The organism is Ensifer sp. ZNC0028 (assembly GCF_000799055.1).
GTDB lineage: Bacteria > Pseudomonadota > Alphaproteobacteria > Rhizobiales > Rhizobiaceae > Ensifer.
Window position 1 is genome coordinate 1 of sequence record NZ_JTLA01000105.1, and the last position, 45,490, is coordinate 45,490.

Genomic DNA, 45,490 nt, shown 5'->3' on the forward strand with positions numbered 1-45,490 from the left:
ACAGCCGCGGGTCGAGCCGCAAGTCCGGTCGCAGCCCCCGGCGCAGGCCCAACCTCAACCCCAGACCCAGACACCGCCGCAGAACCAGCCACAGGCCCCGGCAACGGGTCGTCGGGAGCCCGGCTTTGCCGCTGACGCGCCGCGTCAGGCGGCGAGCGACGGCGGTCTCGGTGGTCTCGGCGGTCTGCGCGCCGATCGTGACGGTCCAGTGGTGTCGACGCGCGCAGCGGCCGAGAGCACGGCGGATGCTGGCGAAGCGGCGGGCCTTGCGCCGACGGTCCGCGGAGATACGCGCAAGCGCCGGCGCAAGCGCAGCCGCTTTTTGTCTTTCACCATGGTGGTCCTCACGCTTGCAGCCGCAGTCGGGGCCGCCGCCTGGTGGGTGCAGACAAATGATCTCCTGAAATCCGCCGCCGAGCGCGACACCAATGTCGCCAATCCTCCGGCATCGGTTGCCTCCGAAAACTTCGATGGCGCCGCCGGATTGCAGACGCTGGGTGCCCAGCAGGGATTCACCGGTGATTGGGTGGAGGTCTTCAAGCCGACGGAAACCGGCGCGATCGCGCCCGGGGCGCAGGCAAAGGTCGAGCCTGTGGACGACGAAGGCGGGCGGCGTGTCTTGTTGACCTCGCAAGTCGCCGACGCGGCTGGGGACATCACCATCGAGATCCCGGCCGCCGTTCTCGCCGAACTCTCCGGCAAGACGTCGACCCTGGCGCTGACCGTGCAGGCGGAGCCCGGCAAGACCACGGAGTTTGCCGTCGAGTGCAATTTCTCCTCGCTCGGCGAATGCGGCCGTTACCGCTTCACCGTGCATGACGAGCGGATCGACATGCTGTTCAAGGTCACCTTCGACCGCAGTCTGGCGCCGAGTTCGCCCGGCCAGATCGTGATCAACAGCGATATCACCGGCGAGGGCAACAGCCTCAACCTCTACGCCATCCGCGTCCTGCCGGGGCAATAAGACCGGTCGCCAAGGCTTTTCGAGACAGGGCGGCAGGAAAACCTGCCGGCCGCTCAGCTTTGCCGGCTCTGAGGGGGCCAGCGTCTATTTCAGGAAGCCGTGGCCGGATCCCACGATCTTGTCGTCGATCTCGCCGATCGCACCCTTGTCCTTGCCGTCGTAATCGAGCGAATGCAGGATGTGGCGGATCAGGTTGAGCCGGGCCCGCCGCTTGTCGTTACCGCGCACCACCGTCCAGGGCGCATGATCCGTGTGGGTCGCCTTCAGCATCTCGTCGCGCTTGGCGGTGTAATCGTCCCATTTGTTGAGCGCCGCGATGTCCATCGGCGACAGCTTCCAGATCTTCAACGGGTCGTGGCGGCGATCGTGGAAGCGCTTGAGCTGCATCTCGCGGCCGATATTGATCCAGAATTTGAAGAACTGGATGCCCTCGTGCACGATCATCTTTTCGAAGCGGGGAACCTGCTTCAGGAACTGTTTGTGCTCTTCGGGCGTGCAGAAGCCCATGACCGGTTCGACGCCGGCGCGGTTGTACCAGGAGCGGTCGAACAGCACGAATTCGCCAGCCGTCGGCATCGTCGCGACATAACGCTGGAAATACCATTGGCCGTGCTCGGTTTCGGTCGGCTTGGTCAGCGCGACGACGCGCGCCCAGCGGGGGTTGAGGTTGTCCATGGTCGCATGGATCGCACCGCCCTTGCCGGCGGCGTCCCGGCCCTCGAACAGCGCCATCATGCGCTTGCCGGTCTTCTGCTGCCAGAGCTGGACCTTGACCAGCTCCACCTGAAGCGCTTCCAGCGTCTCGGTGTACTCGTCCTCGTCGAGCTTCTTCTTGTAGGGATAGTCGTCGGAGGAAAAGGACGCGTCGTCGATCCACTTCGGCAACTCGGGATTGTCGATGTCGAAAACGCGGCTCTTGCCGTCGATTTCGAGTTCCACTGCGCGGTTCTCGGCCTTGTCCGTTGTTTCCGTCGACGCCATCGGTTCGCCCTTTCGGCTTGGCGCACGGGCCCGAAAACCGGCCTCGATCATCGGAAGGATCATGCGCGTTTTCAAACTTTCGGGCCCGCGCCTGCCGTCTGATGAAGAAGGCGCTCGCGACCCGATTTCGTTGGAGGAGGCCATAATTGCGTTGCGGATTCAAGCCGGTCGTGAAAATCATGTCATGAAGGATCGCTATTCCTCGACCATTTTGGTCCGGGAGGAAAAGAAAGTGATTCACGAGGATGTCGAGGTGGACGGTTCGAAAGCGTTCTGGCGGAACCTGGTTCCGCGATTGAAAGCAGAGCGCTGGCTGCTGGGACTGACCGTGCTGCTGGCGATCCTTGCGACCGTCGCGGGCATTCATTTCCTCATTGTCCTGCCCTTCTGGATCGTTCTCGTCGCCGCCTTGCTCAACCGTAGCGCGCCGGCCTCGGTGATCCTGAGTCCGGCCAAGGCGGTGGTTGCTGCCGGCCCGGCGAGCGATCCCCTCGTGCCGGCATTGAACGCACTCGACATGCCGGTTCTGGTGATTGCCGCCGACGAGACGGTGGTCTTCCAGAACATCGCCGCCGAGAAGGCCTTCGGGACCATCCCGCCAAACACCTATCTCGCCGCTCGGGTGCGCTCGCCCGGCATCCTCGACATGGTCCGCGAGACGATGGCGACCGGCAAGGCGAACCAGATCGAGCATAACGAACAGTTGCCGTCCGACGCCGTCTATGTCGTGCGCGTCGCTCCGGCTGAGATTCCGGGCGACGGGCCGGTCAAGCGGATCTTCCTGCTGACCTATCGCGATATCTCCCAGGCGCGCCGCATCGACCGCATGCGCTCTGACTTCGTCGCCAATGCCAGCCACGAGCTGCGCACGCCGCTGGCATCCTTGCGCGGCTTCATCGAAACCCTCCAGGGGCCGGCTCGCAACGATCTGAAGGCGCAGGAAAAGTTCTTCGGCATCATGCACGAGCAGGCGACGCGCATGAGCCGGCTCGTCGACGATCTGCTGTCGCTGTCGCGGCTGGAGCTGCGCTCGCACATCGCGCCCGATGATCCGGTCGACCTGGCGCCGCTGCTCGGGCATGTCCGCGACAGCCTGCTGCCGCTGGCGAAGGATCTGGATGTCACGGTCTCGCTCGTCGTGCCGGACAAGCCCGTGGTCGTCCGCGGCGAACGCGACGAGCTCATCGAGGTCTTCGAGAACCTGATCGAGAATGCCTGCAAGTACGGCCAGGAAGGCAAGAAGGTGGACGTCACCTTGCGCGGCGGCGAGGGCGGCGAGGCTGAAGTCGTCGTCAAGGACTATGGCCCGGGCATTCCGGCCGAACATGTGCCGCGCATCACCGAGCGGTTTTACCGGGTCAATGTCGAAGCCAGCCGCTCGAAGAAGGGCACCGGCCTTGGCCTTGCCATTGCCAAGCACATTCTTACGCGCCACCGCGCCCGCCTCCTCATCCATTCCGAGGTCGGTAAAGGTACGACTTTTACGGTCCGCTTCTGACATATTGGCGCGGGAAAACCCGGGACCGTTTATTTTTCATTAGCATTTTCAATGACATGAGCTGTCATAAATGTTTCGTCAAACTGACATAAAAGGTGTGGCCATCGGCAGCTAGTTAGGGGCAGCCGATAAGACGGCGAAGAGCGCTGCAACGCTTGGCGCACACCAACACAAGCCCATTCCGGGAGAACTTTTATGAAAGCTCTTAAACTCACTGTCGCGGCGCTGGTAGCTTCGGCCGCATTTGCCGGCGCAGCCGCCGCTCGCGATCAGGTTCAGGTCGCTGGCTCCTCGACCGTTCTTCCCTACGCCAAGATCGTCGCCGAGACGTTCGGCGAGACCTTCCCCGACTTCAAGACCCCGGTCGTCGAATCCGGCGGCTCCTCCGCTGGCCTGAAGGAATTCTGCAAGGGCGTCGGCCCGGACACCATCGACATCGCCAACTCCTCGCGCAAGATCAAGGACAGCGAAGTCGAGGCCTGCAAGGCCGCTGGCGTCACCGAAATCCAGGAAGTGAAGATCGGTTATGACGGCATCGTCTTTGCGACCGACGCCGGCAATGCCGACCTCGCCCTGAAGCCGGAAGACCTCTACAAGGCGCTTGCTGCTGAAGTCGTCGTCGACGGCAAGGTCGTCGCCAACCCCTACAAGAAGTGGTCCGAAGTCAACGCCGCTCTGCCGGCCGTCGAAATCGCCGCTTACATCCCGGGTGAAAAGCACGGCACCCGCGAAGTCTTCGAAGAAAAGATCCTCGCTGCAGGCTGCAAGGACGCTGGCGCCGTTGACGTGATCAAGGCTGCCGTTGCCGATGAAAAGCAGCAGCACAGCAAGTGCGTCGCAGTCCGCAAGGACGGCCTGGCTGTCGACATCGACGGCGACTACACCGAAACGCTCGCTCGCATTGCTGCCAACAAGAACGGCATCGGCGTGTTCGGCCTGTCCTTCTACGAAAACAACGCCGACAAGCTGAAGGTCGCGACCGTCAACGGCATCGTACCGTCGACCGAAACGATCGCTTCCGGCGAGTATCCGGTTTCCCGCCCGCTGTACTTCTACGTCAAGAAGGCACATCTCGGCGTTATCCCGGGCCTCAAGGAATATGTTGAGTTCTTCCTCGACGATCAGATGATCGGCCCGGAAAGCCCGCTCGCCGAATACGGCCTGGTTGCCGCTCCGGACGCTGAGCGCGAAGAAATCCGCAAGGCTTTCTCTGCCGGCAACATGCTCTGATAACGACAAGCCCCGGCGCGATGTCTTCGCGCCGGGGCATGCCTTCATTCGATTTGCCGGCACCCATGACGGGCGATGCCGGGGAGACGTGCGGATGAGTACTTCGCTCCTTCTTTTGCTCATTATTGTTATTGGTTTCATTGCTTATTTTGCAGGCCGCGCCCGTTCGCTGGCGCAGTCCGGCGGCAAGCTCTCCAACCTTCATTCTCTGCCGGGCTATCACGGTAGCTACGTCGCCATCTGGGCGATGCTTCCGGCCGCACTCGTTCTCGGCACTTGGCTGTTCGCCGCTCCCGTTTACATCGACGGAAGCACGCGCGCGGCCCTGCCGGATACCGTCCAGAGCCAGGGCCCTGCCGCCGTGCAGCTCGCGCTCGGTCAGGTCAAGTCCGTTGCCGGTGGTCTTCTGCGTCTGAGCGGCGAAGAACTCGCAGCGCTCGAGAGTGGCTCTGCCAATCTGCGCGCGACGCTCGCCTCCAAGGGCGTTGCCCTTGCCGGTGAAGGCGACCCCTACATGGTCACCGTCGCCAAGCACTTCAATGCGATGACCGCGACCAACCGCTGGCTGATGACAGCCGCCGTTCTGCTGATCGCGATCGCCGGCGGCGTCTACGCCATCCGCAATGTCGCGACCCGCTTCCGCGCCCGCAACCAGGTCGAGCGCGTCATTCTCGGCTCGCTGATCGTCGCATCCTCCATCGCCATCCTGACGACGGTCGGCATCGTCGCCTCGATGCTTTCGGAAGCCGGCCGCTTCTTCACCATGGTCTCGCCGTTCGAGTTCTTCTTCGGCACGGTCTGGGATCCGCGCTTTGCGGCTGCCGGCAGCGGCGGCGCTTCGGGCCAGTTCGGCCTGATCCCGCTCCTCGCCGGTACGCTCTATATCGCCTTCGTCGCCATGCTCTTCGCCGTGCCGATCGGCCTCTTTGCGGCGATCTACATGGCGGAATATGCAAGCCCGCGCCTGCGCTCCACCGCAAAGCCGCTGCTCGAAGTGCTCGCCGGCATTCCGACCATCGTCTACGGTTTCTTTGCGCTGGTGACGGTTGGTCCGTTCCTGCGCGATATCTCGGCGCAGATGAACGGTCTCATGACCGGCAACTACCAGAACTTCATCCAGGCACAGAGCGTGCTGACGGCCGGCATCGTCATGGGCATCATGCTGATCCCGTTCGTGTCGTCGCTGTCGGACGACATCATCACCCAGGTGCCGCGGGCCCTGCGTGACGGCTCGCTCGGCCTTGGCGCCACCCGCTCGGAAACGGTCAAGAAGGTGATCCTTCCCGCCGCTCTTCCCGGCATCGTCGGCGCGCTGCTGCTGACCGCCTCGCGCGCCGTCGGCGAGACCATGATCGTGGTGCTGGCAGCCGGTGTCGCGGCCCGCATGCAGATCAATCCTTTCGAGCCGATGACGACGGTGACGGTGAAGATCGTCAACCAGCTGACCGGTGACCTTGAGTTCACCTCGCCGCAGACGCTGGTGGCCTTCGCGCTGGGCATCACGCTCTTCGTTATCACGCTCGGCCTCAACATTTACGCGCTCTACATCGTGCGCAAATACCGGGAACAGTACGAATGACCGACATCGCTTCCCCGACCGTCCGGATCTCCGCCCGTCCCGCATCCGCCAAGCGCGATATCGGCATCAAGCGTCGCTATGCTGCCGAACGCCGTTTCCGCTTCTACGGCATGGCCGCGATCAGCACCGGTCTCTTCTTCCTGGCTTTGCTGCTGTGGACCGTCTTTTCCAACGGCTACACCGCATTCCAGCAGACGACGATCACGCTGCCGATCGAGTTCACCGAAAAGGTCGTCGACCCCAAGGGCGAACGCGCGACCGACGGCAAGGTGCTGATGACCGCCAACTATCCGCTGCTGGTGCGCGATGCGCTCGTCAAGCAGCTCGGCATCGACGCCACCAAGCGGCCGCAGGTCAAGCAGGCGACCGACATGGTTTCCGCCAGCTCCCGCACGCTGCTGCGCGACATGGTCGTCGCCGACCCGTCGATCATCGGCAAGACGGTTCCCGTCACGCTGCTGGCCGAAGCCAACATCGACTCCGCCTTCAAGGGCCAGATCGATCTCTCGGTCGATGAGGGCAAGCGCAAGGTCAAGGACCAGCAGGTCACCTGGATGAACGAACTGGCAAGCGCCGGCATCCTGAAGAAGAGCTTCAACACCGGCATCTTCACCTTCGGTGCCTCCAGCCGCCCTGAAGCGGCAGGCGTCGGCGTCGCTGCCCTCGGCTCGCTCTACATGATGCTGATCGTGCTGGTGCTGTCGCTTCCGATCGGCGTCGCCGCCTCGATCTACCTTGAGGAGTTTGCGCCGAAGAACCGGCTGACCGACCTGATCGAGGTCAACATCAACAACCTGGCGGCCGTTCCGTCGATCGTCTACGGTCTCTTGGGCCTTGCCGTCTTCATCAACTTCGCCGGCATGCCGCGTTCGGCAGCCGTCGTCGGCGGCTTCGTGCTGACGCTGATGACGCTTCCGACGATCATCATCGCCACCCGTGCGGCATTGAAGGCCGTCCCGCCGTCGATCCGCTCGGCGGCCCTCGGGCTCGGCGCGTCGAAGATGCAGACCATCTTCCACCACGTGCTGCCGCTGGCGATGCCCGGCATCCTGACCGGCACCATCATCGGTCTTGCCCATGCGCTCGGCGAAACCGCGCCGCTGCTCCTGATCGGCATGGTTGCCTTCGTCGTCGATTTTCCCGGTTCGCCGATGGAACCGTCGACGGCGCTGCCGGTGCAGATCTACATGTGGGCCAACGAGGCGGAACGCGCCTTCGTCGAGCGCACCTCTGGCGCAATCATCATTCTTCTCATCTTCCTGGTCGTCATGAACCTTGGAGCCATTCTGTTGCGACGTCGCTTTGAGCGCCGCTGGTAGTGAGGTAATTACTATGAACATCATGTCAGAAGCAGCAGTCGAGAAGGCCCTGGATCAGAAAATGAACACCGTGCCCTACAAGATGATCGGCAAGGATGTGTCGGTCTATTACGGCGAGAAGCGCGCGCTTTTCGACGTCAACCTCAACATCCGCGAGAACACCGTCACGGCGCTGATCGGTCCTTCGGGTTGCGGCAAGTCGACCTTCCTGCGCACGCTGAACCGCATGAACGACACGATCGAGAACTGCCGCGTCACCGGCAAGATCACGCTCGACGAGGACGACATCTACGACCCGACGATCGACGTCGTCGAACTGCGCGCCCGCGTCGGCATGGTCTTCCAGAAGCCGAACCCGTTCCCGAAGTCGATCTACGACAACGTCGCCTACGGTCCGCGCATCCACGGACTTGCCCGCACCAAGGCCGACTTTGACGAGGTGGTCGAGACCAGCCTGCAGAAGGCCGGTCTGTGGAACGAGGTAAAGGATCGTCTGCAGGAGCCGGGCACTGGCCTTTCCGGTGGTCAGCAGCAGCGCCTCTGCATCGCCCGTGCCGTCGCCGTCAGCCCGGAAGTGATCCTGATGGACGAGCCCTGTTCGGCGCTCGACCCGATTGCGACCGCCAAGGTCGAGGAACTCATCCACGAACTGCGCACGAACTTCACGATTGTCATCGTGACCCATTCGATGCAGCAGGCCGCCCGCGTTTCGCAGCGCACCGCAATGTTCCACCTCGGCAATCTCGTCGAGGAGAACGACACCGACAAGATGTTCACCAATCCGGATGACCAGCGCACCCAGGATTACATCATGGGCCGCTTCGGCTGAGGCCGCATAAGGCTGCAACAGTAACTGCAAAGCGCCCGTAAGGATCGACGATCATGTCCATGCATATCATGTCCGCCTATGACGAAGAACTGAAGTACCTGACGCGCCGCATCTCGGAGATGGGCGGTCTCGCCGAGCAGATGGTCGCTGAATCCGTTCGCGCGCTGGTCAATTCCGACCTCGCTCTCGCGCAGAAGGTGATCTCGGACGACACCGTTCTCGACGACGCCGAGCGCCAGATCGGCGAGAAGGCGATCGTCACCATCGCCAAGCGCCAGCCGGTCGCCGCCGACCTGCGCGAGATCATGGGGTCGATCCGCATCGCCTCCGATCTGGAGCGCGTCGGCGATCTCGGCAAGAACACCGCCAAGCGCGTGATCGCGGTCGCCGGATCCGGCATTCCGCGCAAGCTCGCCCGCGGCCTGGAGCACCTGGCAGAGCTGGCTCTCGTCCAGCTCAAGGAAGTGCTCGACGTGTACGCCTCGCGCTCGCCGGAGAAGGCCAACAGCATCCGCGAGCGCGACGAGGAGATCGATGCGATCTACACCTCGCTGTTCCGCGAACTGCTGACCTACATGATGGAAGATCCGCGCAACATCACGCCCTGCACGCATCTTCTGTTCTGCGCCAAGAACATCGAGCGCATCGGCGACCACGCGACCAACATCGCCGAGACGATCTATTACATGGCGACGGGTGCCCAGCCGGAAGGCGAGCGCCCGAAGGATGACACCACGTCGACGCTGGGCTCGGTCAACGACTGAGCGCCGAGCGCGCCGTAAGCATGCATGCCCTTTGAAATCTGATCCGGTCGCGGCTTCGGTCGCGGCCCCGAATTCCTGTATCTGAAGCACGCGGTTTTCGCCCCGCCTTTGAAATTGGCGGACGTGCTCCAGATTTAGAGTGTCTGAGCGCCGGCCGGGCCGATGAGCCCAAGGGTCGCCCGCGGTAAGGAGACGTTACCTGATGTTGCCAAAAATCGCCGTAGTCGAAGACGAAGAGGCGCTGAGCGTTCTGCTGCGTTACAATCTGGAAGCCGAGGGCTTCGACGTCGACACGATCCTGAGGGGCGACGAGGCGGAGATCCGGCTTCAGGAGCGGCTGCCCGACCTGCTCATCCTCGACTGGATGCTGCCCGGTGTTTCCGGCATCGAGCTTTGCCGCCGGCTGCGCCAGCGCCCGGAGACGGAGCGCCTGCCGATCATCATGCTGACGGCGCGCGGCGAGGAAAGCGAGCGCGTCCGGGGGTTGGCGACCGGCGCCGACGACTATGTGGTCAAGCCATTCTCCACGCCGGAGCTGATGGCGCGCGTCAAGGCGATGCTGCGCCGGGCAAAGCCCGAGGTCCTGTCGACGCTGCTTCGCTGCGGCGACATCGAACTCGACCGCGAGACCCATCGCGTTCACCGCCGCAGCCGCGAAGTGCGCCTCGGCCCGACCGAGTTTCGTCTTCTGGAGTTCTTGATGTCCTCGCCGGGCCGCGTCTTCTCGCGCTCGCAGCTTCTGGATGGCGTCTGGGGCCATGACATCTATGTCGACGAACGCACCGTCGACGTGCATGTCGGTCGCCTGCGCAAGGCTCTGAATTTCTCGAACATGCCCGACGTCATCCGCACCGTTCGCGGCGCTGGCTATTCGCTCGAAAGCTGACAGATCCGGAAATCTCCAACAAAAAAGGGGCCGATCGGCCCCTTTTTTATTGATGCTGTCCGGCTTCTTAGCGGGCCCTGCGGCGCTCGCCCGACGGCTGGTAGGCCAGCCGCGCATGGAAGGTGCAGTAAGGCGACGATTCCGGGGAATCGTTGCCGCAGAAGTGAAACTCTTCCTTCAGCGGGTCGCCGATCGGCCACTTGCAGGTGCGCTCGGTGAGCTGGGTCAGCTCGAGGCGGCGCGACATCGGCACGACAACGTCGGTCCGGGTGCTGAAATCCTGCTCGGCAACGAGATCGACTTCGATTTCTTCCTTGAGAACGACAGCGCCGGCCGTGCGTGCAACCGGGCGGGCCGAAACGCGCGAAGCGTAGTTCGGCGCACGCGGTGCCGAGGTCGGGCGCTTCGGACGGGCCGCCGTCGTGGTGCTACCGCCGGCCTTGGCGCGACCTGGCAGGCTCAGGCGGTGAACCTTGCCGATGACAGCGTTACGGCTGACGCCGCCGAGCTGTGCCGCGATCTGGCTCGCGCTCAGGCCCTCGGACCAAAGCTTCTTCAGTTTCTCCACCCGCTCGTCAGTCCAGTTCATTTCTGCACTCTCCGTTCTCAGCGTTGGGGATGGCAGAATCCCTCACCGCACCCCGGCTGAACCCCGGGGTTGCAAACGCGATAACTCTTTTGGTGACTAGGTCCGCCGCATGCGTCTAGTAATTGAATGTTAACGTACTGACCGCTGGACTCTGTGGCAAGAGTCCCGGGAATCAGGCCGAATCGATTTCGTAGTTTTCCCCAACTTGCTCGGCCGGCGTTGCAATTTTGGCAAGCCCTCCCGGACGATTTTTCTGCTGCCAGGAATCGACCCTTCATGTTGCGCTGCAAGGCTTGGTTTTGTTGACATTGCAGCGCGAAATGGGAATAGTGCCTGCGCCGCCGAAAGGCGGCATTTTTGATTTTTATCGGCCCGCGTGAGGCGCGGGATCGATGTCGATCTGGAGTGAAGGAGAGCCTCGCATGACTGCAACAACGCCGCTTTACGATACCTACATGCGCGCGCCGTTGCGTTTCGAGCGAGGAGAGGGCGCCTGGCTGATCGCTGAAGACGGGACGCGTTATCTCGATTTCGGCGCCGGTGTTGCCGTGAATTCGCTTGGCCACGCGCATCCCCACCTCGTCGAAGCGCTGAAGGCGCAGGCCGACAAGGTTTGGCACCTGTCCAACCTCTATGAGATTGCGGGCCAGGAAAGCCTCGGTCGCCGGCTGACCGCAGTCACCTTTGCCGACAAGGTGTTCTTCACCAATTCCGGCGCAGAGGCGCTGGAATGCGCCATCAAGACGGCACGGCGTTACCACTTCTCCAAGGGTCACCCGGAGAAATTCCACGTCATCACCTTCGAGGGGGCTTTCCACGGCCGCACGATCGCGACGATCGCCGCCGGCGGTCAGCAGAAATACATCGAAGGTTTCGGTCCGAAAGCGCCGGGCTTCTACCAGGTCCCGTTCGGCGACATCGCTGCCGTCAAGAATGCGATCACCGAGGAAACCGCAGCGATCCTGATCGAGCCGATCCAGGGCGAGGGCGGTATCCGCCCGGCGACCAAGGAGTTCATGCAGGAACTGCGCGCGCTTTGCGACGAGTTCGGCCTGCTCCTGATCCTGGACGAGGTTCAGACCGGCGTCGGCCGTACCGGCAAGCTGTTTGCCTATGAATGGGCCGACATCCGCCCGGATATCATGGCGGTCGCCAAGGGCATCGGCGGGGGCTTCCCGTTCGGCGCGTGCCTGGCGACCGAGGAAGCCGCATCTGGCATGGTGGCGGGCACGCACGGCTCCACCTATGGCGGCAATCCGCTGGCCATGGCCGTCGGCAATGCCGTGCTCGACGTCGTTCTGGCCGACGGGTTCCTCACGCATGTGCGCGATGTCGCGCTGGTCTTCCGCCAGGGTCTTGCGTCGCTCAAGGACCGTTTCCCTGATGTCATCGAGGAGATCCGAGGCGACGGTCTGATGCTGGGCATCAAGGTGAAGGGCCCTTCGGCCGATCTGCTGAAGGAAATTCGCGCGGAGAAGCTTCTGGCTGTGCCGGCCGGCGAAAACGTACTGCGTTTGCTGCCGCCGCTGACGATCACGGCCGAGGAGGCCCGCGAGGGCCTGGCACGTATCGAACGCGCCGCCGAGGCGGTTCGCAAGGCAAGCGGCAACGCCGCGGCCTGAAGGTAGCGACCCAAGGCCGACTATGGCGCTAGAATGACCTTCGTGCGAGCACGTATATGGCGTGCCGCACCGGGGATCGATTTTTCAGACAGGAACCGAGTACGATGGCAGGCACCAGACATTTTCTCGATCTTTCGGCCATGACGGCCGCCGACCTCCGGACGATCATCGACGATGCGCGCGTCCGAAAGGCGGCGACCAAGGCCGGAACCGCCGAGAAGCCGCTCGCCGGCAAGATGCTGGCGATGATCTTCGAAAAGCCCTCCACCCGCACCCGCGTTTCCTTCGATGTCGGCATGCGCCAGCTCGGCGGCGAAACCCTGTTTCTGTCGGGCACCGAAATGCAGCTCGGCCGCGCCGAGACGATTGGCGACACGGCCAAGGTCCTGTCGCGTTACGTCGACGCCATCATGATCCGCACCACCGACCACCGCCGTCTTCTGGAGCTGGCCGAACATGCGACGGTCCCCGTCATCAACGGCCTGACCGACGATACCCACCCGTGCCAGATCATGGCCGATATTCTCACCTTCGAGGAGCATCGCGGCCCGGTGAAGGGCAAGACGATTGCCTGGACCGGCGACGGCAACAACGTTCTGCATTCGCTGATCGAAGGTTCCGCCCGTTTCGGCTATCGCATGAACATGGCCGTGCCGCTCGGCTCCGAGCCGCAGGACAAGTTCCTGAATTGGGCGCGCAACAATGGCGGCGAGGTCCTCTTGTGTCATGATGCCGAGCAGGCCGTCGCCGACGCCAATTGCGTCGTGACCGACACGTGGATTTCGATGAACCAGGAACATCGCGCCCGCGGCCACAACGTCTTCCAGCCCTACCAGGTCAACGAGGCGCTGATGAAGCGTGCGGCCTCCGATGCGCTGTTCATGCACTGCCTGCCGGCGCACCGCGGCGAAGAGGTGACCGACGATGTGATCGACGGCCCGCAGTCCGTGGTCTTCGACGAGGCGGAAAACCGGCTGCACGCACAGAAGTCGGTCATTGCCTGGTGCATGGGGCTCGTCTGAGCCGGCTGCCCGGTCGCGCGCGACGGCGGCGAAGAGGCTTCAGTGCGCTCCGCCGAGCGTGCGCCGTATAGGGGCGTGTGCACCGCACTTGACATTGTCCACGTGCGACACGATTTAGGCGGCATACGGGCGCTCCTGAAAGTAGTGAGCGCGCAACCGTCGAGGTGGTGCGTTGCTATGGCGGCGGCACATACCTGGTGGACAATCCGTTTATCGCGGGATCAACTGAGACAGCGAGCACGTTGCGCGGGGATAGCAATATCTCTGGTGCAGCTTGGTGGCTGAAGGCAAGGAGCAAGACATGACCGACATGACGCCAGGGCTTGGTGAGTTCGACTTTGCCGGTGACGATCACGTCGTGCCTTTCCAGGTGGAAGGCCTCGACGTGCGCGGCCGCGCCGTGCAGCTCGGCCCGATGCTGGACGCAATCCTCGAGCGCCACAACTATCCGCTTCCGGTTGCGCGCCTGGTTGCTGAAACCGTCGTGCTCACTGTGTTGCTCGGGACCTCGCTGAAGTTTGAAGGCAAGCTGATCGTCCAGACCCAGGGCGATGGCCCCGTCGATCTGGTGGTCGCCGATTTCTCGACGCCGGATCGCGTGCGCGCCTATGCCCGCTACGATCAGGAAGCACTTGCGGCTGCCGAAAAGGACGGCCGGACCCTTTCGCACGAGTTGCTCGGAAAGGGCGTGCTCGCCTTCACCATCGACCAGGGCGCCCATACCCAGCGTTACCAGGGTATCGTTGCGCTCGACGGAGCGACGCTGGAAGAAATCGCCGGCGTCTATTTCCGTCAGTCGGAGCAGATCCCGACCAAGGTGCGCCTGGGCGTGGCCGAGCTTCTCGATCGCGACGAAAACGGCAAGCCGCGGCATCGCTGGCGCGCCGGCGGCATGGTCGCGCAGTTCCTGCCCGAAGCACCGGAGCGCATGCGCCAGCCCGACCTCTCGGGCGGCGACGGCGATGACGGCGAAAGCGCGTTCGAGGACGACGATCTCTGGGCTGAAGCCAAGGTGATGGTCGAAACGATCGACATGGACGAGTTGACCGATCCGATGGTCGGAACCGAGCGGCTGCTCTATCGCCTGTTCCACGAGCGCGGCGTCCGCGTCTATGAACCGCAGGCGGTCTATGACCGTTGCAGCTGCTCGCGCGAAAAGCTTCAGTCGGTGTTGTCGAACCTGAGCACGGACGACCTCGAAAGCACCATCGACGATGGCGAAGTCAAGGTTACCTGCGAGTTCTGCTCGACGACCTATCGCTTCGAAGCTAGCGAGGTGCGCCCGCAGTAGCGGGCGCCTCCGGTCGACTGGCCGCGAGTTAGAGCGACGTCAGTGAAGGACAGGCTGTTCCGGATTGGCTTCAGTTCAGGGTGCGCACGAGCCCGGGTGAATCGAGCGAGAAGGCGGGGATGGCCACGTTGAACGTCTCTCCGCCTTCCGATTCCATGCTGTAGTGACCGAACATCACGCCCGAGGGCGTATCCAGCGGGCATCCGGACGAATACTCATAGGTATCGCCGGGATTGAGCAGCGGCTGCTCGCCGATGACGCCCGGACCGCTGACCTCGTCGACTTGCCCATTCTCATCGGTAATGTGCCAGTAGCGCGTCATCAACCGCACGGTCGCGTCCGAGTGGTTTGAGATGACGATGCGATAGCCCCAGACATAACGGCCGTCATCGGGATCCGACTGTTCTTCGAGATAGTACGGCTCCACCGTAACTTCTATGTCGCGGGTCAAAGCGCGATACATGGGCATCACCTTGCTTCAGGTCTTTCAGGGTATTCTACAGCAAGATGGTTTCGTCAAGAATAACGGCAAGATTGTGCGATCCCACGATGGGACGGATGGTCGTGCTGACGGGATCGCGCGGGTGAAACCGGCTTGGCGCCCTGGCGCTGGGCCGCCGGAAACCATCTTGTGACGGCCGGCAAGGGGCGTCGGCCGCCGTTGGTCACGGCGGCCGCGTCTTCGTAAATCAGGCCTTCACCGCCTTCAGCGCGCGGGCGAAATCTTCCACCACGTCGTCGCTGTCCTCGATACCAGCCGAGAAGCGCACGGTGCCGGCTGACATGCCGAGCTCCGTACGGGCCTCGTCGGTCAGGTTCTTGTGCGTGGTCGTGGCCGGATGGGTGATCAGGCTCTTGCTGTCGCCGAGGTTGTTGGAGATGCGCACGATCTCCAGCGCATTCTGCAGCGCGAAGGCAGCGTCCTTGCCGCCCTTCAGCTCGAAGGCGACGAGCGTCGAGCCGCCGGTCATCTGCTTGGCGATGATGTCGGCCTGCGGGTGGTCCTTGCGGCCGGGATAGATGACCTTGGCGACCTGCGGTTGTTCCGCCAGGAAGTCTGCGACGCGGCGGGCTGTTTCCGTCTGCTGACGCACGCGCAGTGGCAGCGTCTCGATGCCCTTCAGCAGCGTCCAGGCGTTGAACGGCGACATCGCCGGGCCGGTGTGGCGGAAGTAGTCGTGCAGGTGCTCGTTGATCCATTCCTTGTCGGAAAGCACCACGCCGCCGAGGCAACGGCCCTGGCCGTCGATATGCTTGGTGGCGGAATAGACGACGATATGGGCGCCCAGTTCCAGCGGCTTCTGGAAGAGCGGCGTCGCAAAGACGTTGTCGACGACGACCTTGGCGCCGATCTGGTTGGCGAGCTTGGCGACGCCGGCAATGTCGATGACTTCAAGCGTCGGGTTGGTCGGGCTTTCGAGGAAGAAGACCTTGGTGTTCTTCTGGATCGCCTTTTCCCAGTTGGCGAGATCGCGCCCGTCAACCAGCGTGCACTCGATGCCGTATTTCGGCGCCAGCGTCTCGACCACCCAACGGCAGGAGCCGAAGAGCGCGCGGGCGGCGACGATATGATCGCCGGCCTTCAGCTGGCAGAGGATGGCGGCGGTGACCGCGGCCATGCCCGATGCGGTGGCGCGCGCGTCTTCAGCGCCTTCCAGCATGCACATGCGCTTTTCGAACATGTCGTTGGTCGGGCTGCCGTAGCGGGCGTAGATGAAACCTTCGGTCTCGCCCTTGAAGCGCGCCTCGGCGGCTTCAGAGGTCTCGTAGACGAAGCCCTGGGTGAGGAAGATCGCTTCGGAGGTCTCGCCGTGCTGGGAGCGGGTCGTGCCGCCATGGACCAGTTGCGTTGCGGGGCGCCAGTTTTTGCTCATGTGACGATCACTTTCAAAAACAAAAAAACCGGCCGCGTGAAGGGCCGGTTTGACACCCGGCCTTTTTAGCTACTTGTTTAACGTGGCTGCAAGCCGACCGGCCAAATCACCACGGGATAAAGCTTCAATACTGCCAGGGTACGCTTGCGTCAATTCCCGGAGTTTGGTTTTGTCTCGCAACTGAAAAGAGGACTGCAATGGGCCGCGACACTGGGATTTTGGCCGATCGCGCGATCGCCGCGCTGTTCGAATCGGGACGCTTGAAGAGCGAGAAGCCGCTGGATGACGATCAGATCCAGCCGGCAAGCCTCGACCTGCGCCTCGGCGCCAAGGCTTTTCGCGTCCGCGCGAGCTTCATGCCGGGTCCATCTCATCTCGTTGCCGACAAGCTCGACCGGCTGAAGCTGCACGTGGTCGACCTGACCGAGGGTGCGGTGCTGGAGACCGGCTGCGTCTACATCGTTCCGCTGATGGAAAGCCTGGCGCTGCCCAAGGGCATGTCGGCCTCGGCCAACCCGAAGAGCTCGACCGGCCGCCTCGACATCTTCACCCGCGTCATCACCGACCGCGCCCAGGAATTCGACAAGATCCCGGCCGGCTACAGCGGTCCGCTCTATCTCGAAATCAGCCCGCGCACCTTCCCGATCGTCGTGCGCCGCGGCTCGCGCCTGTCGCAGATCCGCTTCCGCATGGGCCAATCGATCCTGTCGGAACAGGAATTGCAGGCGCTGCATGATAGCGACGTGCTGGTGGCGAGCGACAAGCCGAATGTCAGCGGCGGCGGTATCGCGCTGTCGATCGATCTGAAGGGTACCGGGCCCGAAGGCCTGATCGGCTATCGCGGCAAGCACCACACGGCGGTTATCGACGTCGACAAGAAGGCGCAGCACGCGATCTTCGATTTCTGGGAGCCGCTTTATAGCCGCGGCCGCGACGAACTGATCCTCGATCCGGATGAGTTCTATATTCTCGTCTCGCGCGAGGCCGTGCATGTGCCGCCGCTTTATGCGGCCGAGATGACGCCGTTCGATCCGCTGGTCGGCGAGTTCCGCGTGCATTACGCCGGTTTCTTCGATCCGGGCTTCGGCCATGCCTCAGCCGGCGGCACGGGCAGCCGTGCGGTGCTGGAAGTGCGCAGCCACGAGGTGCCGTTCATCCTCGAACACGGCCAGATCGTCGGCCGCCTGATTTACGAACACATGCTGGAACGCCCGGATGGTCTCTACGGTCTCGGTGTCGGATCCAACTACCAGGCGCAGGGCCTGAAGCTCTCGAAGCATTTTCGCGCCGAGTAGGGGATTTCGAAGCGACCCTGGCGCGATCCGGCGCGAGGGTGCTTGACAGATCGCCCCGGTTCGGGAAATTTCGCAGGCGCCGCGGGTGTAGTTCAGCGGTAGAACGCCAGCTTCCCAAGCTGGATGTCGTCGGTTCGATCCCGATCACCCGCTCCACGCCTTCTAACCGATCATTGCCTCGATGGCGTAAGGCCTATGGCCAGTTGCGCCGTGGACGGCTAACCTAGGACGGGATGAATCATCCGCGGTTCTAAGGGCCGCATCTGACACACGAGACGTGCCGGCCCGCTGCCCATGAAGCTTTTCTCCCTGTTCGCCCTTTGCGCGTCCTTGATCGCAACGCCGCTTGCGGCCCAGCCCAAGGATCTGCCGCTCCTTTTCGATGCGCGCGAACGCATCGCCAAGCCGGACCTCACGGGCCTCGCGCGCTTGCGTTTCTTGACGACGGTGGACTTTCCGCCGTTCAACTTCATCGACCAGTCGGGCAAGCTTTCGGGATTTCATGTGGATCTCGTGCGCGAGATCTGCCGCGAGCTCGACATCGAAGCCAAATGCCAGATCCAGGCCGTGACCTATGCGGAGCTGCTGCCGGCGCTGGAAGAGGGGCAGGGCGAGGCGGTGGCCGCCGGCGTCGCCGTCGGTCCGGAACTGCGCCAGCGCTTCGGCTTTTCGCGCGCCTTCATGCGGCTCCCGGCGCGGTTCGCGGTCAACACCAAGGCGGCGGGCGCAGTGACCGCGCCGACGGATCTGAAGGGCAAGCCGGTCGGTGTCGTTGCCGGAACCACGCATGAGGCGATGTTCAAGGCGTTCTTCCCGAAGATCGAGGCCAAGGTCTTTCCCGACCGCGAGGCCATGCTGACGGCGCTGCAGAAGGGCGATGTACCGGCGGTGTTTTCCGACGGCATGCAGCTTTCCTTCTGGATCTCTGGCAGCGCTGCCGGCGGTTGCTGCGCGCTCGTCGATGGCGCCTACTTCTCGCAGCGCTTCCTCGGCGAAGGCCTGACGATCATGAACCGCAAGTCGGAGCCGGCGCTGACCCAGGCGATCGATCACGCGCTGCTGGCGTTGTCGCGCAGCGGGCGGTTGGAGGAAATCTACCTGCGCTATTTCCCCAACGGTATCTACTGAGCTTCAGGGCTTCCCGGCGCGATCGTCGGCCGGCCTATCGGCGAAAGCGGGCAAGCGCACCGCGCTCGATGGCGGCGCAGGTCAGTTTGTCGAGGCCAAGCCGGTCGCGCAGCAGCTGCAGCAGGCGGATTTCTTCGTTGCGGATGCGCTGGTCGGCGGCCGCGATCTCGACGGCGAGCGCGTAGGCCGTCTCGTGGAACTTCTCCGGCAACGCTTCGCGCACGATTTCGAGCATGATGTCGAGCCCCTCGGGCGCCGCCAGCTGTGCCGAACATTCATGGCCGATATGGACGAGGCTATCCTCGTCGAAGCCTTCGAACACGGGCAGGAACTGGACCAGCCTGCCGATGCGGGCAAACTCGTCGTCGCTCATCTCGCGGTCGACCGCCGACATCATCACCATGACGTAGACGAGAGCTTCGTGGTGGCTGAGGCTTGGCAGCATGGGGCTTTCCGGCGGTAGGGCAATTCCAGGGAGAGGGTGGTTCCTGATCCGGAGTTGCGTCGTTTCAAAGAGTCGGGCCGTCTGTTGCTTTCGGCAGACGGTCGAGAGCTGGGAATTGTCGCGGCTGTTTACAAGTCTGGCTGCGAGGCGTCCACTCCGAGGCCGAGGGTCGGATCGTCGAAGGTCATCGGCGTGTGGCTGAGGTCCCGCGGATCGTCACCGTAAAAACCGAGCTTTGCCTGGCGTGCCGCGTCGGCGCGTTTTTCGAGGGAGGAGCCCGCGACCGGTGTCGCCCAGCCATTGTCGACGAGCCAGGTGGCGAGATCCTGCCCGCCAAGCGTGCAGGAGGCGGTGGCCGAAGGAACGGAACCTCCTTCGGGCAGATGGCAGCTGACCGCACGTGCACGCAGGAAGTTTCGGAAGGCGGTTCGTGCGACGATGCCGCAGGGCCAGCTCTTGCCGCCGCTCTCGCAGGTCCGCTCCGCCTGCTCCGGCTCGATGCCGTCGATCTGCAGGGTCAGCTTGTCGAACTGGATCACGCCGGCTGCAACCGCGACCGGACGATAGAGCACGGTCGGCCCGGCGGCCTTCGCTTCCTTCTTCGGTTCCGACAGCGGCGCGCGCGGTTCCACCCGTTCGAGCGGCGCGCTTGTGACGGTGTCGGGCAGGCCGAACTGCTGCGGCTCGATGGCGCGCGCCGCGTTCTCGGTCGTGGGGGTGCCCTGGGGTTGTTCGCCCGTCGTCGCTGCGCCGCCGGAGGGCGCGCCGGGGTCGAGCGGGACCTCATCGTCGGCCTGATCCGGCGTCGCCTCGAAATCGGTCATGTCGGGCGTTTCGAGAACGAGTTCCGGCGTGGCGGCGGTCTCACGGTCGCGGATGGCGACGGCGCCCGCATAGAGGATGCCGGTGAAAAGGGCGATTGCGGCGATGCCGCCGGCAAGGGTGTACAAATGCTGCCGCATCGGGAAGGACGTCCTATTGGCTGGCCCAGATGATCCGGGCGATCCATTCGATCTGGCTGGTCTCGAAGCTGCGGTTCGGATGCTCGGGATTGAGCGACAGGAGTTCGATCACCCGCGGCGTCTGGCGCGTGAGCACCTTTGCCATGACCTCTCCCTCCTGTGTCTTCACTACGACGCGATCGCCACGCCGGATCGGCGCGCCGGGGTCGACGATCAGGATGTCGCCGTCGCGGTAGAGCGGTAGCATGCTGTCTCCCTGTACCCCGAGTGCATAGGTGCCGCTGCGCTTTTCCGCATCCGTGGGAAAATCGATGACGTCCCAGCCCTGACCGGCGGGAAAGCCGCCGTCGTCGAAGTAGCCGCCGGCACCCGCCTGGGCAAAGCCGATCAGCGGGATCGCGGCAGCGGCCACAGGTTCTGAAGGCGCTGTGGCCCCGTCCGGCTGCAGCAGGCTTGTGAACTGGTCCATGGTGGCGCCGGTCGCCTCCAGCACCTTGGCGATCGATTCCGTCGAGGGCCAACGCTCCCGCCCGTCGGCGGAGCGACGCTTGGACTTGTTGAAGGAGGTCGGGTCGAGGCCGGCACGGCGCGCGAGACCGGAAGGCGAGAGCTGGTGGCGCTCGGCCAGGGTGTCGATAGCGTGCCAGATCGTGCCGTGAGACAACATGACGAGAGATCCAGGCCGGGCAGGCGGCCACTTGCTGCTTTGGTTCCCGGCCACACTACCGAAACGCTGCAGGGCGGTAAAGAATCGGGAGGAAAATAGTCCTCGTCCCGTCATTTGCTTTGCGGGGCGTCGCCCCTATAGTTCCGGTGATGGGCAGGACAGGCTTTCGGTGGAGGGCGTTTTGTTGATGCGCATGAAAGCGGAACGCCTGCTGATCGTCGCCATGCTTGCCGCGGTCGCCGGACTTGCGCTCGAAGATCACCTGCTTGAAATGGGGCGCCTTGCAACGCTTCTCGGTGCCGGCGGCCTGGTGGTCGCGATCGTGCTTGCGTCACTGCGGGTATCACATCACGCCGAGGTGCTGGCGTCGAAGGTCGGCGATCCCTATGGCACGATGATCCTGACGCTCTCGGCGGTGCTCGTCGAAGTCGTCGTGCTGGCGATCATGATGACGAGCGAGACGTCTCCGACGCTGGTGCGCGACACGATCTATGCGGCCGTCATGCTCGACATCAACGGCATCCTGGGGCTCGCGGCCCTGCTCGGCGGCCTGAAGCACGGCGAGCAGCCCTATAACGACGATTCCGCCCGCACCTACAGCGTGATGATCCTGACGGCGATGGGGATTTCGATGATCGTGCCGGAATTCGTGCCGGCGGCCAAATGGCATCTCTACTCGGCCTTCACCATCGGTGCGATGATCACGCTCTACGCCCTGTTCCTGCGCATGCAAGTGGGCGTGCACAGTTACTTCTTCAGCTACAGCTATCCGAAGGCGAAGGGCGAGGGGAGCGCGAGACAAGGCGATCCGGACCAGCCGGTGCTGCCGTCGATCGTGATCCTCATACTCGGCATCGTGCTGATCGGCTTTCTGGCGGAAGTAATGTCGTCGCTGCTGACCTCAGGCTTGAAGGGGAGTGGTGCACCGCTCGCCGTCACGGCGATCGTCGTCGCGGCGATTTCCGCCTCGCCGGAGATCATGACCGCCATGCGCGCCGCCCTTGCCAACCGCATGCAGGCAGTGGTCAACATCGCGCTCGGCGCCTCGCTTTCGACCGTCATCCTGACGGTGCCGGTGATGGAGGCGATCGCGCTCTATACTGGCCAGCCCTTCCTGATGGCGATGTCGCCGGTTCAGACGGTGATGGTGACGATCACGCTGATCGTTGCGGCGATCAACCTCAATGACGGGCAGACCAACGCGATTGAGGGCATGACGCATTTCGTGCTGTTTGCCACCTTCGTCATGCTCTCGGCGATCGGCCTTTGAGCCGATGATGGGCGAGCGTCAGGCCGTCGCCTCTTCGCGCGCTTTCCTGGCCACCACTTCTTCATAGGCGGCCTGCAGCGTGGCGCGCACCCTGGGAGGACCGTCGAGTGGCGTCCCCAGATGGTCGTGCCGCAACTCGTCCATGAAGCGGTCCCAGAGCGCCGGGCCGCCGTTCTCCATGAGTTCGGCACGAATGCTGAGCTCTTCGCTGACCGGCAGGTAGCGTCGCCCCCAGGCGCCGAGCTGAGCCATGATCGGCACCAGCGCAATCGTCATTTCCGTCAGGCTGTAGATCGCCTTCTGCTTGTGCGTGGGGTCGTCGCGCTTCGTCAGCATCCCCTGTTCGACCAGCATCTTCAGCCGGTCCGCCAGGATGTTCGAGGAGATGCCCTCCTGCGATCGCAGCAGCTCCCGGAAGTGCCGTTTGCCGCCGAAGATCATGTCGCGAATGATCAGCAGGCTCCATTTGTCGCCGAACACTTCGAGCGAAAGATTGATCGGGCAACCCGAGCGCATGTCGTCCTTCATTGGCACCTCTTTAAAACCGCTTGCATTATCGCATCACTGACACTAACGTTCAACTGATTCCAATTTAATAGCAGTTCATAATCGAAACCAGTTAATCATAAACCATCAGTTTCCGACCCAGAGGAGGCAAGACATGACTGATAGATCCGTGGAACATTCGAGCTTCACCATTGAGCGCAACTTCAAGGCAACACCGGTTGAGGTGTTCAGGGCGTTCTCGGAACCGGCCGCAAAGGAGCGCTGGTTCGTCAATGTCGAGGCCGGGGCGCAGATCACCCATGACTTCCGCGTCGGCGGGCGCGAGAGCGGCCGGTTCAGCCAGGACGACGGGACGACCTATTACGACGACACCATCTATCTCGACATCGTCGAGAACCGTCGCATCATCTTTGCCTATACGATGACACAGAACGACCGGAGAATTTCCGCCTCCGTCGCCACGGTCGATATCCGGCCCGCCGGCAGTGGCACGCAGCTCGCCTTTACCGAACAGGTCGCCTTCCTCGACGGGCTCGACAAGCTCGAGTACCGGCGCGGAGGCTGGGAAGAATTGATGGGCGCCTTGGCGAAGGAACTCGGCGAGGCGGTTGCCGCCTGAGACACGACCGGCTGGCCGCTTCTCGCGATCGATCCCGGAGGACACGTGCTGGTCCTCCGGGATTTTTCTAGTGCATGGCGGCAATCGCGCTACCGGCGATGCCGACAGAGAACAGCGTGAGGCAGACGGCAGCGATCCGGCGCGGCAGGTGCGAGGTCGACAGACCCTTGGACATCTGCACCAGCAGGGCGCCGGCCCCGATCCAGGCCGACCCGGCAGCGACGACCAGCAGCGAAAAGCCGGCGATCCAGGGCCAGACGGCTGCCAATCCCGTCTGCGGCAACAGCACCAGGGCGACGATCAGGGCTTTCGGATTGAGCAGCGTCGTGACGAAGACTTGTCGGATGGAGATGACAACGCCTTCGCTGCGTTCGGCATCGGTCGTCCAGAGCGCATAGGCGAGATAGAGCACCCAGCAGGCGGCAATGAACCTCAGCGCCAGGCCGAGGTTCGGATGGGCGGCGAGGAACGGGGCGAGCAGCGCGACGGCGGGAATGATCACCGCAAGATAGCCGCCGAGTTCGCCGGTCAAAAGCGGCAGCGACCGGCGGAAGCCTGCCGATGCGCCGGAAAGCCAGAGCAGCGTGTTCGTCGGACCGGGTGTCGCGAGCAGGACGAGGGCGGCAAGGGCGAAGGCGAGCGGCTGCATGTCATTGAGACCTAGGTTTCATGGTCGTTATCGCCGCCTTCTAGCAGCGGTGCAAGCGCCGGTTCTTGATCTCCATCAAGCCTGGTGCCCGATCGTGGCGCAGGCCACCCCAAGAAATCGCCACAGCGCCGCCCAGCCATGCCCCTTCCGCGCCCGCCGCCGCCGCGCTATCAGACGGGCTCCGCCGCTTCCCTTCCCGCCGGCGTGATCGAGGCTCCCATGAACAAGACCGTCCTGTCAGGCATCGTCATGACGACGTTTTCCTATTTCCTGTTTTCGCTGCAGGATGCGTCGGTCAAATGGCTGGTCGTCGGCTACTCGGTCTGGCAGATCCTGTTTACCCGCAGCATCACCATCCTGGTGCTTTGCCTCGTCATCGGCCGCGGCCAGCTGGTGCGCAATGCCATCGTGTCGCCGGTGCTCAAGCCGCTCTTCGTGCGCAATCTTTTGCTGCTTGCCGCCTGGCTTTGCTATTTCAACGCGGCGCGTGATCTCAGCCTCGCCGAAATGACGACGCTCTATTATGCCGCGCCGATCGTCGTGACGCTGTTGGCGGTGCCGATCCTGAAGGAGGACGTGCCGCCGATCCGCTGGTTCGCCGTCTTCATCGGCTTCGTCGGCGTGCTCGTCGCCTGCGATGTGCTTGGCACCGGCATGAAGCTGTCGCTGCCTGTATTCCTGGCCTTGCTTGCCGCCGTCTTCTGGGCGATCGGCACGGTGATGCTGCGCAAGACCGCACTCCACGAAACGACCTTGGTGCAGATGACGATCTCTAACGTCTTCTTCATCGGCATGACCGGAGTTGCGGTCGGTTTCTTCTGGACGCCGCCGGCGCTCTTCGACGTTGCGCTGATGGCCGGTACCGGCGTCATCGCCGGCATTGCCCAGTACGCCTTTTTCGAGGGCATGCGTCGCGCACCGATCTCGGTGATCGCACCGTTCGAATATACCTCGCTCGTCTGGGCCTTCGGTCTCGGCTTCCTGATCTGGGGCGACGTACCGGCCACCAATGTTTTCGCCGGCGCCGGACTGATCTTTGCGGCCGGCCTGCTGATCATCGTCGGCGAACGCCTGGCGCACCGGCGCCAGGGCGCAACCGCCTGAGGCCGAATGGAAGCGGAACGCTTCACGCCTTGATGACGAGGGCTTCCGGTATACGACCGGTCAACCGGAAGAACAGGTGGGACGTCACGAGCACGGTGGGGTCGGCAAGATGCCGGTCGAGGGCGGCGAGATCGTCATCCAGCTGGACTTGGCTGATGAAGCCTTCGGCAACGAGCCTGTCACGGACATTGTTGATGAAATCCCGAAGGATCGATCGGCGGTCGTGGCCGGGCGGGTAGACGTGCTCGACCGCATCGACGGAAATCGCCTCGACGCCGGCACTTCGGAACAGCCGATGCAGCCGACGGCCGATGTTGAGGTCGATGCCTCTGGCCGTGGAATAGGCGGTGTAGGCGGCCAGCAGCCGGTCCCAGGCGGCAAGCGGCGGATCGCAGATATGCGCCAGGAAATCGGCCTCGAAGCTCGCGATCCAGCCGCCGGGCCTCACCAGCGACACCATTTCGAGCACGATGAGTTCCGGCCGTGGCACGTTGACCAGTACCAGCCGCATATGGGCGCCGTCGAAGGAGCGGCGCGGTAGGCCGGTGGCATAGGCGTCGCCCTCACGCACCTCCACCTGCGGCAGCGCGTGGCCGGCAACGAAACGGCGGGCAAGCTCGACGAAATGCGGGTCGCGTTCGATGCCGAGCACCGAGCCGGTCGGCCCGACGCGCTTGCCGATGAGATGCAGCACGCCGCCGGGACCGCAACCGAGATCGACGACGCGCTCGCCCGGCTTGATGCCGACCCTTTCGAGTTGCTGGTCGGAATCGGGTGCGAGATTGGCGATTTGTCGTTTCAGGCGTGCTTCTTCGGGCCCTGCGCGCCCAAGCAGATAGAGATCAGGCTCGCTCATGGCGTGTCCCCCTCTGAAGTCGCGGAGGATGCGCCCCCGCACGGAGGGCGTCAATCAGAAGATGCTGATAAGCTTAACGCGCCCGCGATGTCATGAAGCGCCGTTCCGCGGTTTCCTCATAGATCACAAGGCCTTCGCGGCGATAGAAGGCCACTGCCGGATTGGTCGTCAGCACGCTGAGCCGCACGGGCAGGCCGATCGCTCCCGCCTCGCCAAGCACCTGCCTCAGGGCGAAAGCCCCGTAGCCACGCTTCTGATATGCGGGCGCGACATAGAGCTTGTTCACCCAGAGATGGTCCGCGCGCGGCGTCACCGAAACACAGCCGGCATCTTCGCCGTCTGCAACGATGAGGCGATGTTCATCGAGGATCAGCGCATCCGCCGGACGCGGGCGCCAACTGCCCCAGAGTGCGACGGCATAGTCGCGCATGCAGGCTTCTTCGAGCCAGTGCAGATAAGGTTCGTCGCCGGGGGCGGCGGCGCGGAATGTCGTTTTCGTCATGGGTTCGTCGTGGGTAGCGGTTCCATCCGCGTGGGCCTAGCACCAGAACTGTAACAGGGTGATGGCGGCCGGGTGAGCGTTGAGCCGGCAAGGGCCTCGAATGTGCCGTGTTCAAACGAAAACAGGCCCCGAGGGGCCTGCTTCCAATGCGATGAGCGAAGCTTACGCCGCCTGCTTCTTCTCGCCGTAGGGATCGAAGCGGCCGTAGAACGTCTCGCCGCGTTCGGCCATTTCCTTCAAGAGCGCCGTCGGCTTGAAGTGGTCGCCATAGTCCTTGGCGAGCTTTTCACACATCTTGACGAAGGCCTTTACGCCCATGCCGTCGATGTAGGAGAGCGTGCCACCGGTATAGGGCGCAAAGCCGAAGCCGAGGATCGAGCCGACGTCGGCTTCGCGCGGATCGGTGACGATGCCTTCTTCCATGGTGCGCGCGGCTTCGAGCGCGATCGTGGCGAGAAGCCGCTGCTTCAGCACCTCGACATCGATCTTGTCGGCGTTCTTCTGCGGATAGAGCGTCTTCAGCTCCGGCCACAGATATTTCTTGGCGGGCTTGGCCGGGTACTCGTAGAAGCCCTTGCCGTTCTTGCGACCGCGGCGGTCGAGATCGTCGACCATCCTGTTGATCAGCGCCAGGTGCTTGGGATCGACGGCCTTTTCGCCGAGGTCGGCGACGGTGGCCTTGAGGATCTTCTGGCTGAGGTCGATCGCCACTTCGTCGTTGAGCGACAGCGGGCCGACCGGCATGCCGGCCATCTTGGCGGCATTCTCGATCATTGCCGGCGGCACGCCTTCGATCAGCATGTCATAGGCTTCGTGGATGTAGCGGAAGACGCAGCGGTTGACGTAGAAGCCGCGGGTGTCGTTGACGACGATCGGAGTCTTCTTGATTGCGGCCACATAGTCGAGTGCCACGGCAAGTGCCCTGTCGCCGCTTTCCTTGCCGAGGATCACTTCCGTCAGCATCATCTTTTCGACTGGCGAGAAGAAATGGACGCCGATGAACTGGCCCGGGCGCTTGGAGTTCTTGGCGAGACCGGTGATCGGCAGCGTCGAGGTGTTGGACGCAAAGATCGCGTCCTCGGCAATCACCGCTTCCACCTTCTCGATCACGTCCTTCTTGACCTGGCGATCCTCGAACACCGCTTCGACGACGAGGCCGGCGGTCTTGAGATCGTTGTAGTCGGCCGACGGCGTGATGCGGGCAAGCAGAGCTTCGCCTTCTTCCTTGGTCAGGCGGCCCTTGCCGACCGAATCCTTCACCAGGCCTTCCGAATGCGCCTTGCCCTTTTCGGCCGCTTCCATGTCGCGGTCGATCAGCGTCACGGCGATGCCTGCAGCAGCCGTCACATAGGCGATCGAGGCGCCCATGAAGCCGGCGCCGACGACGCCCACATGCTTGAACTCCGACTTCGGCACGCCAGCCGGGCGGCGGGCGCCCTTGCCGAGCTCCTGCATCGAGACGAACAGCGAGCGGATCATCGAGAAGGCTTCGGTCGTCTGAAGGATCTCGGTGAAGTAGCGCTGCTCGATCTTGAGCGCCGTGTCGAACGGAACCTGCAGGCCCTCATAGACACACTTCAGGATCGCGACGGCGCCCGGATAGTTGCCGTAGGTCTCGCGGCGCAGAATGCCGGAAGCGGCCGGCCAGAGCTGGGCCGAGGCCGGCGTCCAGATGCCGCCGCCGGGAACCTTGTAGCCCTTTTCGTCCCAGGGCTGGACCGGCTTCAGGCCGTTCTTGATCATCGCCTTGGCGGCATCGACCAGCTTGTCGGCGTCGACGACTTCATGCACGAGGCCCATCGCCTTGGCGCGGGCTGCCGTCAGCGACGAACCGGTCGTCATCATCTGCAACGCGTCCTGCGCGTTGGTAAGCCGCGGCACGCGCTGGGTGCCCCCGGCGCCCGGGAAGATGCCGACCTTGACTTCCGGCAGAGCGATCTTCACCGACTTGGAATTGGAGGCAACGCGGCCGTGGCAGGCGAGCGAAAGCTCGAAGGCGCCGCCCATGCAGGTGCCGTTGATCGCCGAGACCCACGGCTTGCCGGAGGTTTCGAGCTTGCGGAAGAGCCCGGTCATCCGGCCGACCAGATCGAAGAGCTTCTGGGCGGCGTTATCCGGATCCTTTTTCTTCTCTTCCTGCTGGAAGGTGAACATCGACTTGATCATCGAGAGATCAGCGCCGCCGGAGAAGCTCGACTTGCCCGACGTGAAGACGACGCCCTTGACCGCCGCATCGGCGGTGGTCTGGTCGACGATGGCGTTCAGCTCTTCCATCACCTCCTGGGTGAAGACGTTCATCGACTTCTCGGGCATGTCCCAGGTGATGAGCGCAATGCCGTCGGCGTCGGTCTCGATCTTGAAATTGGTGTAATTCGTCATGGTTCTCCCCCTCAGTAGAGAATGGGTTCGATCTGCAGCGAGACGTTCGATCCGCCGCTGTAACGTTGCTTGCTGGTGTTGGTGGCGATCAGCCGCCCGTCGCGCTCAACACGGATGCTGAAGCCGGCGTCGACAGCCTTGTCGAGTTCGGGCTTCGGCACCTGCAGCACGAAGGGCACGCGGGTGGCCTTGCCGTCGCTGACGACAGACGTCTCGGCGATCAGCTTGGCGGCGACGTCCATCACGCCCTGCTCTTCGAGCCGGATCGTGACGGTGCCGGCCGGAACCGGGCCGCTGGCGACATTGGCGATCGCACCGGTGAGCGTGAAGCTGTCGCCGCCTTCCTCTTCGTCGGAGACGCAAGCCGAGACTGCAAGCAGCCCCAGGCCCAACACTCCGAGAAGGGTGCGGCGCATCACGTCCATCGTCAGACCCTTTCGATGATCGTGGCCGTGCCCATGCCGGCGCCGATGCAAAGGGTGACGAGCGCGGTGTTGAGATCGCGGCGCTCCAGTTCGTCGAGCACGGTGCCGAGGATCATCGCGCCGGTCGCGCCGAGCGGATGGCCCATAGCGATCGCGCCGCCGTTGACGTTGATCTTGTCGTGCGGGATGTCGAAGGCCTGCATGTAGCGCAGGACGACGGCCGCAAAGGCTTCGTTGAGCTCGAAGAGATCGATGTCCGACAGCTTCATGTCGGCGCGCTTCAGCAGCTTCTCGGTGACGTCGACCGGGCCGGTCAGCATCAGTGCCGGATCGGAGCCGATATTGGCGAAGGCGCGGATGCGGGCGCGCGGCTTCAGGCCCATGCTTTCGCCGCCGGCCTTGGAGCCGAGCAGCACGGCTGCTGCACCGTCGACGATCCCGGACGAATTGCCGGCATGGTGCACGTAGTTGATCTTTTCGATTTCAGGGTGTGCCTGGATGCCGACCGCTTCGAAGCCGCCCATTTCACCTGGCATCTGGAAGGACGGGTTGAGCGAGGCGAGTGCCTGCATGTCGGTGCCCGGACGCATGTGCTCGTCACGGTCGAGGATGGTGAGACCGTTCTGGTCCTTGAAGGGGACGACGGACTTCTTGAAGTAGCCCTTTTCCCAGGCATGCGCTGCGCGCTTCTGGCTTTCGACGGCATAGGCGTCGACGTCGTCGCGGGTGAAGCCGTACTTGGTAGCGATCAGGTCGGCCGAAACGCCCTGCGGCATGAAGAAGGCCGGCAGGTTGACCGAAGGATCCATGAACCAGGCGCCGCCGGACATGCCGAGACCGACGCGCGACATCGATTCAACGCCGCCGGCAATGACGATGTCGTCGGCGCCTTGGGCGATCTTCGCTGCGCCGAAGTTGACGGCGTCGAGGCCGGAAGCGCAGAAGCGCGAGATCTGCATGCCCGGTGCACGGGTCGAATAGCCGGCTTCGAAGGCGGCAGCCTTCGGGATCACCGCGCCTGCGTCCATCACCGGATCGACGCAACCCATGATGATGTCGTCGACGGTCGACGTGTCGAGGTCGTTGCGGTCACGCACCGCTCCCAGCATCTTGGCGGCGAGCCGAACGGACGGCACTTCGTGCAGCGATCCGTCCTTCTTGCCACGGCCGCGGGGCGTGCGCACGTGGTCGTAAACGAAGACTTTCGTCATGTCTCATCTCCCTTTCGGCAGTACCGTCAGGTGCTGCCCGTCAAACATGTTAGATCGCTTCCGCGACGAGATTAGAAAGCGGCTGCGTCGAGCGCCATCAGCGTGTCGGCGCCGGTTTCGATGCGGGCCTTGCGCAGGCCCGTTTCCGGCAGGATCCTTTCCATGAAGAAGGTCGCGGTGATCAGCTTGTTCTTCAGATAGTCTGCACGCGCCGTTTCGCCAGAGGCAAGCTTTTCCTCGGCCGTCTTGGCGATCTTCGCCCACATGTAGCCAAGCACGACGAGGCCGAAGAGGTGCATGTAGTCGGTCGAGCCGGCGCCGGCATTGTCGGGCTTGGCCATGGCGTTCTGCATGAACCACATGGTGGCGGCCTGCAGGTCGTTGAGGCCCTTCTTCAGCGCCTTGGTATAGGCGGCGAGCTTTTCGTTGCCGCGGTTTTCCTCGCAGAAATCGCCGATCTCCTTGAACAGCGCCATGACGGCGCGGCCGCCGTTGAGGCCCAGCTTGCGGCCGACGAGGTCGAGCGCCTGGATGCCGTTGGCACCTTCGTAGATCATCGCGATGCGGGCATCGCGGACATACTGGCTCATGCCGTGTTCTTCGATGTAGCCGTGGCCGCCGAACATCTGCTGCGCCATGACGGCGTGGTCGAAGCCCTTGTCGGTCATGACGCCCTTGAGGATCGGGGTCATCAGGCCGAGAATGTCGTCCGCCGCCTGGCGGTCGGCTTCGTTGTCGGAACGGTGCGCGATGTCGGATTTCAGCGCCGTCCAGAGCGTGAAGGCGCGGCCGGCCTCGTTGAAGGCCTTGATCGTCATCAGCGTGCGGCGGACGTCCGGATGCACGATGATCGGGTCGGCCTTCTTGTCCGGCGCCTTCGGACCGGAAAGTGAGCGGCCCTGGATGCGGTCGCGGGCATAGTTGGCGGCGTTCTGGTAGGCGACTTCGGCAACCGAGAGGCCCTGCAGGCCGACGCCGAGGCGCGCCTCGTTCATCATCACGAACATGGCGTTGAGGCCCTTGTTCTCCGTGCCGATGAGATAGCCCTCGGCCTCGTCATAGTTCATGACGCAGGTGGAGTTGCCGTGGATGCCCATCTTGTGTTCGATCGCGCCGCAGGAGACGCCATTGCGTTCGCCCGGCTCACCATCGGCGTTGAGCTTGAACTTCGGCACGATGAACAGCGAGATGCCCTTCACGCCCTCAGGTGCGCCCTCGATGCGGGCGAGCACCAGGTGGACGATGTTGTCGGACATGTCGTGTTCGCCGGCGGAGATGAAGATCTTCTGGCCGGAGATCTTGTAGGCGCCATTGCCGGTCGGCACCGCCTTGGTGCGCAGGAGGCCGAGGTCCGTGCCGCAATGCGGCTCGGTCAGGTTCATCGTGCCGGTCCAGGTGCCGGCGACCATCTTCGGCAGGTAGGCCTGCTTCTGCTCGTCCGTGCCATGCACGAGGATCGCTGCGATCGCGCCCTGGGTGAGGCCCGGATACATGGTCAGCGCCATGTTGGCCGACGACATGTATTCGCCGACGGCGGTGTGCAGCGTATAGGGCAGGCCCTGGCCACCGAATTCTTCAGGCACGGCAAGGCCGAGCCAGCCGCCTTCGCGGTAGAGGTCGAAGGCTTCCTTGAAGCCCTTCGGCACGCTGACCGAACCGTCGTCGCGACGCTTGCAACCTTCCTGGTCGCCGGAAAGGTTGACCGGAAACAGAGCTTCTTCGGCAAGCTTGGCGGCTTCGCCGACGATCGCCTCGATCATGTCGGGCGTCGCATCGGCAAATCCGGGCAGGTTGTTGTAGCGCTCGATGCCGAGCACGTCGTTCAGGATGAAGAGGGTATCGTCGACCGGAGCCTTGTAGATGGGCATTCTTTCCTCGCCTTTGGTGCTTCGGGCCGCCGTCTGTCGTCGTCGACGCCCGGTTGCAGGATGCCGGATGCGCCGCCATCCTCATTGTTTCCAGAGCATCCTCTCCTCCCGTTTTTCCACGGGAAAGCGGATGCCGCCGGGGCGGTCTCGCATCGTTGGCCGGATGCTACAAAATTTTGACGTTTGCGTAAACGTCAAAAATTGCGTGTCGCGCAGTTTGGTGGCGTGTGGGGGAGGTCGGCGGCACCGCAGCGCCTCAACTTCGTACGATCCTGCCAAATCGTTAAAAAATCATCCGCAGGTTAACCGCTTGTTTACCACGTTTCGTGAAAGGTGCGTGTTGAGATGGTCAAAGCTGCAACCTGTCCTGGCGTCGCATCGTTGTAGTTTTGCCCGCGTCGGAAGCGCCACAGGGGTGAAGAAAGCAGTTTTCTTCCGTGACGACTTTCGAGATGGCCGACGACAGGGGCGAAGAACAACATGAGTGGATTGCGATCAAATCCTCAGCGCGCAGGCAGCCAGTCCTATAGCGAGCGGCCGTCGCTCGACGCCTTGAACCGCACCATCGAAGGATTGGAGGCGCGGATCGAAGGCCTGATGAGCGGTACGGCTCGCGACCCGGCGCCAAGGCCACCCGAGCGCCAGCCCGCCCGCGAACCCGTCCGGGAAACGGCATCGCCCCGCGATGCCGTCGCCGAAATCATGCAACGCCAGCGCAGCCTCAGCGCCTCGCGCGAGCGCCCAGCGCTTAGCGACCGGCTGCCGCAGCGCGGGCCGGAACGGTATGCCCCCGAGCGCCCCGCTTCCGAACGCCCCATTTCCGAACGGCCGGTCCAGGACCGCTACGTCGAAGAGCCGCGCCCCCAGCTTCACAGCCAGCCGCAGCGCGCCTCCGCGGCCGTCAACGATATCGCCGAAGCCCTCGTCGGTTTGCGCCAGGACCTGAAGCGCGACATCACCGACGGCCTGACGCGCGAGATGAATTCGCTGCGCTCCGAAATTCGCGGCATCAAGGCCCAGGCGCAGGATCACAGCTTCGCCGAAGACGTGCGTGGCGACATGCAGCGCCTTGCCGACAGCATCCAGCATCTCGGCCGTCAGGCCTCGCCCGCCCAGGCTGACGCCTTGCGCGGCGATTTCGACGACCTGCGTGCGATGATCGACGGACTTGCGCGCGAAGACAGCATGCGCCGCATGGAAAACCGCTGGAATGGTGTCGAGGATCGGCTGATCGCGTTCGACCAGAGCCGCGACGACGAACTGGTCGCGCTCGCCTATCGGTTGGACGAAATCAAGTCGCAGATCGGCTCGCTGAAAAGCAGCTCCGCCGTCGATGTGCTCGAAGACAAGCTTATCGCCGTTGCCCAGGCGATCGAAATGCTCGGCCGGCAGATCCAGCCCGACGATCGCCGCCTCGTCTCGCAGTTTGCCGATCTCGACAGCCGGCTCGACGAAATCAGCCGCGCCATTGCCGCCAACAGCCGCACGACCCAGGGGCTTGATACCGGCTTCGTCAATCGCCTCGAAAGCCGGCTCGGCGATCTCTCCCACCAGATCGACAGCCTGTCGCGCCCGAACGATTCGGGCCTCAGCGCCCGTCTGGAAGCCCTGACCGTCCGTGTCGAGGATCTCGCAAGCGAAAAGGCCGCCGCCCGCCTGGAAGAGCGGCTGGACCAGCTGTCGCTGATGATGGAGCGCAGCAACAGGACGGCGCAGTCGGACCTTAACGATTACCTGTCGGATATCTCCCGCAAGATCGAGGCCCTCGACCAGGGCAGCGTCAACGACGCTCTGGCCGAGCGGCTGGACTATCTCGCCCGCCGCATAGACGAGCTCGACGCCCATGGCGCCCAGCCTGTATCCGATCCGCGTTTCGACCGGCTGGAAGATCGCCTGGCCGGTATCGCCCAGCGGCTGGAGGAAACACAGGCAGCGCCGTTCGACGACCGCGCGGCACTTCAGAACCTTGAAGCCCAGATCGCCAACCTGTCGACGCTGGTCAGCCAGCCGCGGACGGACGTCGCCCAGAGCGTAATGCCCGTCGATTTCGAAAACCGTATGACCGCGCTCGAGGACTATTTCTCGACCAGCGACGAATACATCGTCGAAGCCGCCCGTCAGGCGGCCGAAGCGGTGATGGAAGCCTATTCCAAGAACGGCCCTTCGCAGGCCTCCTCCGGTGGCGACCTGGCCGCGATCTCGGCACTCGCCGAAGATCTGCGGACACTTGAGGACTTGAGCCGCTCCAGCGAGGAGCGGACTGCGCGCACGTTCGAGGCGCTGCACGAAACCCTCGTCCACATCGCCGACAAGCTGGAACGCATCGAAAACCGCGAGCCGGCACTGGCGGCCCAGCCTGCCATGGCGGTGGTACGCGAAGCCGCTCCGATGCCGCGTGCCGCGCAGCCGGAGTTCAACGACCCCTTCGGTGGCGGCGACCTCGATGATCGCTACGACGACCTGCAGCGCAATGTCCGCGCCCTCCAGGCGGAGGACCAGGCCGTCGCAGCCGAGGCCGCCGAACCGGTAACGGCCCTTGCCGACGATGCGCAGATCTCGACCGTCGAGCTCGAGGAAGAGCGCGAGCCGGTAGCCGCTGGCCGCACAGGCCTGCTCGCCGGCCTCACCCGTCGCTTTTCCGGCAAGCGCTCGGAACAGGCACCGGAGCAGGCGCGCAAGCTCGTCGAGCCGACGCCGTCGATCGATCCCTCCGAAATGCTGGCGCCGGAAGAAGCCAACCAGCTGCTTGAGCCGGGCTCCGGCGTTCCGGACGTGAAGAAGATCCTGGAGCGCGTACGCGCCGGGCAGATGAACAAGGCAGGCATTCAGCCGGCCGATGGCGACAAGTCTGACTTCATCGCCGCGGCTCGCCGCGCCGCCCAGCTCGCCGTCGAGGAAGCCGACACCCTCAACAAGACCAGCGACAAGGCCGCGACGTCCGGCATCGGCGGCGCTTTTGCCCGTCATCGCCGGCCGATCCTCATGGCCGTCGGCGCCGTGCTTTTGGCGATCATGTCCTACCCGCTGGTCAGCTCGATGCTGAACAAGGACGAGATGCCGGTCGAACCGGTGGCGGTCATCGAGCAGACGGTCAACCCGCAGGCATCCGAATTCAAGGTCGCCGACGACCAACTGGTGCAGGGCACGACCGTTGCGGCACAGGCAGCACCGGTCGCTGCGTCCGAAAGCGCTGTTGCGCCACCGCTCGATTCCGTTGAAGCGCCGGCAAAGACCCCCGAGGCCTCGATCGCGGTGACGGCAACGACCGTGCCGACGACCAGCTTTGCAACGCCGGCGGAAGGCAAGGCGCCGATGCTTGCGCCTGTCGCCGAGACGAAGACGCCGGTCGCCGAGTTCCAGCCGGCAGCGGCTGCAGCGACGCCGGTGGCGAGCGTTTCGGTCGCAAGCGCGCCGGCCGATGGCGCCGCGATGACCCCGTCGACGACTGCCGCCGCAGCCGTGGCGACCGACGTGGTATTGCCGGAAGGTTTCGGCCCGGTCGCCCTGGTGACGGCCGCCAAGGGTGGCGACCCGCTCGCCTTCTACGAAATCGCCGTGCGCTTCACCGAGGGCCGGGGCGTTCAGGAAAACATGGCGGAAGCCGCGAAATGGTATCAGCGCGCCGCCGATGCCGGCGTCGTGCCGGCTCAGTACCGTCTTGCAACCCTTTACGAAAAGGGCACCGGCGTGACGCGCGACACGGCCAAGGCGAAGGCGCTCTATATCGCTTCCGCCGGCCAGGGCAACGCCAGCGCCATGCACAATCTCGCGGTCATGCTGGCAAGTGGCCGCGATGGCGCGCCTGACTTTAACGAGGCAACGAAGTGGTTTGCGAAGGCTGCCGAACTCGGCATCCGCGACAGCCAGTTCAACCTTGCGGTTCTCTATGCCCGCGGCAACGGCGTGCCGCAGGATCTGACGGAATCCTACAAGTGGTTCTCGGCGGCTGCCCGCGAAGGCGATCTCGATGCGGGCGCCAAGCGCGACGAGGTTGCCAAGGCGATGAAGCCGGAGCAGCTCGAAAGCGCCAAGGCCAAGGCCGAAGCCTGGAAGGCTGAGCCGGTCGACGCCAAGGCAAACAGCGTCGACGTTCCGGATGCATGGGTCGGCCCGGCCAACAAGACGGCCAGCGTCGACATGAGCAAGGCGGTCCGCAACATCCAGGCGATCCTCAACAACAACGGCTTCGACGCCGGCAAGCCGGATGGCCAGATGGGCAAGAAGACCGTCGCTGCCATCAAGGCTTTCCAGAAGTCGGTCGGCCAGGAGCCGACGGGCGAAATCACCGAGCAGCTGGTCAAGGAATTGCTGAAGCGCAATTCCTGACCCTCAGGCCCAGCGCCGTAATAAAGCCGCAGAGCCGGGCGACACGGGTTGCGGGTGGCGAAGCCATCCGCCATGTGGCTGAAAAGGTTGAAATCTCGGGCTGCTGCATAATTCCTTAATCGGAATCGGGCTAAGGAAGAACCGATGCAGCAATCAAGGTCCGATTCGTGGCCTTGGCACGTCCTGGCGGAAGCGCAACGCTGCAGGAGTGCATGACGGAGGCCGCCTCGCCCTCGGGGGAGGTGCCGGCCCTTCGAATAATCCCTCAATCGTGGTGATTTGCTTGCCACACTAACTGGTTTGCCCGCATCGCGGGCCGTTGGCATATCGAGGATCCGGCGTGACGATCTATCTGCCCATCGCAGAGTTGTCGGTGAACATACTCATCATTCTCGGTATGGGCGCTGCCGTCGGCTTTCTGTCCGGCATGTTCGGCGTCGGTGGCGGGTTCCTGATCACGCCGCTCCTGATCTTTTACAATATTCCTCCCGTCGTCGCGGTGGCGACCGGTGCCAACCAGGTGGTGGCCTCGTCGATTTCCGGCGCGATCACGCATTTCCGAAGAGGCACCATCGACATCAAGCTCGGCACGGTGCTTCTGTGCGGCGGTCTTGCCGGCGCGACCGTCGGCGTCTGGCTGTTCTCGCTGCTGCGCCGCCTCGGCCAGCTCGACCTGGTGATCTCGCTGCTTTACGTCGTGCTGCTCGGCACCGTCGGCGGGCTGATGCTCTGGGAGAGCGTCGTCGCCATGCGCAAGGCGGCCAAGAACCAGCAGACGACCTTGCGCCGTCCCGGCCAGCACAACTGGGTGCATGGCCTGCCCCTGAAGATGCGCTTCAAGAAGTCGAAGATCTATCTGAGCGTCATTCCGGTGATCGCCCTCGGTTTCTGCATCGGCATCCTGACCTCGGTCATGGGTGTCGGCGGCGGCTTCATCATGGTGCCGGCGATGATCTATCTGCTGCGCATCCCGACCAATGTCGTCGTCGGCACGTCGCTGTTCCAGATCATCTTCGTTTCCGCCTACACGGTCATCGTCCAGGCTTCGACCAACTACACCGTCGACATCGTGCTCGCCTTCGTGCTGATGATCGCCGGCGTCATCGGCGCCCAATACGGCGTGCGCGTCGGCCAGAAGCTGCGCGGCGAACAGCTGCGCGCATTGCTGGCCCTGCTTGTTCTTGCTGTCGGCATCCGTCTGGCGATCGAACTCATCATCCCGCCGAAAGACGTCTATTCGGTCGTATCCGCGGGGTTCGGTTTCTGATGCACCGTTTCGCCCACATAGCTCTGACGCTCCTGGCTTTCGCCTTCTCCGCTCCGGCCCTGGCTGCGCTGCAGGACGAGAATGCCGATTTCACCGAGAAGCTGGAGATCGGCATCTCCACCGACGAGATCGCCATCACCTCCGATTTCCGCGGCGCCGACCTCACGATCTTCGGCGCGGTCGACGGCTTCGACCAGGGCCTGCTGGCCCAGGGCCGCTACAACATCGTCGTCAGCCTCGAGGGGCCCAAGGACAATGCGACGGTGCGCAAGAAGGAGCGTGTCTTCGGCATCTGGGTCAACACCAGTTCCATGACCTTCGAGTTGGTGCCGGAATCCTATTCGCTGTCGTCGACGCGCGATATCGAGACGATCGCGCCGCCCGGCGAGATGGGCAATATGGGCATCGGCGTCGATCACATGCGGCTGGTGCCGCTCGGCTTCGTCGGTGACGGCAGCAATCTCGGCGAGTTCCGCAACGCCTTCCGCCGTATCCGCGAGACCAGCGGCGTCTACGAGCGCGATCCGGGCGGCGTGCAGTTCATCAGCTCCAGCCTGTTCAAGGCGTCGGTGCGTCTGCCGGCCAACGTGCCGAACGGCGTGCATGTGGTGCGCGCCTATCTCTTCCGCGACGGCGTCTTCGTCGCCGCCAAGGCGCTGCCGCTGCGTGTCGTCAAGACCGGCCTCGAACAGTTCATCACCCAGGCGGCACACCAGCAGCCGCTGCTCTACGGTCTGATGGCCGTGCTGCTCGCCGTCATCACCGGCTGGGGCGCCAGCCTGATCTTCCGCAAGGAATAGTGACGGGCGATCTTCGCCGACGTTTCCTTTTGCGCGCCGGAGCGCTATGGAAAGGCATGCCGCGTGCGTTTCATCAGCGCATGCCGTGGCAAATAAAAAACAGAGGAAGCTCGATGAAACCGATTTTTGTCCAGTTGCAGTGCGCTCCCGGCAAGACCTACGAGGTCGCCGACGAGATCTACCGCAAGGAGATCGTTTCGGAGATGTATTCGACGAGCGGCGATTACGACCTGATCATCAAGGTCTATATCGAAGAAGGCCAGGACATCGGCAAGTTCATCAACGACAACATTGCCACTGTGCCGGGCATCTCGCGCTCGCTGACGACGCTGACCTTCAACGCGTTTTAATCGCAGGCGGCGCCTCGGTGCGGGAGAGCCGCGCCGTTTTCGCCGCTCTCGTCAAGCGATGAGATTGGCAAAGCGAACCGAGTAGATCCGGTCGCGCCCGAGCATATGGGCGACAAGCTTGCTGCGGTCGAAGAGGCCGGTCATCGCGCGGTGCCTGAGATCGAGCCCGCCGGTGGTGACACCGAAAGCCGGCATCAGCAGGCGCGTGCCATCGGTCGCAAAGCAGGCGCGGCGCACCGCTCTTTCCCGTCTTACCACCGTTGCTGCCGGATGCAGGTGCCCGGCGATCTCGCCGACGGCATCGCCGCGCTTCGGCTCGTGCCGGAAGGTCAGCCCCGCATGGCTAAGCTCGTCCATCGAGGCGCCCGGCAGGCCGAAGGCGCCGTCGGGGTCGTGGTTGCCGTTGATCCAGACCCATTCGCGTCCATAGGCCATGGCGGCAATCATATGCCGGAAATGATCGGGCATGGCGGCCGAGCCGACGCGGTCGTGGAAGTTGTCGCCGAGGCTGATGACGAGCTTCGGGTCGTGCCGCGCGATCGCCGCCTCGAGCACGCGCAGCGTCGCAAGCGTATCGTAGGGCGGCAAAAGCATGCCGCGTCGGGCAAAGGCGGAGCCCTTTTCCAGATGCAGGTCCGAGACGACGAGCGTGCCCGTCTCCGGCAGGTAGAGGCTACCGAGCGGATCGCACATCGCGACGACGCCGTTGACGATTGTCTGGGCGTGGAGGAGGGGAGTGGTCGTCTGAGCCGAGTGGGCGTGGGCAAGGCGATGCATGGTCACGGTCTCGCACGTTGTGCGCGGACGGGGTAATAATCCGCCGACATCGACTGACTGCTCATTCTCAAGGTCATTTTCCTATCAACCCACATCCAGACCGCCCGTCGCCTCGTGGATCAGGTCGTCGGCGGCTTCCGAAAGCAGGAAGTCCTGTGCCTCGCCCTGGACCATTTCCTTGCCGATCTCCAGCATGACGGGCACCGCCAGCGGCGAGATATGGTCGAGCCGTCGGTGGGTGATGTGGCCCTTGATTCGCTTCAGCATATCCCCGAGGCGGGCGATGTCCAAAAGCCCCGTTGCCGCGTCGTTGCGGGTCGCTTCGAGCAGCAGATGGTCCGGCTCGTGCGCGTGCAATACGTCGTAAATGAGGTCGGCCGAGACCGTCACCTGCCGGCCGGTCTTTTCCTTGCCGGGATGCCGCTGGTCGATCAGCCCGGCGATGACGGCGCAGTTGCGAAAGGTGCGTTTCAAGAGGAAGGATTCGTTGAGCCAGGCTTCGAGGTCGTCGCCGAGCATGTCCTCGTCGAAGAGATCGGCAAGCGCGCCGCGCCTAAGCTCGAAGGTCGCGCCGAGGTCGTCGAGCGCCCAGACCGCCAGCGAATAGTCGGTGGCGACGAAGCCGAGCGGCTTCAGCCCGGCGCGATCGAGCCTGCGGGTCAGCAGCATGCCGAGAGTCTGGTGCGCCAACCGCCCTTCGAAGGCATAGATGACCATGTAGTGGCGGCTGCCGCGCGGAAAAGTCTCGATCAGCAGCTCGTCCTCGCGCGGCAGCATCGAGACGTCTTTCTGCAACGACAGCCAGTCGCGCACCTGTTCCGGCAGCGCAGCACGCCGTGCCGGATCGGCAAGCATCCTTCGGACCTGTTCGGCGAGATAGGTCGACAGCGGGAACTTGCCGCCGGCATAGCTCGGCACCTTGGGATCGAAAGTAAAAGCCTGGCTGACAAGGCACTCGTTTTCGCGGATGCCCTCGAAGCGCAGCACCTTGCCGGAGAACATGAAGGTGTCGCCCTGGGAGAGCATTTCGAGGAAATACTCCTCGACCTTGCCGAGCGGCATACCGCCGCGGCCGAGCGAGCCGCGGGCGTTGCGCTTGACCATGCGCACGTTCAGCATCGGCGATTCCACGATGGTGCCGACGTTCAACCGGTATTGCTGCGCCACCAGCGGATTGGAGACGCGATAGAGCCCGTCCTTGGTCTTGCGGATGCGGGCGTAGCGCTCGTAGGTCTTCAGTGCATAGCCCCCGGTCGCGACGAAATCGATCACCCGCTCAAAGGTCTCCCAGGCGAGTGTCGTGTAGGGAGAGGCACTGGTGATCTCGTCGTAAAGCGACAGTGGGTCGAAAGGGGCGGCGCAGGCCATGCCGAGCACATGCTGGGCGAGCACGTCGAGCGCGCCCTTGCCGACGGGCGGCGTGTCCTGCGCGCCGATATAGTTGGCGTCGAGCGCCGCCTGGCATTCCATCACCTCGAAGCGGTTGGCCGGCACCAGGATCGCCTTCGACGGTTCGTCCATGCGGTGGTTGGCGCGGCCGATCCGCTGGGCAAGGCGGCTCGCTCCCTTCGGTGCGCCCACATGCACGACGAGATCGACATCGCCCCAGTCGATCCCGAGGTCGAGCGTCGAGGTCGCGACGACCGCCCGCAGGCGGTTCTCCGCCATCGCGGCTTCGACCTTGCGGCGCTGGGCGACGTCGAGCGAGCCGTGGTGCAGCGCGATCGGCAGATTGTCGTCGTTGTTCGTCCAGAGTTCCTGGAACAGAAGCTCCGCCTGACTGCGGGTGTTGACGAAGAGCAGGGTCGTACCGTGCTCCTTGATCGCCTCGTAGACGTCGGGGATCGCGTAGCGCGCCGAGTGACCGGCCCAGGGCACGTGTTCCTCGGTCTTCAAAATGGTGATCTGCGGCTTGGCCCCGCCCTTTACCTGGACGAGGCCGGCGTGATTGTTCGCGTTCGGCTCTTGCGGAGCCAGCCAGCGCTGCAGATCCATCGGATCGGCGACCGTCGCCGAAAGGCCGATCGTCTGCAGGCCGGGCGCCAGTCGGCGCAGCCGCGCAAGGCCAAGGGAAAGCAGATGGCCGCGCTTGGAGGTGACGAGCGAGTGAAGCTCGTCGAACACGACATAGCGCAGGTCCTTGAAGAAGCGCTGCGCCTCGCCGTTGGCAAGCAGCAGCGCCAGCTGTTCCGGCGTCGTCAGCAGAATGTCCGGGGGATTGAGCTTCTGCCGTTGGCGCTTGGCGGTTGGCGTATCGCCGGTGCGGTTTTCGACACGCACCGGCAGCCCCATTTCGCCGACCGGCTTCATCAGGTTGCGCTCGATGTCGACGGCGAGCGCCTTCAGAGGCGAGATGTAGAGCGTGTGGATGCCGACGAAGGCTGAGCCCGGCGGAATTTTGCCACGGCGGGTGAGATCGACCAGCGACGGCAGGAAGCCGGCGAGCGTCTTGCCGGCGCCGGTCGGCGCGATCAGCAGCGTGCTGTCCCCGGCCTCGGCGCGGGCGAGCAGCTCCAGCTGGTGCGCACGCGGCCGCCAGCCCTTCTCGCCGAACCAGCGCAGAAAGGGAGCGGGCAGGCTCAGGGCATCGCCCTGCGGCTCTCTGGAATCGATCCTGTTCACGGAGAACAAAGGTAGATCAAATCCGCCAAAAGAGAAGCCTGTCCGATGGGTGCAATCACGAGGATTGACTCTCGGTCTAATCGTAGATAAAAACTATCCACGATTACGGAGGCGCCCATGAAACTCGGTGACGGGGTCGAGCAGGCCATTCACAGCGTGACGATGCTGAGCTGTCTTCAGCTCGGCAGCACCCTGTCGGCGGCAGCGCTTGCCGAGTTCCATGGTGTTTCCACCAGCTATCTCTTGAAGCATCTGCAGGCGATGTCCGGTGCCGGACTGCTGGAAGCGGTGCCGGGCCCCAAGGGGGGCTACCGTCTCGCCAAGACGCCGGAGAGGATCACTTTGCTCGATATCGTGCTTGCGGTCGAAGGCCCGGAGCCGGCGTTCCGCTGCAATGAGATCCGCCTGCGCGGTCCCAATCCCTACGCCTGCAAGCCGACGGCGCCTTGCACCATCAATGTCGCGATGCTGAAGGCCGAGCAGGCCTACCGCGCCGAGCTGCGCCGCGTGACCATCGCCAGCATCCTGGATGACCTCAACGCCAAGGATGACGGCAGCGTATCGGCACGAACCGAAGCCTTTCTGGCGATCAACGAGCGCAAATCGTCCGCCAGCGCCTGACCTCCATCAATCCTGTTCAGCCCAAGGAGAAGTCCATGCAGCCGCGTTTCAACTTCGTCAAAGCCGCTCCCGACGCCTACAAGGCCGCGGCCGCCTTCGACAGCTACATCATTAAGGAATCAGGCCTGGAGCCGCGCCTGATCCATCTGATCAAGCTGCGCGCCTCGCAGATCAACGGCTGCGCCTATTGCATCGACATGCATGTGAAGGAAGCGCGGCACACCGGTATGAGCGAGCAATGGATCCACCTGATCTGTGCCTGGAGGGAGTCGCCGATCTATGATGCGCGTGAGCGCGCGGTGCTCGCCTGGACGGAATCGCTGACCAACCTTGCCCAGACCGGCGCGCCCGACGCGGATTTCGAGCCGTTGCGCGCGCACTTCAGCGAAGCCGAGATCACCAAGATCACCATGGCGATCGGCGTCATCAATGTCTGGAACCGTGTCGCCGTCGGACTGCGCTCGCAGCATCCGGTCGATCAGCCGGTTATGGCCGCCTGATATCTTGTAAGGAAGCTCCAGCTAGCCCCGAGGTCCGCTTCGGGGCTAGCTGCTCTGCATCCTAGAGCGTCCTTGCGCGTTCCGGTGAACGCACGGCGCTCTAGAGTGCGATGTAACGATCAGCGCGGTGGTTGATGGCCACGAACAGGTTCAAGACGACTGCGCCGAGCACCGACCAGGCGACGACCGTGGGCGATGTCACGCCGAAGGCGAAGACGAGCACGACCATGTCGATCGCAAGCTGCACGAGGCCGGCGCGAATGCCGAAACGCTCCTGCAGGTAGATACCGAGAATGCCGACGCCGCCGAGGCTGGCGCGATGGCGATAGAGCGCCAAGAGGCCGTAGCCAAGCAGCAGGCCGCCGAGTAGCGCCGCCCAGGCCGGCTGGATCGTGCCGATCTGGAAGAGGCGCGACTGGATGTCGGTCAGGAATGAGGTCACGCCGATGGCGATGAAGGTCTTGACCGTGAAGGCCGGGCCGAGCCGTTTCAGCGACAGGTAGAAGAACGGCAGGTTCAGCAGGAAGAAGGCAAGGCCGAAATTGACGCCGAAGGCGTAGTGCAAAAGGAAGGCGACGCCCGCCGTGCTGCCGGTCAATAGGCCGGCGCTTGCGAGGAAATAGAGGCCGAGCGCTGCGATCAGGCTGCCGGTAAAGATGCCCTGCAGATCCTCAACGGCGGAATGCCGGGTCGGGCTGGTGTTCCAGAGACCGAAAACGCTGCTGATCTGGGCCATGGCAAATCCTCGATTGCGATGGCTTGAGCAATGCTGCAATGCACAACAACAATCAAGAAAAATATGTCAGTTATGCTGACCTATTTTTGCGACTCTGCCTTGCGTTTTATGCAGGCTTGCGCGCCAGGAACAGGATGCCGAACACCGGCGCGCCGGCATCCATGCGGATGGCGGTGCGCTCGACCGCCAGCAGTGTGAGCCCATGCGCCGTGCAGAGGCCGCGGACATAGGCTTCGCCATGGGCGTAGCGCAGCGACGGCCGCAGCAGGAACTCCTCGGCATCGCCGGCATCTTCCACCGAGAAGGCGAAGTAGCCCTCTGGTGCGAGCAGCCGAGTGGTGATGTCGAAGACACTGTCGAGATTGCCGAGATACATCAGCACATCGGCGGCGCTGACGAGGTCGGCCCGGGCGGACGCGAAGTTGCCGAAGATGCCGGAGGCATCAGGAGAAAGAGAAAGGTCGGCGCGGGCCAGCCGATCGTAGGTGGATTTCGCCTCGGCCTTGGCGAGCATGTTGATGGAGATGTCGAAACCTTCGAGGAACTGTGCCTGATCCCGGATGCGCTCGCCAAAAAGGCCGGTGCCGCAGCCGAGATCCGTCACATGCTCGAAGATGAGGCCTCCCGTGTGGCTTTGCCCGACATGGCTTTGAATGAGCGCCGCGAGCTTCTGCGGCACGGTATAGCCGAGCTTCTCGACCAGCGCCTTGTCGAAGCGGTCGGCATAGTCGTCGAAGAGCCGCTCGACATAGAGGCTCGGCGGCTGTTCGGGCACGGCGGCAGCGCCGAGCAGCGCCAATTTCAGGCCGGCGCCGAAGATATCCTGGGGGCTGAGCGCGAGCGTTTTCCTCAGCGCGTCGATCGCCGCCTCTTTCCGGCCAGATTTTTCTTCATAGTCCGCGAGCCGAAACCAGCCGGCTGCCCAGTTGGGTGCCTGTTCCAGCGCTTGCGCCATGAGTTCGGCCGCGCTTGCGGGCTCGCCGCCCTCGGCAAGCATTTTTGCGTAGTCGGCGCGGCGGTCGGCGATCAGGTCGCCGGAGGAGAGCTGGTTGAGCGTCATCAATGTGAGATGTTGGTTGCGATCAGCGCTTCTGACGCCGGATGCCGCAAAATACAAGCGGAATCTGGCGCGATCGGCAGCCCGAGCCGTGCCCGC

The 45,490-nt window shown here is 63.6% G+C and carries 41 protein-coding genes, 1 tRNA gene and 1 riboswitch; of the genes, 23 read left to right on the top strand and 19 right to left on the bottom strand.

All coding sequences use genetic code 11. The annotated features are described in order from the left end of the window. A partial coding sequence (locus L981_RS35235) for a hypothetical protein (protein WP_052201997.1) occupies window positions 1–964 on the top strand: 964 nt, incomplete at its 5' end. A gap of 84 nt (window positions 965–1,048) precedes the next feature. On the opposite strand, the gene ppk2 is transcribed toward L981_RS35235, so the two are convergent. Then, window positions 1,049–1,945, bottom strand: a complete 897-nt coding sequence (gene ppk2, locus L981_RS24320; protein WP_043622436.1) for a polyphosphate kinase 2 — start codon at window positions 1,943–1,945, stop codon at window positions 1,049–1,051. 232 nt (window positions 1,946–2,177) lie between these two features. Here ppk2 and phoR point away from each other — a divergent pair, with 232 nt between their 5' ends. The 7 genes from phoR to phoB all read left to right on the top strand — a co-directional run bounded on the left by phoR (window position 2,178) and on the right by phoB (window position 10,050). Continuing rightward, window positions 2,178–3,443: a phosphate regulon sensor histidine kinase PhoR gene (phoR, locus tag L981_RS24325; protein ID WP_043622440.1), complete on the top strand. Its 1,266-nt coding sequence runs from the start codon at window positions 2,178–2,180 to the stop codon at window positions 3,441–3,443. Between the two features lie 195 nt (window positions 3,444–3,638). Beyond that, entirely contained in the window at window positions 3,639–4,673 is a 1,035-nt protein-coding gene (locus L981_RS24330; protein WP_043622347.1) for a substrate-binding domain-containing protein, read from the top strand. A 94-nt stretch (window positions 4,674–4,767) separates the two neighbouring features. Continuing rightward, window positions 4,768–6,252: a phosphate ABC transporter permease subunit PstC gene (gene pstC / locus L981_RS24335; RefSeq protein WP_043622350.1), complete on the top strand. Its 1,485-nt coding sequence runs from the start codon at window positions 4,768–4,770 to the stop codon at window positions 6,250–6,252. After that, window positions 6,249–7,571, top strand: a complete 1,323-nt coding sequence (gene pstA, locus L981_RS24340; protein ID WP_043622353.1) for a phosphate ABC transporter permease PstA — start codon at window positions 6,249–6,251, stop codon at window positions 7,569–7,571. Before pstC ends, pstA begins: the two co-directional genes overlap by 4 nt. A gap of 13 nt (window positions 7,572–7,584) precedes the next feature. Beyond that, window positions 7,585–8,400, top strand: coding sequence for a phosphate ABC transporter ATP-binding protein PstB (gene pstB, locus L981_RS24345; RefSeq protein WP_034797173.1), 816 nt, complete (start codon window positions 7,585–7,587; stop codon window positions 8,398–8,400). Window positions 8,401–8,450: 50 nt separating this feature from the next. Continuing rightward, window positions 8,451–9,164 carry a phosphate signaling complex protein PhoU gene (gene phoU, locus L981_RS24350; protein ID WP_089043230.1) on the top strand — a complete coding sequence of 238 codons (714 nt, stop codon included), beginning with the start codon at window positions 8,451–8,453 and terminating at the stop codon, window positions 9,162–9,164. Between the two features lie 202 nt (window positions 9,165–9,366). Further along, window positions 9,367–10,050 (top strand): phosphate regulon transcriptional regulator PhoB, encoded by a 684-nt coding sequence (phoB, locus tag L981_RS24355; RefSeq protein ID WP_034797168.1) that lies wholly within the window; start codon window positions 9,367–9,369, stop codon window positions 10,048–10,050. A 67-nt stretch (window positions 10,051–10,117) separates the two neighbouring features. Here the strand turns inward: phoB and L981_RS24360 are convergent, their stop codons facing one another. Beyond that, the gene (locus tag L981_RS24360) at window positions 10,118–10,639 is read right to left on the bottom strand and encodes a GcrA family cell cycle regulator (RefSeq protein ID WP_043622357.1); all 522 of its coding nucleotides are present in this window, start codon (window positions 10,637–10,639) and stop codon (window positions 10,118–10,120) included. Between the two features lie 422 nt (window positions 10,640–11,061). Here L981_RS24360 and L981_RS24365 point away from each other — a divergent pair, with 422 nt between their 5' ends. From L981_RS24365 to L981_RS24375, 3 genes are all read left to right on the top strand, one after another. After that, window positions 11,062–12,261, top strand: coding sequence for an aspartate aminotransferase family protein (locus L981_RS24365; protein ID WP_043622361.1), 1,200 nt, complete (start codon window positions 11,062–11,064; stop codon window positions 12,259–12,261). A gap of 104 nt (window positions 12,262–12,365) precedes the next feature. Next, window positions 12,366–13,283, top strand: coding sequence for an ornithine carbamoyltransferase (gene argF, locus L981_RS24370; RefSeq protein WP_043622364.1), 918 nt, complete (start codon window positions 12,366–12,368; stop codon window positions 13,281–13,283). A gap of 301 nt (window positions 13,284–13,584) precedes the next feature. Further along, complete coding sequence (locus tag L981_RS24375; protein ID WP_043622368.1) at window positions 13,585–14,574, top strand: Hsp33 family molecular chaperone; 990 nt, start codon at window positions 13,585–13,587, stop codon at window positions 14,572–14,574. 70 nt (window positions 14,575–14,644) lie between these two features. Here L981_RS24375 and apaG read toward each other — a convergent pair whose 3' ends face one another. Then, the gene (gene apaG / locus L981_RS24380; protein ID WP_043622371.1) at window positions 14,645–15,037 is read right to left on the bottom strand and encodes a Co2+/Mg2+ efflux protein ApaG; all 393 of its coding nucleotides are present in this window, start codon (window positions 15,035–15,037) and stop codon (window positions 14,645–14,647) included. A 226-nt stretch (window positions 15,038–15,263) separates the two neighbouring features. Continuing rightward, the gene (locus tag L981_RS24385; protein WP_043622374.1) at window positions 15,264–16,448 is read right to left on the bottom strand and encodes an O-succinylhomoserine sulfhydrylase; all 1,185 of its coding nucleotides are present in this window, start codon (window positions 16,446–16,448) and stop codon (window positions 15,264–15,266) included. Between the two features lie 44 nt (window positions 16,449–16,492). Next, window positions 16,493–16,571: riboswitch (SAM riboswitch) on the bottom strand. Between the two features lie 74 nt (window positions 16,572–16,645). On the opposite strand from L981_RS24385, the gene L981_RS24390 reads away from it, so the two are divergent. The 3 genes from L981_RS24390 (at window position 16,646) to L981_RS24400 (ending at window position 18,871) form a co-directional block, all read left to right on the top strand. After that, entirely contained in the window at window positions 16,646–17,743 is a 1,098-nt protein-coding gene (locus L981_RS24390) for a 2'-deoxycytidine 5'-triphosphate deaminase (protein WP_043622376.1), read from the top strand. Window positions 17,744–17,824: 81 nt separating this feature from the next. Next, window positions 17,825–17,899 (top strand) — tRNA-Gly (locus L981_RS24395). A 138-nt stretch (window positions 17,900–18,037) separates the two neighbouring features. Beyond that, a complete protein-coding gene (locus tag L981_RS24400) occupies window positions 18,038–18,871 on the top strand; it encodes a transporter substrate-binding domain-containing protein (RefSeq protein ID WP_043622378.1) in 834 nt (277 codons plus the stop codon). A gap of 34 nt (window positions 18,872–18,905) precedes the next feature. Here the strand turns inward: L981_RS24400 and L981_RS24405 are convergent, their stop codons facing one another. The 3 genes from L981_RS24405 to L981_RS24415 all read right to left on the bottom strand — a co-directional run bounded on the left by L981_RS24405 (window position 18,906) and on the right by L981_RS24415 (window position 20,945). After that, window positions 18,906–19,316, bottom strand: a complete 411-nt coding sequence (locus L981_RS24405) for a tellurite resistance TerB family protein (protein WP_043622382.1) — start codon at window positions 19,314–19,316, stop codon at window positions 18,906–18,908. A gap of 128 nt (window positions 19,317–19,444) precedes the next feature. Continuing rightward, window positions 19,445–20,278, bottom strand: a complete 834-nt coding sequence (locus tag L981_RS24410) for a thermonuclease family protein (protein WP_043622385.1) — start codon at window positions 20,276–20,278, stop codon at window positions 19,445–19,447. Between the two features lie 13 nt (window positions 20,279–20,291). Further along, window positions 20,292–20,945 (bottom strand): helix-turn-helix transcriptional regulator, encoded by a 654-nt coding sequence (locus L981_RS24415; protein ID WP_043622388.1) that lies wholly within the window; start codon window positions 20,943–20,945, stop codon window positions 20,292–20,294. 187 nt (window positions 20,946–21,132) lie between these two features. Here L981_RS24415 and L981_RS24420 point away from each other — a divergent pair, with 187 nt between their 5' ends. Beyond that, the gene (locus tag L981_RS24420) at window positions 21,133–22,215 is read left to right on the top strand and encodes a calcium:proton antiporter (RefSeq protein WP_043622390.1); all 1,083 of its coding nucleotides are present in this window, start codon (window positions 21,133–21,135) and stop codon (window positions 22,213–22,215) included. A gap of 18 nt (window positions 22,216–22,233) precedes the next feature. Here the strand turns inward: L981_RS24420 and L981_RS24425 are convergent, their stop codons facing one another. Beyond that, complete coding sequence (locus L981_RS24425; protein WP_043622393.1) at window positions 22,234–22,743, bottom strand: helix-turn-helix domain-containing protein; 510 nt, start codon at window positions 22,741–22,743, stop codon at window positions 22,234–22,236. 133 nt (window positions 22,744–22,876) lie between these two features. On the opposite strand from L981_RS24425, the gene L981_RS24430 reads away from it, so the two are divergent. Beyond that, complete coding sequence (locus L981_RS24430; RefSeq protein ID WP_043622395.1) at window positions 22,877–23,341, top strand: SRPBCC family protein; 465 nt, start codon at window positions 22,877–22,879, stop codon at window positions 23,339–23,341. A 67-nt stretch (window positions 23,342–23,408) separates the two neighbouring features. Here the strand turns inward: L981_RS24430 and L981_RS24435 are convergent, their stop codons facing one another. Then, window positions 23,409–23,990, bottom strand: a complete 582-nt coding sequence (locus tag L981_RS24435) for a LysE family translocator (protein ID WP_043622397.1) — start codon at window positions 23,988–23,990, stop codon at window positions 23,409–23,411. 219 nt (window positions 23,991–24,209) lie between these two features. On the opposite strand from L981_RS24435, the gene L981_RS24440 reads away from it, so the two are divergent. Further along, a complete protein-coding gene (locus tag L981_RS24440) occupies window positions 24,210–25,094 on the top strand; it encodes a DMT family transporter (protein ID WP_043622443.1) in 885 nt (294 codons plus the stop codon). 22 nt (window positions 25,095–25,116) lie between these two features. Here L981_RS24440 and L981_RS24445 read toward each other — a convergent pair whose 3' ends face one another. The 6 genes from L981_RS24445 to L981_RS24470 all read right to left on the bottom strand — a co-directional run bounded on the left by L981_RS24445 (window position 25,117) and on the right by L981_RS24470 (window position 32,335). Next, on the bottom strand, window positions 25,117–25,950 hold the full coding sequence (locus tag L981_RS24445; protein WP_043622399.1) for a methyltransferase domain-containing protein: 834 nt from the start codon (window positions 25,948–25,950) through the stop codon (window positions 25,117–25,119). Window positions 25,951–26,023: 73 nt separating this feature from the next. Next, the gene (locus tag L981_RS33435; protein WP_052201998.1) at window positions 26,024–26,452 is read right to left on the bottom strand and encodes a GNAT family N-acetyltransferase; all 429 of its coding nucleotides are present in this window, start codon (window positions 26,450–26,452) and stop codon (window positions 26,024–26,026) included. Window positions 26,453–26,614: 162 nt separating this feature from the next. Further along, window positions 26,615–28,831, bottom strand: coding sequence for an FAD-dependent oxidoreductase (locus L981_RS24455; protein WP_043622402.1), 2,217 nt, complete (start codon window positions 28,829–28,831; stop codon window positions 26,615–26,617). Between the two features lie 11 nt (window positions 28,832–28,842). Next, a complete protein-coding gene (locus L981_RS24460; RefSeq protein WP_197067190.1) occupies window positions 28,843–29,247 on the bottom strand; it encodes a YbaY family lipoprotein in 405 nt (134 codons plus the stop codon). Window positions 29,248–29,258: 11 nt separating this feature from the next. Beyond that, window positions 29,259–30,467 (bottom strand): acetyl-CoA C-acetyltransferase, encoded by a 1,209-nt coding sequence (locus L981_RS24465; protein WP_043622405.1) that lies wholly within the window; start codon window positions 30,465–30,467, stop codon window positions 29,259–29,261. A gap of 71 nt (window positions 30,468–30,538) precedes the next feature. After that, window positions 30,539–32,335 carry an acyl-CoA dehydrogenase C-terminal domain-containing protein gene (locus L981_RS24470; protein WP_043622407.1) on the bottom strand — a complete coding sequence of 599 codons (1,797 nt, stop codon included), beginning with the start codon at window positions 32,333–32,335 and terminating at the stop codon, window positions 30,539–30,541. 480 nt (window positions 32,336–32,815) lie between these two features. On the opposite strand from L981_RS24470, the gene L981_RS24475 reads away from it, so the two are divergent. From L981_RS24475 to L981_RS24490, 4 genes are all read left to right on the top strand, one after another. Continuing rightward, window positions 32,816–36,661, top strand: coding sequence for a peptidoglycan-binding protein (locus tag L981_RS24475; RefSeq protein WP_043622410.1), 3,846 nt, complete (start codon window positions 32,816–32,818; stop codon window positions 36,659–36,661). 340 nt (window positions 36,662–37,001) lie between these two features. Beyond that, entirely contained in the window at window positions 37,002–37,928 is a 927-nt protein-coding gene (locus tag L981_RS24480) for a sulfite exporter TauE/SafE family protein (protein WP_043622412.1), read from the top strand. Then, a complete protein-coding gene (locus tag L981_RS24485; RefSeq protein ID WP_043622414.1) occupies window positions 37,928–38,728 on the top strand; it encodes a TIGR02186 family protein in 801 nt (266 codons plus the stop codon). Before L981_RS24480 ends, L981_RS24485 begins: the two co-directional genes overlap by 1 nt. A gap of 113 nt (window positions 38,729–38,841) precedes the next feature. Beyond that, complete coding sequence (locus tag L981_RS24490) at window positions 38,842–39,078, top strand: Lrp/AsnC ligand binding domain-containing protein (RefSeq protein ID WP_034797129.1); 237 nt, start codon at window positions 38,842–38,844, stop codon at window positions 39,076–39,078. Window positions 39,079–39,129: 51 nt separating this feature from the next. Here the strand turns inward: L981_RS24490 and pdeM are convergent, their stop codons facing one another. Both pdeM and L981_RS24500 read right to left on the bottom strand, forming a co-directional pair. Beyond that, complete coding sequence (gene pdeM, locus L981_RS24495) at window positions 39,130–39,855, bottom strand: ligase-associated DNA damage response endonuclease PdeM (RefSeq protein WP_043622416.1); 726 nt, start codon at window positions 39,853–39,855, stop codon at window positions 39,130–39,132. Between the two features lie 84 nt (window positions 39,856–39,939). Then, window positions 39,940–42,486 (bottom strand): ligase-associated DNA damage response DEXH box helicase, encoded by a 2,547-nt coding sequence (locus tag L981_RS24500; RefSeq protein WP_043622419.1) that lies wholly within the window; start codon window positions 42,484–42,486, stop codon window positions 39,940–39,942. Window positions 42,487–42,594: 108 nt separating this feature from the next. Between L981_RS24500 and L981_RS24505 the strand changes: the two genes are divergently transcribed. Beyond that, window positions 42,595–43,098 (top strand): Rrf2 family transcriptional regulator, encoded by a 504-nt coding sequence (locus L981_RS24505; protein WP_043622421.1) that lies wholly within the window; start codon window positions 42,595–42,597, stop codon window positions 43,096–43,098. A gap of 35 nt (window positions 43,099–43,133) precedes the next feature. Then, window positions 43,134–43,598 carry a carboxymuconolactone decarboxylase family protein gene (locus tag L981_RS24510; protein ID WP_043622424.1) on the top strand — a complete coding sequence of 155 codons (465 nt, stop codon included), beginning with the start codon at window positions 43,134–43,136 and terminating at the stop codon, window positions 43,596–43,598. Between the two features lie 100 nt (window positions 43,599–43,698). On the opposite strand, the gene L981_RS24515 is transcribed toward L981_RS24510, so the two are convergent. Beyond that, on the bottom strand, window positions 43,699–44,334 hold the full coding sequence (locus L981_RS24515) for a YitT family protein (RefSeq protein ID WP_043622427.1): 636 nt from the start codon (window positions 44,332–44,334) through the stop codon (window positions 43,699–43,701). A 106-nt stretch (window positions 44,335–44,440) separates the two neighbouring features. Further along, window positions 44,441–45,394 (bottom strand): methyltransferase, encoded by a 954-nt coding sequence (locus L981_RS24520; RefSeq protein WP_043622430.1) that lies wholly within the window; start codon window positions 45,392–45,394, stop codon window positions 44,441–44,443. Window positions 45,395–45,490 lie beyond the last annotated feature (96 nt).

What these genes read in the sequence shown, in the direction of transcription:
- L981_RS24405 (WP_043622382.1), bottom strand. Translation starts at nt 19,316, where the DNA reads ATGCTGCCAAGCCTCAGCCACCACGAAGCTCTCGTCTACGTCATGGTG.
- L981_RS24510 (WP_043622424.1), top strand. Translation starts at nt 43,134, where the DNA reads ATGCAGCCGCGTTTCAACTTCGTCAAAGCCGCTCCCGACGCCTACAAG.
- L981_RS24360 (WP_043622357.1), bottom strand. Translation starts at nt 10,639, where the DNA reads ATGAACTGGACTGACGAGCGGGTGGAGAAACTGAAGAAGCTTTGGTCC.
- L981_RS24460 (WP_197067190.1), bottom strand. Translation starts at nt 29,247, where the DNA reads ATGCGCCGCACCCTTCTCGGAGTGTTGGGCCTGGGGCTGCTTGCAGTC.
- phoB (WP_034797168.1), top strand. Translation starts at nt 9,367, where the DNA reads ATGTTGCCAAAAATCGCCGTAGTCGAAGACGAAGAGGCGCTGAGCGTT.
- L981_RS24490 (WP_034797129.1), top strand. Translation starts at nt 38,842, where the DNA reads ATGAAACCGATTTTTGTCCAGTTGCAGTGCGCTCCCGGCAAGACCTAC.
- L981_RS24430 (WP_043622395.1), top strand. Translation starts at nt 22,877, where the DNA reads ATGACTGATAGATCCGTGGAACATTCGAGCTTCACCATTGAGCGCAAC.
- L981_RS24365 (WP_043622361.1), top strand. Translation starts at nt 11,062, where the DNA reads ATGACTGCAACAACGCCGCTTTACGATACCTACATGCGCGCGCCGTTG.
- L981_RS24420 (WP_043622390.1), top strand. Translation starts at nt 21,133, where the DNA reads ATGCGCATGAAAGCGGAACGCCTGCTGATCGTCGCCATGCTTGCCGCG.
- argF (WP_043622364.1), top strand. Translation starts at nt 12,366, where the DNA reads ATGGCAGGCACCAGACATTTTCTCGATCTTTCGGCCATGACGGCCGCC.
- L981_RS24415 (WP_043622388.1), bottom strand. Translation starts at nt 20,945, where the DNA reads ATGTTGTCTCACGGCACGATCTGGCACGCTATCGACACCCTGGCCGAG.
- pdeM (WP_043622416.1), bottom strand. Translation starts at nt 39,855, where the DNA reads ATGCATCGCCTTGCCCACGCCCACTCGGCTCAGACGACCACTCCCCTC.
- L981_RS24465 (WP_043622405.1), bottom strand. Translation starts at nt 30,467, where the DNA reads ATGACGAAAGTCTTCGTTTACGACCACGTGCGCACGCCCCGCGGCCGT.
- L981_RS24475 (WP_043622410.1), top strand. Translation starts at nt 32,816, where the DNA reads ATGAGTGGATTGCGATCAAATCCTCAGCGCGCAGGCAGCCAGTCCTAT.
- L981_RS24505 (WP_043622421.1), top strand. Translation starts at nt 42,595, where the DNA reads ATGAAACTCGGTGACGGGGTCGAGCAGGCCATTCACAGCGTGACGATG.
- L981_RS24400 (WP_043622378.1), top strand. Translation starts at nt 18,038, where the DNA reads ATGAAGCTTTTCTCCCTGTTCGCCCTTTGCGCGTCCTTGATCGCAACG.
- L981_RS24435 (WP_043622397.1), bottom strand. Translation starts at nt 23,990, where the DNA reads ATGCAGCCGCTCGCCTTCGCCCTTGCCGCCCTCGTCCTGCTCGCGACA.
- L981_RS24445 (WP_043622399.1), bottom strand. Translation starts at nt 25,950, where the DNA reads ATGAGCGAGCCTGATCTCTATCTGCTTGGGCGCGCAGGGCCCGAAGAA.
- ppk2 (WP_043622436.1), bottom strand. Translation starts at nt 1,945, where the DNA reads ATGGCGTCGACGGAAACAACGGACAAGGCCGAGAACCGCGCAGTGGAA.
- L981_RS24455 (WP_043622402.1), bottom strand. Translation starts at nt 28,831, where the DNA reads ATGACGAATTACACCAATTTCAAGATCGAGACCGACGCCGACGGCATT.
- apaG (WP_043622371.1), bottom strand. Translation starts at nt 15,037, where the DNA reads ATGTATCGCGCTTTGACCCGCGACATAGAAGTTACGGTGGAGCCGTAC.
- pstA (WP_043622353.1), top strand. Translation starts at nt 6,249, where the DNA reads ATGACCGACATCGCTTCCCCGACCGTCCGGATCTCCGCCCGTCCCGCA.
- L981_RS24440 (WP_043622443.1), top strand. Translation starts at nt 24,210, where the DNA reads ATGAACAAGACCGTCCTGTCAGGCATCGTCATGACGACGTTTTCCTAT.
- L981_RS24485 (WP_043622414.1), top strand. Translation starts at nt 37,928, where the DNA reads ATGCACCGTTTCGCCCACATAGCTCTGACGCTCCTGGCTTTCGCCTTC.
- L981_RS24520 (WP_043622430.1), bottom strand. Translation starts at nt 45,394, where the DNA reads ATGACGCTCAACCAGCTCTCCTCCGGCGACCTGATCGCCGACCGCCGC.
- L981_RS24470 (WP_043622407.1), bottom strand. Translation starts at nt 32,335, where the DNA reads ATGCCCATCTACAAGGCTCCGGTCGACGATACCCTCTTCATCCTGAAC.
- L981_RS24425 (WP_043622393.1), bottom strand. Translation starts at nt 22,743, where the DNA reads ATGAAGGACGACATGCGCTCGGGTTGCCCGATCAATCTTTCGCTCGAA.
- L981_RS24375 (WP_043622368.1), top strand. Translation starts at nt 13,585, where the DNA reads ATGACCGACATGACGCCAGGGCTTGGTGAGTTCGACTTTGCCGGTGAC.
- pstB (WP_034797173.1), top strand. Translation starts at nt 7,585, where the DNA reads ATGAACATCATGTCAGAAGCAGCAGTCGAGAAGGCCCTGGATCAGAAA.
- L981_RS24385 (WP_043622374.1), bottom strand. Translation starts at nt 16,448, where the DNA reads ATGAGCAAAAACTGGCGCCCCGCAACGCAACTGGTCCATGGCGGCACG.
- L981_RS24390 (WP_043622376.1), top strand. Translation starts at nt 16,646, where the DNA reads ATGGGCCGCGACACTGGGATTTTGGCCGATCGCGCGATCGCCGCGCTG.
- L981_RS33435 (WP_052201998.1), bottom strand. Translation starts at nt 26,452, where the DNA reads ATGACGAAAACGACATTCCGCGCCGCCGCCCCCGGCGACGAACCTTAT.
- L981_RS24515 (WP_043622427.1), bottom strand. Translation starts at nt 44,334, where the DNA reads ATGGCCCAGATCAGCAGCGTTTTCGGTCTCTGGAACACCAGCCCGACC.
- pstC (WP_043622350.1), top strand. Translation starts at nt 4,768, where the DNA reads ATGAGTACTTCGCTCCTTCTTTTGCTCATTATTGTTATTGGTTTCATT.
- L981_RS24410 (WP_043622385.1), bottom strand. Translation starts at nt 20,278, where the DNA reads ATGCGGCAGCATTTGTACACCCTTGCCGGCGGCATCGCCGCAATCGCC.
- L981_RS24330 (WP_043622347.1), top strand. Translation starts at nt 3,639, where the DNA reads ATGAAAGCTCTTAAACTCACTGTCGCGGCGCTGGTAGCTTCGGCCGCA.